At 68.9% G+C, this 41,344-nt stretch carries 24 protein-coding genes and 1 pseudogene; 16 read left to right on the forward strand and 9 right to left on the reverse strand.

Going from position 1 to position 41,344, the window contains the following annotated elements:
- Together NON22_RS01425 and NON22_RS01430 are read left to right on the forward strand one after the other, a co-directional pair.
- A pseudogene (locus tag NON22_RS01425) lies at positions 1-386 on the forward strand (SO2930 family diheme c-type cytochrome); the annotation flags it as partial.
- Positions 387-600: 214 nt separating this feature from the next.
- Positions 601-3,030 (forward strand): TonB-dependent receptor, encoded by a 2,430-nt coding sequence (locus tag NON22_RS01430; protein ID WP_257385109.1) that lies wholly within the window; start codon positions 601-603, stop codon positions 3,028-3,030.
- A 55-nt stretch (positions 3,031-3,085) separates the two neighbouring features.
- Here NON22_RS01430 and NON22_RS01435 read toward each other — a convergent pair whose 3' ends face one another.
- Both NON22_RS01435 and NON22_RS01440 read right to left on the reverse strand, forming a co-directional pair.
- The gene (locus NON22_RS01435; RefSeq protein ID WP_257385110.1) at positions 3,086-3,892 is read right to left on the reverse strand and encodes a phosphodiester glycosidase family protein; all 807 of its coding nucleotides are present in this window, start codon (positions 3,890-3,892) and stop codon (positions 3,086-3,088) included.
- A gap of 81 nt (positions 3,893-3,973) precedes the next feature.
- Positions 3,974-4,651, reverse strand: a complete 678-nt coding sequence (locus NON22_RS01440; protein ID WP_257385111.1) for a hypothetical protein — start codon at positions 4,649-4,651, stop codon at positions 3,974-3,976.
- 334 nt (positions 4,652-4,985) lie between these two features.
- Between NON22_RS01440 and NON22_RS01445 the strand changes: the two genes are divergently transcribed.
- The 4 genes from NON22_RS01445 to NON22_RS01460 all read left to right on the forward strand — a co-directional run bounded on the left by NON22_RS01445 (position 4,986) and on the right by NON22_RS01460 (position 6,758).
- Positions 4,986-5,801: an inositol monophosphatase family protein gene (locus NON22_RS01445; protein ID WP_257385112.1), complete on the forward strand. Its 816-nt coding sequence runs from the start codon at positions 4,986-4,988 to the stop codon at positions 5,799-5,801.
- Positions 5,802-5,898: 97 nt separating this feature from the next.
- Positions 5,899-6,078, forward strand: a complete 180-nt coding sequence (locus NON22_RS01450) for a DUF2269 domain-containing protein (RefSeq protein WP_257385113.1) — start codon at positions 5,899-5,901, stop codon at positions 6,076-6,078.
- A complete protein-coding gene (locus NON22_RS01455) occupies positions 6,072-6,356 on the forward strand; it encodes a DUF2269 domain-containing protein (RefSeq protein ID WP_257385114.1) in 285 nt (94 codons plus the stop codon). The genes NON22_RS01450 and NON22_RS01455 overlap by 7 nt, the downstream gene beginning before the upstream one ends.
- Positions 6,357-6,515: 159 nt before the next feature.
- Entirely contained in the window at positions 6,516-6,758 is a 243-nt protein-coding gene (locus NON22_RS01460) for a hypothetical protein (RefSeq protein WP_257385115.1), read from the forward strand.
- A 32-nt stretch (positions 6,759-6,790) separates the two neighbouring features.
- On the opposite strand, the gene NON22_RS01465 is transcribed toward NON22_RS01460, so the two are convergent.
- The 3 genes from NON22_RS01465 to NON22_RS01475 form a co-directional block, all read right to left on the reverse strand.
- On the reverse strand, positions 6,791-7,684 hold the full coding sequence (locus tag NON22_RS01465; RefSeq protein ID WP_257385116.1) for a hypothetical protein: 894 nt from the start codon (positions 7,682-7,684) through the stop codon (positions 6,791-6,793).
- A 171-nt stretch (positions 7,685-7,855) separates the two neighbouring features.
- On the reverse strand, positions 7,856-8,671 hold the full coding sequence (locus NON22_RS01470; RefSeq protein WP_257385117.1) for a 2'-5' RNA ligase family protein: 816 nt from the start codon (positions 8,669-8,671) through the stop codon (positions 7,856-7,858).
- Positions 8,672-8,673: 2 nt separating this feature from the next.
- On the reverse strand, positions 8,674-12,180 hold the full coding sequence (locus NON22_RS01475) for a methylmalonyl-CoA mutase family protein (protein WP_257385118.1): 3,507 nt from the start codon (positions 12,178-12,180) through the stop codon (positions 8,674-8,676).
- 165 nt (positions 12,181-12,345) lie between these two features.
- Here NON22_RS01475 and NON22_RS01480 point away from each other — a divergent pair, with 165 nt between their 5' ends.
- The 4 genes from NON22_RS01480 to NON22_RS01495 all read left to right on the forward strand — a co-directional run bounded on the left by NON22_RS01480 (position 12,346) and on the right by NON22_RS01495 (position 17,584).
- On the forward strand, positions 12,346-12,948 hold the full coding sequence (locus NON22_RS01480; RefSeq protein ID WP_257385119.1) for a hypothetical protein: 603 nt from the start codon (positions 12,346-12,348) through the stop codon (positions 12,946-12,948).
- Between the two features lie 564 nt (positions 12,949-13,512).
- Positions 13,513-14,616, forward strand: coding sequence for a Glu/Leu/Phe/Val dehydrogenase dimerization domain-containing protein (locus tag NON22_RS01485; protein WP_257385120.1), 1,104 nt, complete (start codon positions 13,513-13,515; stop codon positions 14,614-14,616).
- Positions 14,617-14,790: 174 nt separating this feature from the next.
- Positions 14,791-15,948, forward strand: a complete 1,158-nt coding sequence (locus NON22_RS01490) for an isovaleryl-CoA dehydrogenase (RefSeq protein ID WP_257385121.1) — start codon at positions 14,791-14,793, stop codon at positions 15,946-15,948.
- A gap of 109 nt (positions 15,949-16,057) precedes the next feature.
- Positions 16,058-17,584 (forward strand): DUF3369 domain-containing protein, encoded by a 1,527-nt coding sequence (locus tag NON22_RS01495; RefSeq protein WP_257385122.1) that lies wholly within the window; start codon positions 16,058-16,060, stop codon positions 17,582-17,584.
- 202 nt (positions 17,585-17,786) lie between these two features.
- Here NON22_RS01495 and NON22_RS01500 read toward each other — a convergent pair whose 3' ends face one another.
- The gene (locus tag NON22_RS01500; protein WP_257385123.1) at positions 17,787-21,605 is read right to left on the reverse strand and encodes a two-component regulator propeller domain-containing protein; all 3,819 of its coding nucleotides are present in this window, start codon (positions 21,603-21,605) and stop codon (positions 17,787-17,789) included.
- 269 nt (positions 21,606-21,874) lie between these two features.
- Here NON22_RS01500 and NON22_RS01505 point away from each other — a divergent pair, with 269 nt between their 5' ends.
- The 3 genes from NON22_RS01505 to NON22_RS01515 all read left to right on the forward strand — a co-directional run bounded on the left by NON22_RS01505 (position 21,875) and on the right by NON22_RS01515 (position 25,579).
- A complete protein-coding gene (locus NON22_RS01505; protein WP_257385124.1) occupies positions 21,875-23,053 on the forward strand; it encodes a thiolase family protein in 1,179 nt (392 codons plus the stop codon).
- A gap of 156 nt (positions 23,054-23,209) precedes the next feature.
- Entirely contained in the window at positions 23,210-23,653 is a 444-nt protein-coding gene (locus tag NON22_RS01510; protein ID WP_257385125.1) for a hypothetical protein, read from the forward strand.
- A gap of 318 nt (positions 23,654-23,971) precedes the next feature.
- Positions 23,972-25,579, forward strand: a complete 1,608-nt coding sequence (locus tag NON22_RS01515; RefSeq protein WP_257385126.1) for a carboxyl transferase domain-containing protein — start codon at positions 23,972-23,974, stop codon at positions 25,577-25,579.
- Positions 25,580-25,819: 240 nt separating this feature from the next.
- On the opposite strand, the gene NON22_RS01520 is transcribed toward NON22_RS01515, so the two are convergent.
- The 3 genes from NON22_RS01520 to NON22_RS01530 all read right to left on the reverse strand — a co-directional run bounded on the left by NON22_RS01520 (position 25,820) and on the right by NON22_RS01530 (position 37,302).
- Positions 25,820-34,627, reverse strand: coding sequence for a hypothetical protein (locus tag NON22_RS01520; RefSeq protein ID WP_257385127.1), 8,808 nt, complete (start codon positions 34,625-34,627; stop codon positions 25,820-25,822).
- Positions 34,628-35,088: 461 nt separating this feature from the next.
- Positions 35,089-36,501: a sensor histidine kinase gene (locus NON22_RS01525; RefSeq protein WP_257385128.1), complete on the reverse strand. Its 1,413-nt coding sequence runs from the start codon at positions 36,499-36,501 to the stop codon at positions 35,089-35,091.
- A 93-nt stretch (positions 36,502-36,594) separates the two neighbouring features.
- Positions 36,595-37,302: a response regulator transcription factor gene (locus NON22_RS01530; RefSeq protein ID WP_257385129.1), complete on the reverse strand. Its 708-nt coding sequence runs from the start codon at positions 37,300-37,302 to the stop codon at positions 36,595-36,597.
- A gap of 110 nt (positions 37,303-37,412) precedes the next feature.
- Between NON22_RS01530 and NON22_RS01535 the strand changes: the two genes are divergently transcribed.
- From NON22_RS01535 to NON22_RS01545, 3 genes are all read left to right on the forward strand, one after another.
- Positions 37,413-37,796 carry a hypothetical protein gene (locus NON22_RS01535; protein WP_257385130.1) on the forward strand — a complete coding sequence of 128 codons (384 nt, stop codon included), beginning with the start codon at positions 37,413-37,415 and terminating at the stop codon, positions 37,794-37,796.
- 198 nt (positions 37,797-37,994) lie between these two features.
- Positions 37,995-39,653, forward strand: coding sequence for a DUF1800 domain-containing protein (locus NON22_RS01540; protein WP_257385131.1), 1,659 nt, complete (start codon positions 37,995-37,997; stop codon positions 39,651-39,653).
- 11 nt (positions 39,654-39,664) lie between these two features.
- Positions 39,665-41,155 (forward strand): DUF1501 domain-containing protein, encoded by a 1,491-nt coding sequence (locus tag NON22_RS01545; RefSeq protein WP_257385132.1) that lies wholly within the window; start codon positions 39,665-39,667, stop codon positions 41,153-41,155.
- Positions 41,156-41,344: the final 189 nt, after the last annotated feature.

Raw genomic sequence — 41,344 nt, forward strand, 5'->3', positions numbered from 1 at the left:
CGGAACAGCGGCCGCGCGCGGCCGACGCGCGCGACACGTCGGCCGACCTCGCGGCGCGCGCGCGCGCCTATCTCGACATCAACTGCGGCCACTGCCACAGCGCGAAGGGCGCGGCGAACACGTCGGGCCTGTTCCTCGACGTGGCCCACGAGCCCGGCATCCATTTCGGTTTCTGCAAGCAGCCCGTAGCGGCCGGCAAGGGCACGGGCAACCGGCTCTACGACATCAAGCCCGGCGACGCCGCGGGCTCGGTGCTGCTGTACCGTCTCGAAAGCACGGACCCGGCGGTCATGATGCCCGAGCTCGGCCGGTCGGTCGCGCATCGCGAAGGCGCGGCGCTGATCGGCGATTGGATCAACGCGCAGAGCGGGGACTGCAATCGATGAGGCGCGGAGAAACGCCATCCGGCAGAACACGGAATATCGCTGCGGCGGCATGCCGGCCCCGGCGACAGGCCGACCTGCGGCCGGCGGTTGCTTCTCCCCCTCACACGAACCTCTCTCCCGGCTCGAACGCGCCGGGAGAGAGGAGCAAGAAGTGAAAAACAGCAAGACCAAAACAGAAAAAAGCAAGCATCAGCCAACCCCCGGGGAGTGGACCATGAAACCGATTCGCCGCCAGCTCGTCGCCAGCCTGCGCCAGGCCCTGCTCGTCTCGCTGACCGCAGCGAGCCTGCCCGCCGTCGCGCAGATCGCCGAGACCGAAGACAACCTGCTCGAACGCATCGTCGTCACGGCGCAGAGCCGCGAGCAGGAACTGCAGGAAGTCCCGATCGCGATCCAGGTCGTCGACGAAAAGCTCATCACCGAGACCACCGCCTACGATCTGCAGGACATCGACAACTTCGTGCCCGGCCTCGTCGTCAGCGGACAGAAGACGCAGCCGTACTTCGCGATCCGCGGCATCAGCACCGGCGACTTCGGCATCGGCACCGATCCGGCGGTCGGCGTCTACGTCGACGGCGTCTATTCGGCGCGCTCGGGCGGCTCGGTGCTCGCGTTCAACGACGTCGAGCGCATCGAAGTGCTCAAGGGCCCGCAGGGTACGCTGTTCGGCCGCAACAGCGCGGCCGGCGCGGTGTCGCTGATCAGCAAGCAGCCGGGCCGCGATCTCGAAGGCCGCGTGACCACGCGCTTCGGCAACGACGGCCAGCGCTACGTGGACGGGCTGATCAACACGCCGCTCGGCGACACGACCGCGCTGCGCGTCAGCGTGCTGCGCAACGAATCCGACGGCTGGCTGCGCGACGCGGCCACCGGCCGCGACCTCAACGGCGACGACAACTGGGCCGCGCGCGCCGCCTTTCGCTGGGACCTGTCGAACTCGACCAACGCCGTGCTGACCTGGGACCACGAGCGGCTCGACCAGCTCGCGCGCCCGGCCATCGGCATCGTGCCGTTGCCGGCGTCGCCGGACTGGCCGCCGTCGCCGCCGGATCCGGCGACCTATCTCGATCCGCGCCGCGCGCCCGTGTTCAACGACGTGGAGGGCAACGAGGAATCGCGCACGTTCGACGGCGCGACTCTCGCGATCAATCACGACGCCGACTGGGGCCACCTGACCTCGACGACGGCCTGGCGCGAGTTCGACACGGTCAATCGCGAGGACGAGGATGGCACGAACCGGCGCTATCTGTATCTCGACACCGCCAACATCGAGGACAACCGCAGCTTCTACCAGGAGCTCAAGTTCTCCGGCGACACGGGCACGGTGAACTGGGTCGCCGGCGCGAGCTACTACCGCGAGAAGGCCAACCAGACCTCGCAGGTCAACGTGTTCACCGACAGCCTCGACACCCTGATCCGCAACCAGGGCCTCGCGCCGACGCCGGACGGCACCCTGTTCGGCTATTTCAGCGACGTGCTCGCCTCGTTCGACGCGCCGTTCAGCCTGCGCGACCATCGCTGGCGCGAGGAGATGATCAACAGCGCCGACTCGCGCGCGTATGCGCTGTTCGGCGACACGATCTGGGCGCTCAGCGACACGACCCACTTCACGGTCGGCCTGCGCTACACGCGCGACGAGAAGAAATTCAGCTGGCTCAACGGCCCGCGCAGCGCGCCTACGCTGGATGCGACCGTCCAGCAGCTGTTGCCGCTGGTCGCGCAGCTGCCGCCGGAGCTGCAGGAGCAGGCGCTGTTCGCACTCGGCGTCGCCGGCAGCGACATCGTGTTCGCGAACGGCGAGCTCGAAGGCGTCAAGGTGCGCGACAGCAAATCCTGGAGCGACCTGAGCCCGCGCTTCGTGCTCGACCATCAGGTCACGCCGGACACCATGCTGTTCGCCTCGCTGGCCAAGGGCTACAAGGCCGGCGGCTACAACAGCCTGGACATCGGCGCGAAGTTCGACAACGAGGACGTCTGGAATCTCGAAGCCGGCCTCAAGCAGGTCGATCACGAGCACGGCCTGATGTGGAGCGCGTCGGCGTTCTACTACGTCTATTCCGACCGCCAGGCCATCCGCCTGGATCCGAACAGCGCCGGCAGCGGCGTGCCGCGCTATCTCGTCGACACCAGCGACGAGAAGGCCTGGGGCATCGACGCCGGCCTGCAGTGGCAGCCGGTCCGCGCGCTGACTCTCGATGCGAATCTCGCGTTCATCGATGCGACCTACAAGGACAAGGTCGCGCCGAGCGGCGCGGATCTGTCCGGCCAGGCGACCGGCGAGCCGTATCTGTCGTTCTCGCTCGGCGGCCAGTACCGCTGGGATCTCGGCGGCGCCGGCGCGATGACCCTGTCGCTGCGCCACGCCTACCGCGGCAAGAGCCGCTGCAACGCCGACTCGCAGTTGCAGGGCGATTGCAGCGTCAGCCCGAACGTCGACGTCGGCGCCGCACAGCAGCGCACCGACCTGCGCCTGGGCTGGACCGACGCCGCCGACCACTGGCATGCGGCCGCGTTCGCGACGAACCTGTTCGACAAGCGCTACGTCGAAGGCGTCGGCAACTACACGACCGACGTGTTCGGCACCACCTACGCGACGATCAGCGCGCCGCGCCTGTACGGCGTGGAGGTCGGCTACCGGTTCTGAGCCCGCCGATGGTGCCGGCGTCCGCGATGCGGCGCCGGCACCACGACCGGTCGACTCACTTCGGCGGCGCCGGCTCGGCGTCGTCGCCGATCGCATCGACGACGCCGATCAGCGGACCCAGCCGCGCGCGCGCCGTATCGCGGCGCGGCGTCCGCGCATAAAAGCTCGACACCGAGCCGTCGAAATACAGCGCGTCGGAGCACTGCAGCACGTCACGGAAATACGTCGCGAATGCATGCAGGGTGACCGGCCGTTCGCTGATGACGAAACGCACGCGCCCGCCGCAGATGCCCACGCCGTTGCGCACGTGGCGCGAGCGCGACGCCGGATCCAGGCGCGGATGCAGCGCGCCGTGCTGCAGCAGCAACGGACCCGACTGCGTCGCGAGCTGCACGCCCGTCGCGACGTCCGCGTAGCGCGAGGCTTCGACGATCTGCGCGCCGCCGGCGCCGACCAGGAATACGCCGTTGGGCTTCAGGTAGAAATTGCCGGTGCCGTCGCCGAGGTCGAGCGGACTGCGCTCGATTCCGTCGGCGACGAACAGGCCGACCGGCCGGAAGCCCGGATGGAACATGCCGGCGTTCATGCCCCAGCGCAGCCGCCGGCCGCGCCGCTGCAGCCAGGCATCGAGCCGGCGCAGACTCAGGAACGGACGCTGCGCGTCGTCGTCGAGGAACAGCGCGAGGCGGTCGTGCGCGAGGTCGACGTCGACGACCGTGCAGGCCGCCTCGGGCCCGACCGCCGCAACGCCGTGCAGGCCGCCGAACAGCAGTCCGAACACGGCGACGGCCCGGCGCCGCAGTGTCCACGACGGCGGCGCCGCATCGGCACGCGCCGGAGGCCGGCTTCGTTCGCGCTGCATGGAAACTCCATCGACCCGACCGCGCGAATCTACACCGTAACGACCGCGGCTACGTGCAGGCCGAGCCCGGTCGACGCGCCGTCACCAGCGCTTCCACCAGGGCCGCTTGCCGCCGCGGTAGACGAAGCCCGGCGCCGCGCGCACGTTGTCGTCGATGCGCAAGGTCGCCTCGACGCGGTCGAGCAGGCTGCGCGCGCGCGACAGCGCATGATCGGGAAAGCGCGCATCGTGTGTGCGCGCATCGGACAGGTTCCAGAGCAGGCCGCTCGCGCCCGCGTCGCCGTAGGGGTCGCGCGCCCAGCCGAGCAGATCGCCGTGCTCGGACCGGGTCACCTGGCCGCTGGCCATCGCGTGCTGGAGCACCTGCGCTTCGCGCACGCCGGCCGTCGTGCGCTCGACGCAATGCACTTTGACGAGAAAACCGAATTCGCGGAACGGCAGCACCAGCGAAGCGAGGTAGCTCAGGCCGCCGGACGGCTGCGGCAGCTTGCGCACGATACGCACGGCCGCGCAGCCGGCCACGCGCACGGGGTCGCATTCGATGAGCCCGTGGCCCTCGGCGACGGCGCGCTCGCGATAGAAGCGGCGCACGCCGGCGGTATCCGTCGGATCCGCGGCGAGGTCCGGCGGACCGTCGATGAAATGCACGCCGAGCGTATCGCCGCCGGCGCTGGTCCATTCGCGCAGTGCGCTGCCGGTCGTGGTCATGCGCAGGCCGCGCAGGTCGAAGCGCAGCGATTCCGCCGAAATCAGCATCATCCCTGCGCGTACCCTGGGCCACGGCCTGCCGCGTTCGCGGCGCCGTCGTACGCCAAGTCGCTGCGTCGTGGTTCTGTCCGTGTCATCGCTCGCCTTGATTGTCTGCGGCGACCGCCGTCCCGCTCCTCGCGGAAGCCGGCTCGGCCGCTGCGCCGCAACATCGATTCGCGCCGATATTCCCATGACGGAGCAGGCCAAGAAAGACCGTCACGACGGCGGCGTGACGGTTTCGACACCTGCCGCGAACGCAACCGCCATCTGCTGCGGATCGCGCGCCGCACGGGCCGCTTCATGCGACCATCGTCGAACGATCCGCCGCCACGACCGGAGCGCCGTGAACCGTCCCGACCTGCAGGAACTGCTGCGCTTCGCGCTGGAACTGGCCGATCTCGCGCAGGCGCAGATCCTCCCGCACTACCAGCGCTGCGGCACCGAACTCAAGGCCGACGGCAGTGAAGTCACCGCGGCCGATCGCGCCGCCGAACGGGCGATACGCGCGGCGATCGCGCAGCGTCATCCGATGCACGCGGTGATCGGCGAGGAATTCGGCGGCGAGCGCGACGCGCCGGCGCAGTGGATCGTCGATCCGCTGGACGGCACCAGCGCGTTCGCGCTCGGCATGCCGCTGTTCGGCACACTGATCGCCTATGCCGAGCACGGCGAGCCGCTGGTCGGCGTGATCCATTTTCCGGTGCTCGGCGAAACGGTCTACGCCGCGCTCGGCGGCGGCTGCTGGTTCCGTCGCCGCGACGGCGCGACGGAACGCGTCCGCGTCGGCGCGGCGGCCGCGATCGAGGATGCCGTCGTCTCCGCCTCCGGCGTGCACGCGACCGACGTGCTGCCCGCCGCCGACGGCACCGCCCACGTGCTGACGCCGTTGCTGCGGCGCGCGCGCAAGTTCCGCTTCTGCGGCGACTGCCTGCAGCACGCGCTGGTCTGCCGCGGCAGCCTGCACGTCGCGATCGACACCGTCATGCAGCCCTGGGACATCGCCGCGCTGGTGCCCTGCATCGAGGAGGCCGGCGGCGTCGCGAGCGCGCTGGACGGCCGCCGCGAAGGCCTGGTGCACGCCGGCAGCCTCGTCGCTTCCTGCAGTCCCGCGCTGCACGCGGCCGTGCTCGACGTGCTGAATGCACGGGAGGGCTGCTGAACCTGACGATCGTCGATCGATCCGGCCGCCGCGATCGGCGGCAGTAGCCGTCGCCGCCGTGCGCCGCCGCCGTCTCATCGCCTTCCCGGAGTCGCCCATGATCTATCTGCTGCTCAAGCTCGTGCATGTCGCCGCGGTCGTGCTGTTCCTCGGCAATACGACGCTGGGATTATTCTGGGTGCGCCACGCCCGCCGCCTGGACGCGCCGGCGCGCATCGCCGAAACCCTGGACGGCGTGATCCGCAGCGACCGCCTGTTACCCTGCCCTGCGTGCTGATCCTCGCCGTGGCCGGCATCGGCGCGGCGCTGTACGGCGGCCTGCCGCTGCTGCGCACGCCCTGGATCGCCGCAGGCCTGGCGCTGTTCGCGCTGTCGGGGTTCAGCTATCGCTGGGTAGGGCAGCTGCAGCAGCGCATCCTCGGCGAAGCCCGCCGCCCCGACGCGACGCTCGCGCAGCTCGACCCGCTGCTGCAGCGCTGGAGCCGCATCGCCAGCTTCAGCGTCGGACTGGCCTGGATCGCGCTGATCGTCATGGTGCTCAAGATTCCGCGCTGAGTGCCGGCGCGGCGTCCAGCGCCGAACACGACGTGCCGCGTCTGCCGGAGCAGGCCGTGGACCAGTACGAAGTCCCCGTGCCTGCCTGCGCAGGCGATCACGCGACATATTCGCCTGATCGATCGGTCCAGACGCTCGTCTTCAGGGAGATACAAGGCGATGAAGATCTACGGCCGCGCAGCGGCGAACAGCAACGATGCCGCACCGAGCGCCCTCGTCGAGGCCGCGTTATGCGCAACGCCGGACGAACTGCGCCGCATCGCCGCGTTCCTGACGCTCTGCGCCGACGAGCTGGAGTACCTGGGCGAGCGCTACGGCCATCTGCATCTCGCCGACCGCATGAGCGGGTTCGGCGGATCGCCGACTCTGACCGTGTTTGCCGCCGAATCCGGCTCAGCGTGATAGCAAGCGGGCAGGATCGGGGATCTACTACTTCAACGCATCGGCGCCGAATCGTCGAAATCGCTCGCGAACAGGCGATCGATGGACAGCTGAAGATAGCTTATCGGGGCCGGAACCGCGGGAAGCAGTCGACCGCCGTTCGCTGCGTCGGTCATCCATTGATCGATCAGTTGTATCGGAAAGGCCAGCGGCCGCTCGTAGACGGAATTCGACGTCAACCGAACAAGACAGCTGGATTCGCCCCGCGGCGGCACGTCGGGTAGCAGAACTCCGTAACCGAAGTCGAAACACATCGGTCCGTATACGGAGCTGCCGCAACCGCCGGCGATTGCGCCGTCCACCGCGAAAGGTAGCGCTTCCATCAGGCAAAAGCCGGCCCGCAGATCACGCACAGTCACCGCTGAGTCGTTGTGGACTACGAGACTTACCAGCCCCTGCGCACGGCCATTCTGGAGTATCGAGGCAGGCGCCGCCTCGAGGCGCAACTCCAGCCCAGGAACCGTGCCGAGCTTGAAGTTCAGCGAATTGATCCGCGTCCCCGAATAAGGTTCGTTAGAAAACTCGATCGCCAAGTCGCTGCGCGACGAAGCATTGCGCTGTACCGCGTAGGAACATGTGTAATCTCCGGCTGGAAAATAGATCGACTGCGACCAGGGCAATTCCTGCAGATCGGGGCAACTCGCAGGGCTGTCCCCAGCTGTCGTCACGATGTATTGATCTGTCCCCGCCGAGTGGCACCACAGGTGGGCGGCTGCGCCGGTGCCGTGAGCACGAAACCGGAAAATTCCCCGATCGCCGGGCAACAGATGCCGGATCGTATCGTCGAGCGGCGTCAATACCACGTCGGGAACGGACTGGGCATTGGCCGGCGCAATGATCGATAGCAATACTGCTGCGGCTATGGCGTTGGGGCGCAATCTGGTCATGCTGTAAGGATGGCGCAATCTCGTGGCAACGCTACCCTTGTCAGTGATGCCGCAGACAACCGCGTTGTTTTCTCCAAGACGACCGAGACGCAAACGTCCCCCAGGCATCGCTTCCCGTGGTGCGGCCACTCGACGCCGGGTGGATTCCCGCTGACGCCACGTGGCGTTGGCTCAGCCTTCGAGCGCCCAGCGCCCGAGCACGACGTGCCGCGTCTGACCGAGCAGGCTGTGGACCAGCACGAAGTCCTGCGCGGTCCAGGTTATCGGCGTCACGGCTTCGGCGTCGACGGTCTGCGCCGCATAGGCCAGCGTGACGTGCGGCTCGAACGTGCGCGAGACGCAGCGGCCGAGTCCGTTGCGCGCGAGCGCCGTGCCGAGTTCGGCGCGGAACGCGTGCAGTGCCGCGTTGCCGCCGCCGGCCTTCAGCACGAGCGGACGCTTGTCGCGCCGGCCGGAAAAACTCGCGACCTCGTCGAGCGTGATCGGGAACGGCACCGCGCGCAGCGACGCCGCAGCCGTCCTGGCCGCTTCCACCGTGTCCGTCGGCAGGCCGGCCCAGTCGCCGATGTGGAACAGCGTGATGTGGAGCCGGCCGGGCTGATGCCGCGGCCCGCGTATGCCGTGACGCGCGCAGACCTCGGCGCCGAGCGCGTCGATGCGCGCCGCCGTCGCCGCATCCGGATACAGGCCGAGAAACAGGCGGTCGGTCGGGACGAGCGGCGCGTTGCCGAACAGCGAGGACTGGACGGACGCATCGTCTTGCGGAGATGACATGGGCACCTTGCCGGAAAGCAGAAATCCGCCGAGATCCTGCGACAGCTCGCGCGGCGGCCAGCGCGGGCTCAGCACCTGGACGACTTCCATGAGCTCGAAAAAACGCGCGAGGCCGTCCTTCGGTCGCGACGGACGGAACGGCAGCCCGCCTTCGGCCGCGAACGGGTGCTCGTCCACCGTATCCGGACGATCGCCGGGACCGCGCTTCGCCATGCCTACATATTGCGCCGATACTCGCCGCCGACGTCGTAGAGCGCGTGGCTGATCTGGCCGAGACTGTGGGTCTTGACCGCTTCCATAAGGCTCTCGAACACGTTGCGGCGTTCGCGCGCGGCGGCCTGCAACGGCTTGAGGCCGCTGTCGGCGTAGCCGTTGCGGTTGGCCTGGTACTTCGCGACGTTGTCGATCTGCTGGCCCTTCTCGCTCTCCGTCGAACGGATCAGCTCGATCTCGGTGACGATGTCGCCGCCGTGGTCCTTCGGCAGGAAGGTGTTGACGCCGATCAGCGGCAGGCTGCCGTCGTGCTTCTTGTGTTCGTAGTAGAGGCTTTCTTCCTGGATCTTGCCGCGCTGGTACATCGTGTCCATCGCGCCGAGCACGCCGCCGCGCTCGCTGATCGCCTCGAATTCCTTGTAGACGGCTTCCTCGACGAGGTCCGTCAGCTGGTCGACGACGAAGCTGCCCTGCCACGGGTTCTCGTTGAAATTGAGGCCGAGTTCCTTGTTGATGATCATCTGGATCGCGACGGCGCGGCGCACGCTCTCCTCGGTCGGCGTGGTGATCGCCTCGTCGTAGGCGTTGGTGTGCAGGCTGTTGCAGTTGTCGAACAGCGCATAGAGCGCCTGCAGGGTCGTGCGGATGTCGTTGAACTGGATTTCCTGCGCGTGCAGCGAACGGCCCGAGGTCTGGATGTGGTACTTCATCATCTGACTGCGTGCCGAGGCGCCGTAGCGCTCGCGCATCGCGCGCGCCCAGATGCGCCGCGCGACGCGGCCGATGACCGTGTATTCCGGGTCCATGCCGTTGGAGAAGAAGAACGACAGGTTCGGCGCGAAGTCGTCGATCTTCATGCCGCGCGCGAGGTAGTACTCGACGATCGTGAAGCCGTTCGACAAGGTGAAGGCGAGCTGGCTGACCGGGTTCGCGCCGGCCTCGGCGATGTGATAGCCCGAGATCGACACCGAATAGAAGTTGCGCACGTTGCGGTCGACGAAATACTGCTGGATGTCGCCCATCATGCGCAGCGCGAACTCGGTCGAGAAGATGCAGGTGTTCTGCGCCTGGTCTTCCTTGAGGATGTCCGCCTGCACCGTCCCGCGCACGGTCGCGAGGGTCTGCGCCTTGATCCGCGCGTAGGTCTCCGCATCGACGACCTGGTCGCCGGTCACGCCGAGCAGGCCGAGGCCGAGGCCGTCGTTGCCGTCGGGCAGCAGACCGCCGTACTGCGGCCGCGCGCGGCCGCGATAGAGCCCGGCGATCGTCGCGCGCGCGGCTTCCCAGCGCGCGTCGTCGGCGCGCAGGTATTTCTCGACCTGCTGGTCGATCGCGGTGTTCATGAACATCGCGAGGATGATCGGCGCCGGGCCGTTGATCGTCATCGACACCGACGTGCTCGGCGCGCAGAGGTCGAAGCCCGAATAGAGCTTCTTCATGTCGTCCAGGGTCGCGATGTTGACGCCGGAGTTGCCGATCTTGCCGTAGATGTCCGGGCGGACGGCCGGGTCCTCGCCGTACAGGGTGACCGAGTCGAACGCCGTCGACAGGCGCGCGGCCGGCAGGCCGACGCTCAGGTAGTGGAAGCGCCGGTTCGTGCGCTCGGGCGTGCCTTCGCCGGCGAACATGCGGATCGGGTCCTCGCCGCTGCGCCGGTACGGATAGACGCCGCCGGTGTACGGGTAGTAGCCCGGCAGGTTCTCCTTCTGCAGGAACACGAGCAGCTCGCCCCAGCTGCGGTACTTCGGCGCGGCGATCTTCGGGATCTTCTGGTGGCTCAGCGACTCGCGGTAGTTCTCCACGCGGATGGTCCTGTCGCGGACCTGGTATTCGTTGACCTCGTCGGTCACCGACTTCAGCCGCGCCGGCCATTCGCGCAGCAGCTTCAGCGCTTCGGACGACAGCGACTGCACGGCGTCGTTGTAGCGCTGGCGCAGGGTCTTCAGGCTGCGCTCGTCGCCGGCCAGCAACGCATCGGCCGCGTACAGCTCCAGTGCCTTCGGCAGCTGCGCGTCCTCGAGATCGCGCAGGGACTGCCAGTACGACTGCGCGCGGTCGGCGGTCTCGGCCTGGGCCAGGATCGCCGCGTTGATGCCGCGCCCCTGCTCGGCGATCTCGGCCAGATAGCGCACGCGGTTGCCCGGAATCAGCACCGTCGCGCGCGGCTCCTTCAACGAGGTGTCGAGCGCGGGGCTGAAATCGCAGCGCGGGTTGCCGATTCCCGATTCCCCATTCCCGACTCCCGGCTTGTGCCGCAGCAGGCGGCACAAGCTCACGAACATCCAGCTGATCCCCGGATCGTTGAACTGGCTCGCGATCGTCGGATAGACCGGCACGTCCTCGTCCTTCATCTGGAACGCCGTGCGGTTGCGCTTCCACTGCTTGCGCACGTCGCGCAGCGCGTCCTCGGCGCCGCGCTTGTCGAACTTGTTCAGCACGACGAGCTCGGCATAGTCGAGCATGTCGATCTTCTCGAGCTGGCTCGGCGCGCCGAAGTCGCTGGTCATCACGTAGACCGGGAAGTCGACGAGATCGACGATTTCCGAGTCCGACTGGCCGATACCGGCCGTCTCGACGATGACGAGGTCGTAGCCGAGCCCCTTGAGGAACGCGATGCAGTCCTTGAGCACGACGTTGGTCGCGACGTGCTGGCGCCGCGTCGCCATCGAACGCATGAACACGCGCGGGCTGCGCAGCGCGTTCATGCGGATGCGGTCGCCGAGCAGCGCGCCGCCGGTGCGGCGCCGCGTCGGATCGACCGAGATCACGGCGATGCGCATCGCCGGAAAGCTCGCGAGGAAGCGGTTCAGCAGTTCGTCGGTGACCGAGGACTTGCCGGCGCCGCCGGTGCCGGTGATGCCGATGACCGGCGCGCCGCGGCCGGCCAGCGCGAAGCGCGGATCCGCGCCGGCCCAGTCCTTGCGCAGCCGCGCAAGCTCGGCCTCGTCGTAGTCGCCGTTCTCGATCGCGGTCAGCACGCGGCCGATGCCGATCTCGTCGTCGAGCGCCGGCCGTTCGGCCGCGGGCGCGGCCGCGTCGCGGCGGCTGCGCGCCAGACCGGCACGGCGCACGACGTCCTCGATCATCGCGACCAGGCCCATGTGCATGCCGTCGTTCGGATGGTAGATGCGCTCGATGCCGTAGGCCTGCAGCTCGGCGATCTCCTCGGGCGTGATCGTGCCGCCGCCGCCGCCGAACACGCGCACGTGGCCGGCGCCGCGCTCGCGCAGCATGTCGACCATGTACTTGAAGTATTCGACGTGGCCGCCCTGGTAGGAGCTCAGCGCGATCGCGTCGGCATCCTCCTGCAGCGCGGCGCGGACCACGTCCTCGACCGAGCGGTTGTGGCCCAGGTGAATGACCTCGGCGCCCTGCGCCTGGATCAGCCGGCGCATGATGTTGATCGCGGCGTCGTGCCCGTCGAACAGGCTGGCCGCGGTGACGAAACGCAGCGGCGCGGCCGAGGCCGACTGATCCTGCGGGGCTAGGCGTTGGGCGGGTGTGCTCATCGTCGATCCGGGGCGAAGGTGGCGTCGGGCCGTCATTGTAGCCCGCGGCCGCGGCGCGCCGGCGGCCGGGTTGTCCGGACGAATTGGCCCCGTCGCGCGACTCGGCAGCGGCCGGCGCAGCGACTATGATGCGGCCTTGCACTGCGCCCACCGGAGCCCCTGATGATGCACCGCACCGCCCTGCTGCTCGCTCTCGCCGCCGCCGGCGCCGCCGAGTCCAAGGAGATCAAGCTGCAGAACCCGAGCTTCGAGGAACCCGCGACGGTGCACGACGTCGTCAGCGGCTGGCGTGCACTGCAGCATTCGGGCGAGGACTCCTACGAATTCACGACCGTCGGCGACATCTTCGCCAAAGGCAAGCGCAGCTTCCGCCTGACGCGGATCAAGGAACAGCATTACGGTGCGCTCGACCAGTCGCTGCCGGCTGCGCCGCTGGCCGGCCGGAAGATCGAATACCGCTTCCAGGTGCGCACGCGCGACGTCGGCCCCGGCGGCTTCTATCCCTACGTGAACCTGACCAGCAGCTCCGGCGACGTGCTCGAGCAGATCCGCGGCGACGCGGTCGTCGGCACAGTGGACAAGTGGAAAACCGTGAGCGTCACCCTGACCGTGCCGAACGACGTGCACAACGTCGTCGTCGGCATGCTGCTCATGGACGCCGGCACGATCTGGGCCGACGACGTGAGCCTGCGCACGATCGACGCGCCCGGCACGAAGCCGCTGGCGGTCGAGGAGAAGCCGAAGGCCGGGAAGATCATGATTCCCTGAGCAGGCGGGGAAAGCGTTCGCAGCGAGGCTCCTTTGCCCTGCTGCTTTTCCCCACAACCCCGCCGAACGCTGCGCGTTTCGGCCGTTCCGGCCCGTTGGGCGTTCAGAATGATCAGAACCTCGGTTCTGAGCGATCATTCTTCACCCCCTTGACTCAAAGGGCTCCACGGAAAGGTCGACGCGACGTTTGCGCGACGTCCCTGTGCCCTGCTGCCAGCACTCCCTAGTCCGTGAACGGCGTTCGTTGCGCGGCTGCCCTTGAAGCGCAGAACGCGAAAGCGGGAATACGGCGCGTCCGCGGGTTTTCGGGAGTACCGGACGAGTCGCTGCGGTGCGGCGCGACGTTGCACGGCGCGGCATTCGTGCCGCGCTTTCGGCTAGAGCGTTCCACCCACCGGCGTGCGGGGCTACACTACGCGCCGCCAACGCCCGCCCCCTATTGCGGGCGTTGGCGCATATGCCTTCCCACTCAGTCACTTAGCGCGCAATTCTGACGGAAAAGCGAGCTCATGCAGGCGCTTTGCCCCGCGCGGATTCCGCGTCTCCAGCCGGAGTAGTACGTCGATGATCTTCGAAACCCTCGCTCAGACGGGCCACGAGCAGGTCGTTTTCTGCCACAACAAGGACGCCGGCCTGAAGGCCATCATCGCGATCCACAACACGGTGCTCGGTCCTGCGCTCGGCGGTACACGCATGTGGGCCTACAAGACCGAGCAGGAAGCGCTGAACGACGTGCTGCGCCTGTCGCGCGGCATGACCTACAAGGCTGCGGTGTCGGGCATCAATCTCGGCGGCGGCAAGGCCGTCATCATCGGCGATCCATCCAAGGACAAGAGCGAGGCGCTGTTCCGCGCGTTCGGCCGCTTCATCAACTCGCTGAACGGCCGCTACATCACGGCCGAGGACGTCGGCATCGACGTCAACGACATGGAATACGTGCTCAAGGAAACCGAATTCGTGACCGGCGTGCACCAGGTGCACGGCGGCTCCGGCGATCCCTCGCCGTTCACGGCGTTCGGCACCCTGCAGGGCCTGATGGCCGCGCTGAACGTCAAGTTCGGCAACGAGGACGTCGGCAAGTACAGCTACGCCGTGCAGGGCGTCGGCCACGTCGGCATGGAATTCGTCAAGCTGCTGCGCGAGCAGGACGCGAAGGTCTGGGTCACCGACATCAACCAGGAAGCGGTCAAGCGCTGCGTCGACGAATACGGCTGCGAAGCCGTCGCGCTCGACGAGATCTACGACGTGCCGGCCGACATCTATTCGCCGTGCGCGCTCGGCGGCACGGTCAACGAGAAGACGCTGCCGCGCCTGCAGTGCAAGGTGATCTGCGGTGCCGCGAACAACCAGCTCGCGACCGACGCGATCGGCGACGAAGTCGAGAAGCGCGGCATCCTCTACGCGCCGGACTACGCCGTGAACGCCGGCGGCCTCATGAACGTGTCGCTGGAAATCGACGGCTACAACCGCGAACGCGCGATGCGCATGATGCGCACGATCTACTACAACCTCGGCAAGATCTTCCAGATCGCCAAGCGCGACGGCATCCCGACCTACAAGGCCGCCGACCGCATGGCCGAAGAGCGCATCAGCGCGATCGGCAAGATCAAGCTGCCGCACATGGGCAACCAGCAGACGCGTTTCCTCGGCCGCATGCGCGGTCAGTAAGAAGCCGTTGCCGCAGCGGACCCGAGGTCCGCTGCGGCAGCCTGCGGCGGCACCGCGCCGACGCGCTCGTGGCTGGCGTCCGGCTTCGTTCGTTGTATGGACATCCGCGTTAGCCGCTGCGGCGGCGCGCCGCTAGAATGCGACTCTCTCCTTCCTGCCGCCGGTGCCGCCCGCATGCGCCCTTTCCCCCTCGGTGAAGACCTCGATCTCCTGCGCGAATCGGTGCGCCAGTTCGCCGAGAAGGAGATCGCGCCGCGCGCGGACCTGATCGACCGGGAGAACCAGTTCCCGGCCGACCTCTGGAAGAAATTCGGCGAGATGGGCCTGCTCGGCGTGACCGTGCCCGGCGAGTACGGCGGCTCGGAGCTCGGCTATCTGGCCCATCTGATCGCGATGGAGGAGATCTCGCGCGCGTCCGGCTCGGTCGGCCTGTCCTACGGCGCCCATTCCAACCTCTGCGTGCAGAATCTGTTCCACAACGGAACAGAGGAACAAAGAAAGAAATACATTCCCGGCCTGTGCAGCGGCGACTTCGTCGGCGCGCTGGCCATGAGCGAGCCCGGCGCCGGCTCCGACGTGGTCGGGTCGATGACCTGCCGCGCCGAGCTCAAGGGCGACCGCTGGGTCGCGAACGGCTCCAAGATGTGGATCACGAACGGCCCCGACGCCGACGTGCTGCTCGTCTACATGCGCACGGCGCCGCGCCCGGCCGGCTCGCGCTGCATGACCGCGTTCGTCGTCGAGAAGGGCATGAAGGGCTTCTCCACCGCGCAGAAGCTCGACAAGCTCGGCATGCGCGGCTCCAACACCTGCGAGCTCGTGTTCGAGGACTGCGAGATTCCGGCCGAGAACGTCGTCGGCCAGGTCAACGAAGGCGTGCGCGTGCTCATGAGCGGCCTGGACACCGAACGCCTCGTACTGTCGGGCGGCCCGATCGGCCTGATGCAGGCCGCGCTCGACATCACCCTGCCCTACGTGCGCGAGCGCAAGCAGTTCAACGCACCGATCGGCACCTTCGGCATCATGCAGGCCAAGATCGCCGACATGTACACGGCGCTGCAGTCCTCGCGCGCGTTCGCCTACATGGTCGCGCAGGACTTCGACCGCGGCACCCGATCGCGCATCGACCCGGCCTCGTGCCTGCTCAACGCCTCGCAGAACGCCGTGCGCGTGACGCTCGAGGCGATCCAGGCACTCGGCGGCAACGGCTACATCAACGAGTTCCCGACCGGCCGCCTGCTGCGCGACGCCAAGCTCTACGAGATCGGCGCCGGCACCAACGAGATCCGCCGCATGCTGATCGGCCGCGAGCTGTTCCACGGCAAGTCCTGAGGCGCCCGCGCCGCGGCCGGACGGCGGGCCGGCGGCGTTTCAGATTCTCACCGACGATCGTCATGCAACTGGGGTAGACTGCCGCGGTACTCACTGCGGGAGGGGCCGCATGGGTCTGCTGGACGATGCCATCGAGTTCGCCGACGAACCCGTACGGGCGCTGCCGCCCTGGAAGGTATTGATCGTCGACGACGAACCCGAGGTGCACAGCGTCACTCGTCTCGTGCTCGGCAACTTCCGCTTCGCCGAGCGCTCGCTCGACCTGATCAGCGCCTATTCGAGCCGCGAGGCCGAGCAGTTGCTCGGTCGCCACGACGACGCGGCCGTCGTGCTGCTCGACGTGGTCATGGAATCGGAACAGGCCGGACTGGAGCTCGTCCGCGCGATCCGCGAGCGCCTCGGCAACCAGTTCGTGCGCATCGTGCTGCGTACGGGCCAGCCGGGCCAGGCGCCCGAGCACGACGTCATCGCCGCCTACGACATCAACGACTACAAGGAAAAGACCGAGCTGACCGCGCAGAAGCTCGCGACGACGCTGTATGCGGCGCTGCGCGCCTACCGCGACATGCGCACGATCGAGGCGAGCCGGCGCGGCCTCGAACAGGTCATCCGCGCCTCGGGTCAGGTCTTCGCGCACCAGCCGCCGCCGCAGTTCGCCTCGACCGTGCTGGCCCAGCTCGGCGAGCTGGCCGGGCTGCAGGCCGGCGCGCTGTGCTGCCGCGTCAGCCGCCCGCACGCGGACCTGCCGGAACATTTCCAGGTCGCCGCGGCCAGCGGCGACTACGGCCGCTACGTCGACGGCAACGCCGACGAGAGCCTGCCGCCGCACATCGTGCAGTCGCTGCGCGCCGCGTACCTGCAGCGCCGCCACGTCTACGCCGACGACCACTACGTGCTGTACTTCGCCGACAGCGACGCGACCGAGGCGCTGATCTACGTCGGCCAGGCGCACGCGCTCGACGAACTCGGCCAGCGCCTGCTGCAGGTGTTCTGCAGCAATGTCGCGATCGCGTTCGAGAACCGGCATCTGAACAGCGAGCTCGTCGACACCCAGCTCGACATGATCTACCTGCTGGCCGGCGCGGCCGAGTCGCGCTCGCAGGAAACCGCCAACCACGTGCGCCGCGTCGGCCTGCTCGCGGCGCTGCTCGGCCGTCTGCACGGCCTCGACGAAGCGACCTGCGAGATGCTGCGGCACGCCGCGCCGCTGCACGACATCGGCAAGATCGGCATTCCCGACGCGATCCTCAACAAGCCCGGCCCGCACACGCCCGAGGAAGCCGTCGTCATGCGCACGCACGCGGAACTCGGCGCGCGCCTGCTCGGCGGCTCGCGCCGGCCGGTGTTCCGCCTCGCCGCGGACATCGCGCTGAGCCATCACGAGCACTGGGACGGCAGCGGCTATCCGCGCGGCCTGCGCGGCGAGGCGATTCCGATCGCCGGGCGCATCACGGCGCTGGCCGACGTGTTCGACGCGCTCGGCAGCAAGCGCTGTTACAAGCAGGCCTGGCCCGAGACCGAGATCCGCGCGTTCATCACCGAACGGCGCGGCAGCCAGTTCGATCCGGCCCTGGCCGACCTGCTGTTCGCGAACTGGGACAGCGTGGTCGCGCTGCGTCGCGACCTGCCCGACTGAAACGCCGGCGGCATCGGCGCGCCATCGCCGCGGCGTCCGCGCCGAGGGCGGCGTCCTGCCCCGCCACAGCCAATCGAACGATTCCGGGGCTCCGATCCACGGTGTCGTCGCCATCAGCTGCTGCGACCTGGCTGCGCCTTATGGCGGCGCCCCCGACCGGAATCGCCACGCAATTTCTTCGCCGTATTTGCGGGACAGGACGCTAGCCGCCGGTCGACGCCGCGAAGCGGATGACCACGTCTATACCCTGCCCCGGCGCGCTGTCCACCTGGATCGCGCCGCCGAGCGACTGGCTCACGAGGTTGTAGACGATGTGCATGCCGAGTCCCGAGCCGCCCCGGCCGCGGCGCGTCGTGAAGAACGGATCGAAGATGCGCGCGCGCGTGGCCTCGTCCATGCCGACACCGTCGTCGCGGTATTCGATCACGATACCGTCCGCGTCGCGCGCGACGGTGACGACGATGCGGCCCGGACGGCCATCACCGAAGCCATGGATCAGCGAGTTCATGACGAGATTGCTGACGATCTGGTACAGCGCGCCCGGCGCTGTTTCACAGACGACCGGCTGCGCGCAGACGAGTTCGGCCTTGTGCGGCGTCTTCTTCAGCGCCGGTCCCAGGGTCGTCAGTATCTCGGTCAGGCACGCGCCGAGCTCGACGACGCGGCGGTCCTCGGTGGACTGGTCGACGGCGACCTGCTTGAAGCTCTTCACGAGTCGGTCGGCGCGGCGCAGGTTGCGCAGGATCATCTCGGCGCTTTCGCAGGCCGTGCGCTGGAACTGGTCGAGATCGCGCCGGCCCAGGCGGTTCTCGTGCAGCAGCCGCGACAGCCGCGTCGCCTCTTCGGCCAGATGCGAGGCCGCGGTGATGCCGACGCCGAGCGGCGTGTTGATCTCGTGGGCGATGCCGGCGACGAGGCCGCCGAGCGAGGCGAGCTTCTCCGATTCGAGCAGCTGGCGCTGGGTCAGGGTCAGCCGGTCCAGCGCATGGCGCAGCTCCAGGTTGGCCGCGCGCAGGTCCGAGGTGCGCCGCTCCACGCGCAGCTCCAGCTCCTCGTTCAACGCGCGCAGGGCTTCTTCGGCACGCTTGAGCGCGGTGATGTCCTGGGTGATGCCGCTCATGCGCAGCGCATGGCCCTGCGCGTCGCGGTCGACGACGCGGCCGCGCGTCAGCAGCCAGACCCAGTCGGCCGCGCGGTCCGGCGTGCGGTAGCTGGCTTCGAACACGCTGCTGCGGCCGCGCAGATGCTCGGCCAGCGCGGTCTCGAAATCGGCCAGGTCGTCCGGATGCACGAACGGACGGAAGCCGGCCAGGGTCTGCTCCGCGGCCTCGGCCGTCGCGGCCACGTGCTCCATGCGGTTCTCGCGATGCATGCGGCCGCTCGGCAGGTCGATGTCCCAGAGTTCGCTGCCGCTGCCGGTCAGGGCGAGCATCAGGCGTTGCTCGCTGAGCTGTATGCGTTCCTGCACCTGCTCGCGCACGCGCCGCGCGTGGCGCACTCGGCGCAGCACGGCCAGGCCGCCCAGGCCGGCGACGGCCGTGTACAGCAGGAACGCGAACGGCGAGGCCCACGGCGCCGCACCGACGACGATGCTGACCGAGCCCTGCTGCTCGAGCCAGTCCTGGCCGTCGCGGCGCACGCGCACGTGCAGGCTGTAATTGCCGGCCGGCAGGTCGGTATAGGTCGCGTAGCGCCGGCGATGATCGGCCTCGATCCACTGCGCGTCGTGCGCGTCGAGACGGTAGGCGTAGTGCAGCGACTCGGCGCCGGAGAAATACGGCGAGACGAATTCGAAAGTGACGTTGTCGGCGTCGTAGGCCAGCTCGACGACGCCGCCGCGCACGAGGCTGCGGCGCAGCGGCGACTGCGCGTCGCGCCAGCGCAGCGCGGCCGGCACGTTGTTGAGCAGCAGGTTGGTCACGACCGGCGGCTGCGCCGGCGCCGGATCCACTGCGGCCGGATCGACCACGGTCATGCCGTCGAGACCGCCGAACGCGATGCGGCCGTCGGGCAGTTGTGCCATCGAACGCGCCCAGTAGCCGCGCGACAGGGTGCCGTCGCGGCGGCCGAAGTTGAGGATCTGTCCCGTTACCGGATCGATGCGGCTGATGCCGACCGTCGTGCTGACCCAGAGGCGGCCCTGCGCGTCCTCGGCGATCTCGCCGACCGCATCGGCGGCGAGCCCCTGATGCGTGCCGAACGCGCGGAACGTCGGCGTCGCCGCCTGCTCGTCGTTGAGCAGCGCGACGCCGCCGCCCTGCATGCCGACCCAGATGCGTCCCTGGCGGTCCTCGTGCAGCGCCGAGATCGAATCGTTGCCGAGCGCCTGCGGATCGCCCTCGCGCGTGCGCAGGCTCTCGGCGCGGCCGCTCGCGCGATCCAGCCGTCCGAGCCCGGCCGAGCGATAGGCCAGGTAGAACGCGCCGCGGCGGGTCTCGAGCACGCCGTTGACGGTGTCGCCCGCGAGGCTGGCCGGATCGGCCGGATCGTGCACGTGATGCCGGAACGTGCTGCAGCCGCTGCACAGTTCGTCGAGGCCGTGATCGAGCGTGCCGACCCAGAGCGTGCCGGCCGAATCCTCGTCGACGAACACGAGCGCATCCGCGGCGAGGCTGCCCGGATCGGCCGGATCGTGGCGGTAGCGTTCGAAGCGCCCGCTGCCCGGGCGCAGGCGATTGAGACCGCCGCCGACCGTCGCGACCCAGAGGCTGCCGTCGCGGCCGCGCGTCAGCGACTGCACGAAGTTGTGCGACAGCGAGCCCGGGTCGGCCGGATCGTGTGCGTAGCGGCGCAGCACGCCGCGCTGCAGATCGAAATGCACGAGGCCGCCGCCGTCGATCAGGCCGACCCAGAGCGTGCCGTCGGCATCCGCATGCACGGCGAGCACCGGCCGCGACGGCAGCGCGCGCGGGTCGCCGGCGACCGCGTCGACCTGCGTGAATGCGCGCGTGCGCGGATCGTGAATGCTGAAACCGTTGACCCAGGAACCGACGACGAGCAGGCCGCTGCGCTCGCGCAGCAGGCCCCAGAGGCGGTTGCCGGCGACCGAGTAGTCGCGCGCGTCGTCGTGCGCATACAGCGAAAAGTGCCCGCGCGCCGCGTCGTAGTACATGAGGCCGCGATTGGAGCCGGTCATCCAGACATTGCCGTCGGCGTCGGGCAGCAAGCCGCGGACGGCGTCGTCGGGCAGGCTGTCGCCGGGCGCGGCAGCCGGGTCGTGGCGCAGGTGCTGCAGTATGCGGCCGTCGGCGCCGATCTGCAGCGCGCCGGCGTCGGCCGTGCCCACCCAGACCGTGCCGTCGGCGGCGCCGGCGAGCGCAAAGATGTCGAGGTGCTCCAGCTCGGCCGGCAACGGCAGCCGAGTGGCGCCGTCCTCGGCGAGATGCAGCAGGCCGTCATGCGTGCCGAGCCAGACGCTGCCGTCGCGCGCCTGCGCCATCGCGCGGACCATGCGCAGCGCCGGCAGCGCGCCGAGCGGCAGGTCGCTGAAGCGGCGCTGCGCCCGATCGAACCATTGCAGCCGGCCGGCCACGCTCGCGACCCAGAGGCGTTCGCGCCGGTCCAGCAGCAGCGCGGTCACGTGATTCGCGGCGAGCGCGTCGCTGCGCGCGGGATCGGCCAGGAAGTTGTCGAAGCGGTCGAGGTCCGGATCGTAGCGGCCGAGCCCGCCGCCCTGGGTCGCGATCCAGAGGCTGCCGTCGCGGTCGGGCTGCATCGCCCAGACGTGGTTCTGCGCGAGCGACCAGCGGTCGGTGCGGTCGTGGCGATAGATGCGGAAGACGTGGCCGTCGAAGCGGTTCAGGCCGTCCTGCGTGCCGATCCAGAGAAAGCCGTTGCTGTCCTGGGCGATCGCGCGCGCGGTGGCCTGGGACAGTCCGTCCTCGGTGCTGAAGGTGCGAAAGCGCACCGTGTCGACGCCGGGTGCGTCGTCGGCGCGCGCCGCGGCGGCGGCGAGGCCGAGGAAAACCGCCAGCAGCACGGCGGCGAACCGCCGGGCCTGCTCCGGCAGTCGCGAGGACACGCGTGTTTTCCCCCTGCCGCGCATGCGCCGAGGCTAGCCGCGACCTTGCAACGGCACAACCGACGCCGCATTTCACGACCGGCCGCGGCGGCGGCGAATTCCGCCGGATTGCTGGCCGGTTCCGCCAGCCCCGCGCGGAACCCGGCAAAACCGCTGCGGAAGATCTCCCGTTCAATTGCCGCAGCGCAACAGGCCGGCGCATAATCGGGCGGTTCGGCGCCCCGGCACCGCTACGTCCCGCCCCTCTTTCACGCTACCCGGAGAGTTTCATGTCCGATATCGTCATCGTCGGCGCCAAGCGCACGGCCATCGGTTCATTCCTCGGTCAGTTCAGCGGCGTCCCGACGCCGACCCTCGGCGCCACCGCGATCAAGGCCGCGCTCGAACACGCCGGCGTCGGCGCGGACGACGTCGACGAAGTCATCATGGGCTGCGTGCTGCCGGCCAACCTCGGCCAGGCGCCGGCGCGCCAGGCGGCGCTGGCCGCGGGCCTGCCGACCGCGACGGCCTGCACCACCATCAACAAGGTCTGCGGCTCGGGCATGAAGGCCATCATGCTGGCCCACGACTCGATCAAGGCCGGCTCCACGACGGTCGCCGTCGCTGGCGGCATGGAGTCGATGACCAACGCGCCGCACATGATCCCGAATTCGCGCAGCGGCAACCGCTACGGCAACTTCGAAGCCGTCGACCACATGGCCTGGGACGGCCTGACCAATCCCTACGACGGCAAGGCCATGGGCGTGTTCGGCGAACAGTGCGCCGACAAGTACCATTTCACGCGCGAGGAGCAGGACGCCTATGCCGCCGAGACCGTGCGCCGCGCGCTGGCCGCGCAGGCCAGCGGCGCGTTCGCCGACGAGATCGTTCCGGTCAAGGTCGCCACGCGCAAGGGCGAGGTGGAATACGCGACGGACGAGCAGCCGGCCAAGTGCGACGTCGGCAAGATCGCCTCGCTGAAGCCGGCGTTCCGCAAGGAAAACGGCACGATCACCGCGGCCACCTCCTCGAGCATTTCCGACGGCGCGGCCGCGACCGTGCTGATGAGCGCCGACGAAGCCTCGCGCCGCGGCCTCGCGCCGCTCGCGCGCATCGTCGCCCACGCGACCCACGCGCAGGAACCGCAGTGGTTCACGACCGCGCCGGTCACCGCGATCGGCAACGTGCTGAAGAAGGCCGGCTGGAGCGTCGCCGACGTCGACCTGTTCGAAGTCAACGAAGCGTTCGCCGTCGTCGCGATGACGCCGATGCGCGAGCTCGGCATTCCGCACGACAAGCTCAACGTCAACGGCGGCGCCTGCGCGCTGGGCCATCCGATCGGCGCGAGCGGCGCGCGTCTCGTCGTCACGCTGATCCATGCGCTCAGGCAGCGCGGCCTCAAGCGCGGCGTCGCGTCGCTGTGCATCGGCGGCGGCGAAGCGACCGCGATCGCGATCGAGCTGGCCTGATCCGCGGCCGAAACGAAGGAAAGCGGAGCGCGCCGCCGCGGCGCGCTCCGCAGCGGCCGCAGCGGCGAATACACATTCTCGCGAGGCACACGCTTGCCTGAGCCCGCCTCCGGCTCAATACTGCCGCGCCACCGGCCCCTGGAGGAGAATCCCGTGATGAAACCGCACCGCATCGTATTGTGTCTGGCCCTGATCGCCGGCCTCGCCGCCTGCAGCGCGCAGGACCAGCAGGCCGCCCAGCAGAAGGCCGACGCGGCCAAGCAGGCCGCCGCGCAGAAGATCGACGAAGCCAGGAAGACCGCCGCCGAAGCCGCCGCGACGACGAAGGAAGCCGTCAAGGACGCCGCCGCCGAGGTCAAGTCCGCCGCCGGAGATGCCGGCGACCGTATCAGCACCATGGCCAACGAGACCGGCCAGGCGGTCAAGGAAGGCGCCAGCGACGCGCTCGCGGCCGGCAAGGCCGCCGGCGCCGAAATCAAGGAAGGCGCGAAGGAAGTCGGCCACGAGCTCAAGGAAGGCGCCAAGGCCGTCGGCCAGGAAATCAAGGAAACCGCGGTGGAAGCCAAGGACGCGGCAAAGGAAGCCGTCAAGAAGGACTGAGCGCTCGCCCGAGCGCAAGCGCCGGCCACCCGCCGCGTCTTCCTGCAGCAACGCAACGAACCGGCCGCTCCTGCGGCCGGTTTGCATTTCGGCGGAGGAAAACGCAGCGACCGTTCGTCCGGCAAACGGCGCCCCGCGCGAAAGCGTCGCCCCCTCCGGCACCCGAAACCGACAGGGCCGCCGCGGCGACGGCCGCCGTGCGGCGCTCACGGCCTTCGCCGACGCGCGCGGCAACCGCCGCCGCACGGTCCGGCGCGATTTCCCATTGCCGGCGCGCTGTGCTTACATGCGCGCCCTGTTTCCCTTCGGCGCACGCGCATGACCGTCCTCGAGTCCCGGATCGATTCCCGCAGTCCCGAATTCCAGGCCAATGCCGCCCAGCTGCGCGCCGCGGTCGAGGATCTGCAGACGCAGATGGCGCGCGCCGCGCTCGGCGGCGGCGAGAAGGCGCGCAGCAAGCACACCGAGCGCGGCAAGCTGCTGCCGCGCGAGCGCATACGCGCGCTGCTCGATCCGGGTTCGCCGTTCCTCGAGCTGTCACCGCTGGCCGCCCACGGCATGTACGACGACGCGGCGCCCTGCGCCGGCGTGATCACGGGCATCGGCCGCGTGCACGGCCAGGAAGTCGTCGTCGTGGCGAACGATGCGACCGTCAAGGGCGGCACCTACTTCCCGATGACCGTCAAGAAGCACCTGCGCGCGCAGGAAGTCGCGCTCGAGAACCGGCTGCCCTGCGTCTATCTCGTCGATTCCGGCGGCGCGTTCCTGCCGCTGCAGGACGAGGTGTTCCCGGACAAGGAACATTTCGGCCGCATCTTCTACAACCAGGCGCGGCTGAGCGGAGCCGGGCTGGCGCAGATCGCCGTGGTCATGGGCTCGTGCACGGCCGGCGGCGCCTACGTGCCGGCCATGTGCGACGAGACCATCATCGTCAAGGAACAGGGCACGATCTTCCTCGGCGGCCCGCCGCTCGTGAAGGCGGCCACCGGCGAGATCGTCGACGCCGAATCGCTCGGCGGTGCCGACGTGCACACCAGCGTGTCCGGCGTGGCCGATCATTTCGCCGAGAACGACGCGCACGCGCTCGCGATCGCGCGCGACATCGTCAAGCATCTGAACCGGCGCAAGCAGCTGCCTGTCGCCGTGGCGGAACCGCGCGAGCCCGCCTACGCCGCCGAGGACATCTACGGCATCGTGCCGGTCGACACACGGCGCCCGTTCGACATCCGCGAGATCATCGCGCGCATCGTGGACGGTTCGGAATTCCAGGAGTTCAAGGCGCGCTACGGCAAGACCCTGGTCTGCGGCTTCGCGCACATCCACGGCTATCCGGTCGGCATCGTCGCGAACAACGGCATCCTGTTCGCCGAATCGGCGCTCAAGGGCGCGCATTTCATCGAGCTGTGCAACCAGCGCAACGTTCCGCTCGTGTTCCTGCAGAACATCACCGGCTTCATGGTCGGCCGCAAATACGAGAACGCCGGCATCGCCAAGGACGGCGCCAAGATGGTGACCGCCGTGGCCTGCTCGCACGTGCCCAAGTTCACCGTCATCATCGGCGGCAGCTTCGGCGCCGGCAACTACGCGATGTGCGGCCGCGGCTACCAGCCGCGCTTCCTCTGGATGTGGCCGAACGCACGCATCAGCGTCATGGGCGGCGAGCAGGCCGCCTCGGTGCTCGCGACGGTGCGCCGCGACGGCCTCGAATCCGCCGGCAACACCTGGAGCACCGACGAGGAAGACGCGTTCAAGGCGCCCATTCGCGCGCAGTACGAACGCCAGGGCCACCCCTACTACGCGAGCGCGCGCCTCTGGGATGACGGCGTCATCGATCCGGTCGACACGCGCCGCGTGCTCGGCCTTGCGATCTCGGCCAGCCTGAACGCGCCGATCGAGCCGCAGCGCTACGGCGTGTTCCGCATGTAAGCGGCCGCGGACCGCTGCGCCGCGGCGCACGTCCGACGCCGCCGCGGCAGAGACGGCAACAAAAAACCCGGCGACTGATGCAGGCGCCGGGTTTTCCTTTTTGCAACGGCCGCCTCCGGCGGACCATTGCGCAATGTCGCTTTATCGATCCTTCCAGACGTCCACCAGTCGCGGACGCCGGCCCACCGTAGCGACCGCCGCATCATCGCCCGCCGCCGCGGCGGCGGGCGATGCGCGCGCTCAGCTCATGCGCCGCTCGTGCTGGCGCCAGGCCAGCGCGGCCAGAGCCAGCATCATCAGCAGCATCGCGAACCAGCCCAGCGCCGGTGCCGGCACCGGCGTGCTGCCGAGCACGACCAGCGGCACCGAGGCGTTGCACGGACCCGGCTGGCCGGACGGCATGCACACCGTGTTCGACGACGGCGACACGACGACCGTGTTGAGCAGGTTGCCGCTGGCCGTGGCCGAGATCTGCGCGGTGATCGTGTAGATCAGGCTCGCGCCGACCGGCAGCTGCGGAACGGTCTGGTACAGCGCACCCGTGCCGCTGGCCGCCGGGCAGACCGCGCCGCCGCTGCCCGAGCAGGTCCAGATGAAGCCGACGATGCCGGCCGGCAGCGCGTCGTCGACGATCACGTTGTTGGCCGGGATCGTGCCGACGTTCGTCACGGTGACCGTATAGGTCGCCGTGCCGCCGGCCGCGACGGTCGTGGTGTTGACCGTCTTGGTCACCTGCAGGCGCGGCGACTGTTCCGTCGGCGTCAGCACGCACTGCGGACCGGCCGGCGGGCAGGCCGGCGGCGTGGTGCCGGTCAGGTAGGCCAAATTCGCGACCTGGCTCACGCCGAGCGGAATCGGACTGGCCACCTGCACGACGACCGTCAGCTGCAGGCTGCCGCCGGCGGGAATGGACAGGCCGCTCCAGCTGACGAGGCCGGCCGCGAAGGTGCCGCCGTTGTCGGCGCTGACGAAGCTCGTGTTCGCGTCGATGCGGTCGGTGGCTCCGACATTCGTCGCCGCGGTGCCGCCGCTGTTGGCCAGCGTGATCGTATAGGTCAGCGTCTCGCCGGGTTCGGCCACTCCGGGCTGCGCGCCGCTCTCGCCGCTCAGCGCCTTGGTCACGGCGACGTTCGCCGCGGTCGGGATCGTCACGCATTCCGGCGGCAGCGGCATGCTGCTGCAGTTCGGCGGTGTCGTGCCGGTCTCATAGGCGAGATTCACGACCTGCGTGACGCCGGCCGGCAGCGGGTCGGCCACGGTCACCGTCACGGTCAGGTTCAAGTTGCCGCCCGGCGGCACGGTCAGGCCCGACCAGAGCACGTTGCCGCCGCTGGCCGCGCCGCCGTTGCTCGCACTGACGAAGACCACGTTCTGATCCAGCGGATCGGTCACGCCGACGTTCTGCGCCGCCGCGCCGCCGCTGTTGCTCAGCGCGATCGTGTAGACCAGTGTCTCGCCGGGCTCGGCCACGCCGGCCACGCTGCCGCTCTCGCTGCTCAGGGTCTTGACGATGCGCACGTCGGCCTGCAGCGGATGCGTCGTGCTGCAGCTCGTGCAGTCCGGCGGATTCGTGCCGCCGCCGCCCGTCGCAGCCACGCTGTTGTTGACCGAGCCCGTCGCGTTCGCATTGACCGTCGCGGTGTAGCTGACCGCATACGTGCCCGGCACGGTTCCGCTGGGCAACGTGCACTGCACGGCACCCGTGCAGGTGTACGCGCCCGCGCTCGTGACCGCGCCGAAGGTCTGGTTCGCGCTGATCGTGTCGGCCAGCACCAGCGGCGCGGTCAGCGCGGCGTTCGCGACGGTCGCGGTCACCGTGTACGTGATCGTCTGGCCTGGTGTCACGGTCGTGCCGCTGGCCGGGTTCGAGCTCTTGACCACGCTGACGACCGGATTCAGCGAATGCGTCGTGCTGCAGCTCGTGCAGTCCGGCGGATTGCTGCCGCCGCCGCCCGTCGCGACGACGACGTTGCCGACCGTGCCGGTTGCGTTCGTGTTGACCGTTGCCGTGTAGCTCACCGCATAGGTGCCCGGCGCGGTGCCGCTAGCCAACGTGCACTGCACGGAACCGGTACAGCTGTAGGCGCCGGCGCTCGTGACCGAACCGAAGGTCTGGTTCGCGCTCAAGGTGTCAGTCAGCACGAGCGGCGCGCTCAGCGCGGCGTTCGCCACGGTCGCCGTCACCGTGTAGGTGATCGTCTGGCCGGCCGAGACCGCCGTGCCGCTGGCCGGATTCGACGTCTTGACGACGACGATGCCCGGGTTCAGCGGATGCGTCGTGCCGCACGAGGTGCAGTCCGGCGGATTGCTGCCGCCGCCTCCCGTCGCAACCACGGTGTTGCCGACCGTGCCGGTTGCGTTCGTGTTGACCGTTGCCGTGTAGCTGACCGCGTAGGTACCCGGCGCGGTGCCGCTAGCCAACGTGCACTGTACGGAACCGGTGCAGGTGTACGCGCCGGCGCTCGTGACCGCACCGAAGGTCTGGTTCGCGCTGAGCGTATCGGTCAGCACGAGCGGCGCGGTCAGCGCCGCGTTCGCGACGGTCGCCGTCAACGTGTAGGTGATCGTCTGGCCGGCGGCCACGGCCGCGCCGCTGGCCGGGTTCGAGCTCTTTACGACCGTGACGACCGGGTCCAGCGGATGCGTCGTGCTGCACGAGGTGCAGTCCGGCGGGTTCGTGCCGCCGCCGCCCGTGGCCGCGACGACGTTGCCGACCGTGCCGGTCGCATTCGCGTTGACCGTTGCGGTGTAGCTGACCGCATACGTGCCCGGCGCGGTGCCGCTCGGCAGGGTGCACTGCACGGTGCCGGTACACGTGTACGCACCGGCGCTCGTGACCGAACCGAAGGTCTGGTTCGCGCTCAGCGTATCGGTCAGCACGAGCGGTGCGGACAGCGCGCCGTTCACGACGGTCGCCGTCAGCGTGTAGGTGATGGTCTGGCCCGGCAGCACGGCCGTGCCGCTGGCCGGGTTCGAGGTCTTGACGACCGCAATGCCCGGATTCAGCGGATGCGTCGTGCTGCAGGTCGTGCAGTCCGGCGGATTGCTGCCACCGCCGCCCGTCGCGGTCACGTTGTTGTTGACCGAGCCGGCCGCGTTCGCATTGACGGTCGCGGTGTAGCTGACCGCATAGGTACCCGGCGTCGTGCCGCTCGGCAGGGTGCACTGCACCGTGCCCGTGCAGGTATACGCGCCCGCGCTCGTGACCGTACCGAAGGTCTGGTTCGCGCTGATCGTGTCGGTCAGCACCAGCGGTGCCGTCAACGTGCCGTTGGCGACCGTGGCCGTCAGCGTGTAGGTGATCGTCTGGCCCGGGATCACGGCCGTGCCGCTGGCCGGGTTCGAGGTCTTGACCACGGTGACGGCCGGATCCAGCGGATGCGCCGTGCTGCAGGTCGTGCAGTCCGGCGGATTGCTGCCGCCGCCGCCCGTCGCGACGACGTTGTTGTTGACCGAGCCGGCCGCGTTCGCATTGACGGTCGCGGTGTAGCTGACCGCATAGGTACCCGGCGTCGTGCCGCTCGGCAGGGTGCACTGCACCGTGCCCGTGCAGGTATACGCGCCCGCGCTCGTGACCGTACCGAAGGTCTGATTCGCGCTGATCGTGTCGGTCAGCACCAGCGGTGCCGTCAACGTGCCGTTGGCGACCGTGGCCGTCAGCGTGTAAGTGATCGTCTGGCCTGGGATCACGGCCGTGCCGCTGGCCGGGTTCGAGGTCTTGACGACGGCGACGACAGGGCTCAACGGATGCGTGGTGCTGCAGCTCGTGCAGTCCGGCGGATTGGAACCGCCGCCGCCCGTGGCCGCGACCGTGTTGCCGACCGAGCCGGCCGCGTTCGCGTTCACCGTCGCGGTATAGCTGACCGCATACGTGCCCGGCGTCGTGCCGCTCGGCAGGGTACACTGCACCGAGCCCGTGCAGGTGTAGGCGCCCGCGCTCGTGACCGTACCGAAGGTCTGGTTCGCACTGATCGTGTCGGTCAGCACCAGCGGACTGGTCAAGGTGCCGTTCGTGACCGTGGCCGTCAGCGTGTAGGTGATGGTCTGCCCCGGCAGCACGGCCGTGCCGCCGGCCGGATTCGAGGTCTTCACCACGGTGACGGCCGGATCCAGCGGATGCGTCGTGCTGCAGGAGGTGCAGTCCGGCGGATTCGTGCCGCCGCCGGTCGCCACGACACTGTTGCCGACCGAGCCGGCCGCGTTCGCGTTGACCGTCGCGGTATAGCTGACGGCATACGTGCCCGGCGCGGTGCCGCTCGGCAGCGTGCACTGCACGGAACCGGTGCAGCTGTAGGCACCCGCGCTCGTGACCGCACCGAAGGTCTGGTTCGCGCTGATCGTATCGGTCAACACCAGCGGCGCGCTCAGCGAACCGGCGGTGACCGTCGCCGTCAGGGTGTAGGTGATGGTCTGGCCTGGCGTCACTACCGTGCCGCTGGTCGGGTTCGAGGTCTTGACGACCGTGACGGCCGGGTTCAGCGGATGCGTCGTACCGCAGCTCGTGCAGTCCGGCGGATTGCTGCCGCCGCCGCCCGTCGCGACGACGTTGTTGTTGACCGAACCGGTCGCGTTCGCATTGACCGTCGCGGTGTAGCTGACCGCGTAGGTGCCCGGCGACGTGCCGATCGGCAAGGTGCACTGCACCGTGCCGGTACACGTGTACGCGCCGGCGCTCGTGACCGTACCGAAGGTCTGGTTCGCGCTGATCGTGTCGGTCAGCACGAGCGGCGCGGTCAATGCACCGTTCGTGACCGTCGCCGTCAACGTATAGGTGATGGTCTGGCCCGGCGAAACCACCGTGCCGCCGGCCGGATTCGAGGTCTTGACCACGCTGACGGCCGGATCGAGCAGGTGCGTCGTGCTGCAGGTCGTGCAGGTCGGCGGATTGCCGCCGCCGCCCGTTGCGGTCACGTTGTTGTTGACCGAACCGGCCGCGTTCGCATTGACCGTCGCGGTATAGCTGACCGCGTACGCGCCCGGTGTCGTGCCGCTCGGCAACGTGCACTGCACGGAACCGGTGCAGGTGTAGGCGCCCGCGCTCGTGACCGTACCGAAGGTCTGGTTCGCACTGATCGTGTCGGTCAGCACCAGCGGCGCGGTCAGCGCGGCATTGGTCACCGTCGCGGTCAGGGTATAGGTGATGGTCTGGCCCGGGATCACGGCCGTGCCGCTCGCCGGATTCGAGGTCTTGACCACGGTGACGGCCGGGTTCAGCGGATGCGTCGTGCTGCAGCTCGTGCAGTCCGGCGGGTTGCCGCCGCCGCCGGCCGCGGCGACGGTGTTGCCGACCGTGCCGGTCGCATTCGTATTGACCGTCGCGGTGTAGCTGACCGCGTACGTGCCCGGCGTCGTGCCGCTCGGCAAGGTGCACTGCACGGAGCCGGTGCAGGAGTACGCGCCCGCGCTCGTGACCGTGCCGAAGGTCTGGTTCGCACTCAAGGTGTCAGTCAGCACCAGCGGCGCGCTCAGCGCCGCATTCGTCACGGTCGCGGTCAGGGTGTAGGTGATCGTCTGGCCGGCCGAGACGGCCGCGCCGCTGGCCGGGTTCGAGGTCTTGACGACCGTGACGGCGGGGTTCAGCGGATGCGTCGTGCTGCAACTCGTGCACGTCGGCGGGTTGCCGCCCCCGCCCGTCGCCGCGACGTTGTTGCCGACCGTGCCGGTCGCATTCGTATTGACGGTCGCGGTATAGCTGACCGCATACGTGCCCGGCGTCGTGCCGCTTGGCAGGGTGCACTGCACGGAACCCGTGCAGCTATAGGCGCCCGCGCTCGTGACCGTACCGAAGGTCTGGTTCGCCGACAACGTGTCGGTCAGCACCAGCGGCGCCGTCAGCGCGGCGTTGGTCACCGTTGCGGTCAACGTATAGGTGATGGTCTGACCCGCCGTCACGGCCGCGCCGCTGGCCGGGTTCGATGTCTTGACGACGGCGATGGCCGGGCTCAGCGGATGCGTGGTGCTGCAGGTCGTGCAGGTCGGCGGATTGCCGCCGCCGCCCGTCGCCGCGACGGTGTTGCCGACCGTGCCGGTCGCGTTCGCATTGACCGTCGCGGTGTAGCTGACCGCGTACGTGCCCGGCGCCGTGCCGACCGGCAGGGTGCATTGCACCGAGCCCGTGCAGGTGTAGGCGCCCGCGCTCGTGACCGTACCGAAGGTCTGGTTCGCGCTCAGCGTATCGGTCAGCACGAGCGGCGCGCTCAGCGCCGCATTCGTCACCGTTGCGGTCAGGGTGTAGGTGATCGTCTGGCCGGCCGAGACCGACGCACCGCTGGCCGGGTTCGAGGTCTTGACGACCGTGACGGCCGGAGTCAGCGGATGCGTCGTGCTGCAGGTCGTGCAGGTCGGCGGATTGCCGCCGCCGCCCGTCGCCGCGACGTTGTTGCCGACCGTGCCGGTCGCGTTCGCATTGACCGTCGCGGTGTAGCTGACCGCGTACGTACCCGGCGCCGTGCCGACCGGCAAGGTGCATTGCACCGAGCCCGTGCAGGTGTAGGCGCCCGCGCTCGTGACCGTACCGAAGGTCTGGTTCGCACTCAGCGTATCGGTCAGCACGAGCGGTGCGCTCAAGGTGCCGCCGGTGACCGTCGCGGTCAGGGTGTACGTGATGGTCTGGCCCGTGGACACGGCCGTGCCGCTGGCCGGGTTCGAGGTCTTGGCGACCGAGATCACCGGCGGCGGCAGGTTGTGCGTGACGCTGCAGGGGCCGCAGGTCGGCGGGTTGGTACCGCCGCCGCCGCTCGGTACGACGTTGTTGGCGACGCTGCCGACGGCCGAGCTGTTCACGGTCGCGGTGTAGGTGACGGAATACGTGCCGGTCGCCGTGCCCGACGGCAGGGTGCAGGTCAGGCTGCCGCTGCAGCTGAAGCTGCCGGCGCTCGTCACGCTGCCGAAGGTCAGGCCCGTGCCGAGCGCGTCGGCCAGGGTCAGGGTCGAGGTCAGCGGCGCATTGGCGACGGTGACGTCCAGCGTATAGGTGATCGTGTCGCCGACGTTGACCTGCGAACCGGGTGCCGGCGTAGAGCTCTTGACGACGTCGATGATGGGCTTGGCGACGAGGGTCTGCGCCGTCGCCGTGTTCGGGGCGGGCGCGCCCGCGGTTTCGTTCGTCGCGGCGATCGTCGTCGTGATCGGAATCGGACCCGGGTTCGTCGGCGCGACGACGTAGTTGAAGTTGAACGTCAGCGACTGGCCCGGGGTCAGGCTCGTCGACATGCCGGTGAACGTGATCGTGCAGGTCGGCGCCGGGTTATAGGTCGGCGTGACGCCGCCGGGCACGAGGGAGAACGTGACCGCGGCCGGGCAGGTCGTCGGCGTCGCCGGATTGCCGAGCGCGACCGTGTAGGACACGCCGGTGGCCGTCGTGTCGCCGGCGTTGCTGAAGACGAAGCTGCCGTAGGCCGTGCCGCCGCTGATGACCGAGGAGCTGACGCTGACCTGCGTGGTCACGTCGACGCCGGTGGTCGGCGGCACGATGACGACGGGCTCGTTGAACTGCGGCGTCTTTTCCAGCGCCCAGAGATCCAGGCCCTTGGCCGTGCCGAAATACTCGTTCGCGCTGTTGTTGCAGTCGGTATTGTTGTCGTTGGAACCGCCCCAGGAACGGTAGTAGTTGCCGGTGCCGCCGAGGTTGGCGTTGGCCGAATCGACGCCGAGCAGCGAATAGCTCGGCACCGGCTGGGCGATCGCGCTGCCGGCGCCGCAGAGATGGCCGTTGAGCACGCCGATCAGCGAGCCGTTGGCCGCGCGATGGCCGCGGTCGTCGTAATAGACCGTCGTGTCCTGCGAGCCGTTGAGCTTGGCCAGGGTCGGGCCGCCCTTGACGTTGCCTTCGACGTCGACCATCGGGAAATGGATTTCGCCGTTGCGGCCGGTGATGCGGAAGGTGTAGTTGCCGGCCGGGAACGGCGTGTTGCTGTTGTCGCGGCCGTCCCACAGCACGCTGTGCGTACCGGTCAGCGCGATGCCGGTCAGCACGCGGTTCAGCGGATTGGCGGGGTCGAAGTCCACACCGTCGCGACTGACCACGATTTCATAGGTCAGCGTGTTGACGGTGTTGAACGTGAAGATGCCGCCCGTGGAATAGGTCGAGCTGTTGCCGCCGAGGTTGCCGACGAAGGTCGGCGAGTTCAGCTGCGGCGCGGCCGGTACGGCCGGAATCGCCAGTGCGCTGAGCACGCGGTTGACTTCGGTGTTGTTCGGGCCGGTCGGCGAGACGTCGCTGAAGAAGATCGGATACTGCGGCGGCTGCGCCGTCACGCCGGCCGTGCCGGAGGGGCCGCCGGTCGCCGCGGCGTTCGCGCCGCGGTAGTCGTGGTACAGCGCCGAGCCGTTGGTGTCGATGAAGCCTGCGGCGTTGGCGTAGAATGCCGCGCGGTTCGGATCGAGACCGCGGAAGCTCTGCCGGTAGCGGTAGCCGTCGAGCGAGACGTAGTACAGATCGTTGAAGAGCTGACGGCCGTTGGCGTTGTTGTAGATCGTCCACGCATAGGTGAACAGACGCCCGTTCAGATCGACCAGCGACGAAGCGTCCGCACGCACCGTCACGTCCCAGGCCGAGGTCAGGTTGTTCTGCAGGATCTGCGGCGTCGCGACCGAGGCATTGTTGGTCGCACCGCCGCCGGTCGCACCGGTGAAGCGCACACCGTAGATGCCGGTGGTCGGCGCCACGTACGAACAGGGCGTGAAGCCGTCGGTGACCGTGAACGAGCCGTTGGCGCTGTTCGGACCCGCCAGTTCCTGCAGGCGCGAGGCGATGGTGCCGGCACCGGACTGACTGCTGCAGCTGAAGTTCGCCGTACCCGGAATCGTTTCCGATCCCTTGGGGCCGAAGGACTGCGGGTTGTAGACGAAGATGTCGCCGCCGTTGCTGCGGTTGCGCGAGCCGAGCAGGATGTATTCGCCGGCGCGCGCATAGACGTAGAGGAACTGGTTGCCCGCCGCGACCCCGGCGAAATTGGTGGCGTTGCTGGCGTCCATGACGCCGCGCGAACCAGCGGCGTTGTAGGTACTCGGATACAGCGTGCGGCTGCCTTCGGCGAAGGCCGACATGCAGATCGGCAATGCCAGCAGCGCGAGCCATGCGCGCGGACCACGACGTCGCCGGTGTGTCGGAACACTCCCGGCCGCTTGAGTTGACGGCATAAATCAGTCCCTCAGTGAAGTTGCAACAATCGCCGCATTGTTAGCAGCGATATCGGGCGCAAGGATCGTTAATTCCGCCGTGACGGGCCATGCGCGCGCGCTCACGCAATCTCACGCAATCTCACGCGTGACGTTGCCTGCGCGAACGCCGCGACCCGGCGCGCGAACACGGCGCGGCCCTTCCGCTGTAGCGGAAAACCAGCAAAAACGCCGGGGAAACACGCCGATTCGTCAGAGCACCATCGCGCCGCATCGCGAATGCGGCGCGCGACGGCAAGACCGCAGCACAGCGCCGGCGCCTTGCTCGCCGGCGTTGCGTTGCAATTGTTATTTTTCTCGCGCAGCCCGCCGCACAGGCTGCGTTTGCATCAGACGTTCGCCGCGAGCGGCATCGCGCCGGACGCGTCGAACTGCGCGTCGGCAAGCGGCAGCTCGATGCGGAACGTGGTTCCGTTGCCCAGGCTGCTGTCGACGTCGAGGCGACCGCCGCAGACCGACACGATCTCGCTGACCACGGCGAGCCCGAGACCGCTGCCCTGCCCGTCGGCGCTGGTCGTGAAGAACGGCTCGAACACGCGCCGGCGCACGGCCTCGTCCATGCCGCGGCCAGTGTCGCTGAACGACAGCGCGACGCGCGCCGGCCCGAGCGCCTGCACCACGATGCCGAAGCGGCCTCCCTCGGGCATGGCGGTGTTCGCGTTCGCGGCGAGGTTCAGCACGACGAGCTCGAATTCGCTGCGGTCCATGCGGACGAGCTGCGCCGACGCCGGCGGTTCGTAGGCGACGCGGACGTCGGGACCGAACAGCTGATGCAGCATGGGCTGCATCTCGGTCAGCGCCGCGCCGACGTCGAACACCTCGGGCATCGCATCGCCGCGGTGGCTGAAGGTCGTGAGCTTGCGGCTGACCGCGCTCGCGCGGCGCGCGGCGGATTCGACGCCGGCCAATGCGCCGCGCATCTGCTCTTCGTCGCCGGCGGCCATGCCGCGCGCCGCATAGCCGAGGACCAGGGTCAGCAGATGGTTGAAATCGTGCGCGACGCCGGCCGCGAGCCGGCCCACGGCTTCCACTTTCTGCGAATGCACGAGCTGGTTGTACAGGCGTTCGCGCTCGACGATCTCCGCTTCGAGCCGCGTCTTGGCCCGCGCGAGTTCGTCGCCGCGGGCCCGCGCCGAGGCCAGGCTCTCGCGCAGCGCGGCCATGCTGCGATCGACGACGACGGCGACGAACAGGAACACGATCGCGCAGACCACGGCGAACAAGGTCAGTCCGTGCCAGGAGTCCGCGGTCGCCGCCTTGTCGATGTCCACGATCGTGCCGGCCGCGAATGCCCCGACGATCCAGAGATACATGAGCCAGAGCGCGCGCCGGCCGATCATGAGCCCGGCGACGACGAGCCAGGCGACCTGTACGGGCTGCTCGTAGGAGTTCGACATCATGCCCTGGCTCGCATAGGCATGCATCAGCAGCACGGCGACGGCGCCGAGCAGCAGTCGCAGCGCGAGCTGCACGCGCCCCTTGCGGATCAGCACGACGCAGACGCCCGCGAACACGCTGAGGCCGAGGCTCGCGATCAGGCTCGGAGTTTCCGAGGCGCGCCACGGCAGGTCGTTGAGAAAGATCCGGTAGAACCACAGCGGCGGCGGCAGCAGCGCCAGCATCAGCAGCACGACCTGCAGGGTCGGTGCGTTGCGCCGGTCCACTTCGTCCGCGGCAGGTACGTCGCGCAGCCAATTGAGCCAGCCGCGCCAGACGCGCGCGACCATGAAACCTTCAGACATGTCCACTCCCCTGTTTGCCGTGTTCCTGTCCGATCGATCGACTCGCCGCACCCCGCGGCCCGTCGTTGCTACACCTGCTTCATCCGCTCCCGCTCATCCGCGCGGCACCAGCACGTAGCCGACGCCGCGCACCGTATGCAGCGGCAGGGCCGGCATGCCGGCCTCGGCGAGCTTGCGGCGCAGCCGGTGCATGACCATGTCCAGGCGATGCGGATCGAAGGCGTTGGCGTCGTCGGCCAGCGCCGCGATCAGCGTTTCGCGCTGCACCGTCGTGTTCGCCTCGGCGAACAGCAGCTGCAGCAGCATGCGCTCGGTCGCGCTGAGATCGACGGTCACGCCGTTCGGCGCGATCAGGCGCCAGCCGTCGGCGCCGAGCGCCCAGGCGCCGCCGTTGCGATCGGCCGGGGCGAGCCGGCGCGCGACGCTGCGTACCGTCGCACAGACGACGGCCGCGTCGACGGGCTTGGTCAGATAGGCGTCGGCGCCGAGATCGAGGCCGCGCACGCGGTCAGCCGTCGTCACGCGGCCGGTCAGCATGACGATGCCGACGTCGGAGCTCTCGCGCAGATAGCGCGCGACCTCGAAGCCGCTCTGGTCCGGCAGTCGGATGTCGAGCACGACGACATCGGGCACGCGCTCGAGCATCGCGCGGTACAGCTCGGCCGCGTTACCGGCGCCGACGACCTGGCAGCCGTCGGCGCGCAGTGCGGGGGCGAGAATCGCGTCGCGCAGCTCCACGTCGTCCTCGACGATGACGACGTGCAGAGACGAAGACTGAAGCGCGGCGGAACGGAAGTTCATACAACGATGATAGGGTCTCGATCTGTGAGTGGCTACGGGAAACGATGTAGCCAATCGTGACGAAATCTGTCCGCGCCGGCGACGAATGACGCGTATTTTTCCCCACTCGCATGCGCCGTTTCCGCTGTTTTTCCGCGGCGCCGCGCGAAATTTTCCGCTGCGTGCCGACGTCTTCGATGCGCGGACGACGCGAATCCGAATTTGTAAAAAAACGCGACGGCAAACGCCGCGGCAATGACACCGCCACTCCGCGCACCGGCGTCGTCGATCGCTGCGCGCAGCCGCGCGACGATACCTCGACACGGGCGCGTTGCGTCGTGCCGACCGGCGCGCAGTGGCAACGAAGGCCGTTCATGAACGTCAACGGCGTTGCTCGCGATTGTCTGCCCTGTGCCGTCGCGCGACCCGGCGAAGACAAGGCGCACGCTGAAATGCGCACCGGCGCGGGCGAAGGCGTGCGCGCGGCACCGCCGGCCGGGCCGTCATGCAGGTGACAAAACACGGCCGCGGCGACCGGAATTGTCACTGTGTGCCGCTGAGGGAAAGCCGCCTGCCGCACGCCGTCAGGTTATCTACCGCAGGGTAGGTCAACTGCTACCGTTCAGCGGCGTTTCATCGAGCACGTGCGCGCGATCACGAAGCCCGATGCGGGCTCTGCGTATCGTGCGCACGCCAGCTCCGGGGAAATCGCCATGTCTCTGATCCGTCGTTGCGGCGCGCTGCTGCTGTGCGTCGCGTTCGCCGTGCCTGCCGCGCAGGCGCGCACCTTCTTCAAGTCCGGTTTCGAAGCACCGACCGACGTTCCGTCCACGGACGGGGAAGCGGCCCGTTTCCTGACCCAGGCCACATTTGGCCCGACCCAGGCCGACGTCGCCAAGGTCCGCCAGATCGGCTATTCGGCCTGGATCGACCAGCAGATGAACCAGGTCGCCATGACCGCGGCGCGGCCGCACATGGAAGCCGTCAGCGCCGCGATGACGGCGGCCGGCACCGGCGACACGATCGGCCAGAACCAGCGCCTTAGCCGCTGGTTCCACACCGCCGTGACCGGCCCCGACCAGCTGCGCCAGCGCACGGCCTGGGCGCTGTCGCAGATCTTCGTGATCTCCGACAGCAACGGCGCGATCAGCGGCGAGCCGATCCAGATGAGCGAGTACTGGGACCTGCTCGCGCGCAACGCGTTCGGCTACTACCGCACCCTGCTCGACGAGGTCACCTACAACCCGTCGATGGGCAAGTTCCTGAGCCATTTCCGCAACCGCAAGGCGGCCACCGGCCGCGAACCCGACGAGAATTACGCGCGCGAAGTCATGCAGCTGTTCTCGATCGGCCTGGTCGAGCGCAACCTCGACTACTCGCCGCTGCTGCAGGGCGGCCAGCCGATACCGACCTACGACCAGAACGTCATCAGCAACTACGCCAAGGTGTTCACGGGCTTCGCCTACAACAATGCCGGCACGAACCTGTTCGGCGGCACGAACACCTACCTGCCGATGTCCTGCGTCGCGACCGAGCACGACACGACGGCCAAGGTCGTCGTCGGCGGCACGACGCTCCCGGCCGGCCAGACCTGCGCCGTCGACGTGCGCGACGGCCTGAACCTGCTGGCCTCGCACGCGAACGTCGCGCCGTTCATCGCGCGCCAGCTGATCCAGCGCTTCACGACGAGCAACCCGTCGCCGGCCTACATCACGCGCGTCGCGCAGAAGTTCAACAACAACGGTGACGGCGAGCGCGGCGACCTCGCCGCGGTCGTCAGGCAGATCCTGCTCGATCCCGAGGCGCGCGCGGCCAACCCGCCGGCCACGTTCGGCAAGGTCCGCGAGCCGCTGCTGCGCCTGACCGCCGTGCTGCGCGCCTGGAACTTCCAGCTGCCCGCAGCGACCGCCTACGGCGAGATCCGCATGGGCATGACCAACCCGCTGCCGGTCTACGGCCAGCGGCCGCTCGGCGCACCGACCGTATTCAATTTCTACGAGCCCGACTACCAGCACCCGGGCGCGATCGCCGACGCGAATCTCTATGCGCCGGAAATGCAGATCATCAACGAAGGCTCGACCTACACGATCTCCAACAGCCTGGCCGACTATACCTTCCGCTACTACGTCGGCATGAGCAATCCGCCGACCGACCGGCCGCTGATCGACGTGGGCGTGCTCGTCAACCTCGCCACGCCGACGGCCATGGTCGACGAGGTCAACAAGCGCATGTTCTACGGCCAGATGACCGGCAACACCCGCACGACCCTGATCAACATGCTGAGCTTCATGAACGGCGCATCGGCGAGCGAGAAAGCGCGCTCGCTGCTGCAGGTCGCCGCGATGTCGCCCGAATTCGCCACGCAACGCTGAGGACCGCCGCGATGAAACAGAACGAACTCAAACGCCGGCGCTTCCTGCAGCAGCTCGGCCTCACGCTCTGCGCCGGCGGCGCCTCGGCGCTGCTGCCGCAGCTGCGCCTCGTGAACTCGGCCCTGGCCGCCGACAAGGGCACGGTCAACGGCTACCGCGCGCTGGTCTGCGTCTACCTGTCGGGCGGCAACGATTCCTGGAACATGCTGCTTCCGTACGACACGGCACGTCACGCGGTCTACGCCGCCGCGCGCGGCGGCGTCTACAACGCGAACACGAACGCCGGCGGCCTCGGCATCGACCGCGCGGCACTGACCGCGCAATTCCAGATCACCGACAGCGCGACCGGCGCGCAGTACGCGGTCAACCCGGGCAATGCGACCTACCCGACCGGCATGGCCGACCTCGCGACGATCTACCGCGCGAACAAGCTCGCGTTCATCGCCAACGTGGGCACCCTGATCCGCCCGATCACGAAGACCGAATACAACAGCACGCCGGCCCTGCGCCCGCCGCAGCTGTACTCGCACAACGACCAGGAGAACCTCTGGCACCTCGCGCGCACGACCGCGAGCAGCACCGGCTGGGGCGGCCTCGTCGCCGACCGCACGCGCCTGAACAACGTCAACCAGGCCCTGTCGCCGTGCATCTCGCTGGCCGGTTCCAACCGCTTCGAAGTCGGCGACAGCACCTTTCCGTACCAGATGTCCTCGAGCGGCCTGACCGGCCTCAGCAACATCTACAACTCGGCCAGCAGCACCGGCGGCACCTACGGCTCGCAGCGCGCCGGCGCGCTCGACCTGCTGCTGGCCGACACCAGCAATCCGTCGCTGCTGACCCAGGAATACGCGCGCACCTTCAAGCGCGGCCGCGACCTCTACGACCTGGTCAATTCCGCGCTGACCGCGACCGACGGCTCGGGCAACGTGACGACCACGTTCCCGACCGGCAACTCGCTGGCCGACCAGCTCAAGATGGTCGCGCGCATGATCAAGATCTCGCGCGAGTCCGGCGGCCAGATCCGGCACCAGCGCCAGATCTACTACGTGCGCATGGGCGGCTTCGACCTGCACGACGGCCTGATGGCGACGAACCAGAACGGCCACGGCGCGCTGCTGAACCGCGTGTCGCAGGCGCTGGGCGCGTTCTGGACCGCGCTCGGCGAGATCGGCGCACAGAACGAGGTGACCACGTTCACGATGAGCGAGTTCGCGCGCACCCTGAGCTCCAACGGCAACGGTTCCGATCACGCCTGGGGCGGCGTGCAGCTGGTCATGGGCGGCGCGGTCAACGGCGGCCGGCTCTACGGCACCTTCCCGGACCAGACCCTCAACAACGCGATCAGCTTCTCTCGCGGCCAGACCATTCCGTCGACGAGCGTCGACCAGATGGCGGCGACGCTCGCGCGCTGGATGGGCGTGACCGGGAGCAACGACCTGGCCGCGATCTTCCCGAACCTGATCAACTTCCCGGTCGCCGACCTCGGCTTCCTGACGGCCTGAACCGTCGCGGCGCCGGGAAAAGCCCGGCTCCGCGACAGGCCTGGGCCGCGGCTCCGGGCCGCAGCGACCGCTCCGGACCGGCGGCACCTGCCCGCCGCGACGGCGGCCGCTCCAGTCGGCCAGCCCTCCCGCCGGGGCGGCCGCTTCGATCGGCGACACCCCGTCCACCGCCGCGGCTGCGACCCGATC

Source organism: Tahibacter caeni (assembly GCF_024609805.1).
GTDB classification, from domain to species: domain Bacteria; phylum Pseudomonadota; class Gammaproteobacteria; order Xanthomonadales; family Rhodanobacteraceae; genus Tahibacter; species Tahibacter caeni.

Bases quoted from the DNA above. Each gene is read 5' to 3' on its own strand.
- NON22_RS01515 (WP_257385126.1), top strand. From the start codon at position 23,972: ATGACCGTCCTCGAGTCCCGGATCGATTCCCGCAGTCCCGAATTCCAG.
- NON22_RS01520 (WP_257385127.1), bottom strand. From the start codon at position 34,627: ATGTCGGCCTTCGCCGAAGGCAGCCGCACGCTGTATCCGAGTACCTAC.
- NON22_RS01465 (WP_257385116.1), bottom strand. From the start codon at position 7,684: ATGACCAGATTGCGCCCCAACGCCATAGCCGCAGCAGTATTGCTATCG.
- NON22_RS01435 (WP_257385110.1), bottom strand. From the start codon at position 3,892: ATGCAGCGCGAACGAAGCCGGCCTCCGGCGCGTGCCGATGCGGCGCCG.
- NON22_RS01510 (WP_257385125.1), top strand. From the start codon at position 23,210: ATGAAACCGCACCGCATCGTATTGTGTCTGGCCCTGATCGCCGGCCTC.
- NON22_RS01480 (WP_257385119.1), top strand. From the start codon at position 12,346: ATGCACCGCACCGCCCTGCTGCTCGCTCTCGCCGCCGCCGGCGCCGCC.
- NON22_RS01505 (WP_257385124.1), top strand. From the start codon at position 21,875: ATGTCCGATATCGTCATCGTCGGCGCCAAGCGCACGGCCATCGGTTCA.
- NON22_RS01440 (WP_257385111.1), bottom strand. From the start codon at position 4,651: ATGATGCTGATTTCGGCGGAATCGCTGCGCTTCGACCTGCGCGGCCTG.
- NON22_RS01535 (WP_257385130.1), top strand. From the start codon at position 37,413: ATGCGCCGTTTCCGCTGTTTTTCCGCGGCGCCGCGCGAAATTTTCCGC.
- NON22_RS01545 (WP_257385132.1), top strand. From the start codon at position 39,665: ATGAAACAGAACGAACTCAAACGCCGGCGCTTCCTGCAGCAGCTCGGC.
- NON22_RS01540 (WP_257385131.1), top strand. From the start codon at position 37,995: ATGTCTCTGATCCGTCGTTGCGGCGCGCTGCTGCTGTGCGTCGCGTTC.
- NON22_RS01470 (WP_257385117.1), bottom strand. From the start codon at position 8,671: ATGGCGAAGCGCGGTCCCGGCGATCGTCCGGATACGGTGGACGAGCAC.
- NON22_RS01530 (WP_257385129.1), bottom strand. From the start codon at position 37,302: ATGAACTTCCGTTCCGCCGCGCTTCAGTCTTCGTCTCTGCACGTCGTC.
- NON22_RS01475 (WP_257385118.1), bottom strand. From the start codon at position 12,180: ATGAGCACACCCGCCCAACGCCTAGCCCCGCAGGATCAGTCGGCCTCG.
- NON22_RS01450 (WP_257385113.1), top strand. From the start codon at position 5,899: ATGATCTATCTGCTGCTCAAGCTCGTGCATGTCGCCGCGGTCGTGCTG.
- NON22_RS01525 (WP_257385128.1), bottom strand. From the start codon at position 36,501: ATGTCTGAAGGTTTCATGGTCGCGCGCGTCTGGCGCGGCTGGCTCAAT.
- NON22_RS01430 (WP_257385109.1), top strand. From the start codon at position 601: ATGAAACCGATTCGCCGCCAGCTCGTCGCCAGCCTGCGCCAGGCCCTG.
- NON22_RS01460 (WP_257385115.1), top strand. From the start codon at position 6,516: ATGAAGATCTACGGCCGCGCAGCGGCGAACAGCAACGATGCCGCACCG.
- NON22_RS01495 (WP_257385122.1), top strand. From the start codon at position 16,058: ATGGGTCTGCTGGACGATGCCATCGAGTTCGCCGACGAACCCGTACGG.
- NON22_RS01485 (WP_257385120.1), top strand. From the start codon at position 13,513: ATGATCTTCGAAACCCTCGCTCAGACGGGCCACGAGCAGGTCGTTTTC.
- NON22_RS01490 (WP_257385121.1), top strand. From the start codon at position 14,791: ATGCGCCCTTTCCCCCTCGGTGAAGACCTCGATCTCCTGCGCGAATCG.